51 protein-coding genes and 2 pseudogenes (1 of these 53 running past the window's edge) are annotated in these 57,671 nt (G+C 36.8%); 12 read left to right on the top strand and 41 right to left on the bottom strand.

All coding sequences use genetic code 11. The annotated features are described in order from the left end of the window. On the top strand, window positions 1-716 hold the 3' portion of the coding sequence (locus tag ABH957_RS25480) for a DMT family transporter (protein WP_404512478.1). 172 nt of this gene lie to the left of the window's left edge; 716 of the gene's 888 nt are visible here — the last part of the coding sequence; the start codon falls outside the window, past its left edge; its stop codon occupies window positions 714-716. A 144-nt stretch (window positions 717-860) separates the two neighbouring features. Here the strand turns inward: ABH957_RS25480 and ABH957_RS25475 are convergent, their stop codons facing one another. Beyond that, window positions 861-1,628 carry a TSUP family transporter gene (locus tag ABH957_RS25475; RefSeq protein WP_404512476.1) on the bottom strand — a complete coding sequence of 256 codons (768 nt, stop codon included), beginning with the start codon at window positions 1,626-1,628 and terminating at the stop codon, window positions 861-863. A gap of 110 nt (window positions 1,629-1,738) precedes the next feature. Here ABH957_RS25475 and ABH957_RS25470 point away from each other — a divergent pair, with 110 nt between their 5' ends. Further along, a complete protein-coding gene (locus ABH957_RS25470; protein WP_404512474.1) occupies window positions 1,739-2,524 on the top strand; it encodes a TrmB family transcriptional regulator in 786 nt (261 codons plus the stop codon). A gap of 163 nt (window positions 2,525-2,687) precedes the next feature. Here ABH957_RS25470 and ABH957_RS25465 read toward each other — a convergent pair whose 3' ends face one another. The 13 genes and pseudogenes from ABH957_RS25465 to ABH957_RS25405 all read right to left on the bottom strand — a co-directional run bounded on the left by ABH957_RS25465 (window position 2,688) and on the right by ABH957_RS25405 (window position 16,698). Beyond that, window positions 2,688-2,810 (bottom strand): MerR family transcriptional regulator, encoded by a 123-nt coding sequence (locus ABH957_RS25465; RefSeq protein ID WP_242248217.1) that lies wholly within the window; start codon window positions 2,808-2,810, stop codon window positions 2,688-2,690. 241 nt (window positions 2,811-3,051) lie between these two features. Continuing rightward, on the bottom strand, window positions 3,052-4,338 hold the full coding sequence (dnaB, locus tag ABH957_RS25460) for a replicative DNA helicase (protein ID WP_404512472.1): 1,287 nt from the start codon (window positions 4,336-4,338) through the stop codon (window positions 3,052-3,054). Continuing rightward, the gene (locus ABH957_RS25455) at window positions 4,335-5,192 is read right to left on the bottom strand and encodes a DnaD domain-containing protein (protein WP_404455626.1); all 858 of its coding nucleotides are present in this window, start codon (window positions 5,190-5,192) and stop codon (window positions 4,335-4,337) included. The genes dnaB and ABH957_RS25455 overlap by 4 nt, the downstream gene beginning before the upstream one ends. Window positions 5,193-5,388: 196 nt before the next feature. Next, entirely contained in the window at window positions 5,389-5,715 is a 327-nt protein-coding gene (locus tag ABH957_RS25450) for a phosphoribosyl-ATP pyrophosphohydrolase (RefSeq protein WP_404491265.1), read from the bottom strand. A 53-nt stretch (window positions 5,716-5,768) separates the two neighbouring features. Then, window positions 5,769-6,512, bottom strand: a complete 744-nt coding sequence (locus tag ABH957_RS25445; RefSeq protein WP_404491267.1) for a MerR family transcriptional regulator — start codon at window positions 6,510-6,512, stop codon at window positions 5,769-5,771. Beyond that, complete coding sequence (locus ABH957_RS25440; RefSeq protein WP_404491268.1) at window positions 6,500-6,772, bottom strand: hypothetical protein; 273 nt, start codon at window positions 6,770-6,772, stop codon at window positions 6,500-6,502. The genes ABH957_RS25445 and ABH957_RS25440 overlap by 13 nt, the downstream gene beginning before the upstream one ends. Window positions 6,773-6,775: 3 nt before the next feature. After that, complete coding sequence (locus tag ABH957_RS25435; RefSeq protein ID WP_404512470.1) at window positions 6,776-7,114, bottom strand: magnetosome magnetite crystal formation protein family; 339 nt, start codon at window positions 7,112-7,114, stop codon at window positions 6,776-6,778. Between the two features lie 256 nt (window positions 7,115-7,370). Beyond that, complete coding sequence (locus ABH957_RS25430) at window positions 7,371-8,366, bottom strand: PD-(D/E)XK nuclease family protein (protein WP_404491271.1); 996 nt, start codon at window positions 8,364-8,366, stop codon at window positions 7,371-7,373. 26 nt (window positions 8,367-8,392) lie between these two features. Next, entirely contained in the window at window positions 8,393-10,837 is a 2,445-nt protein-coding gene (locus ABH957_RS25425) for a DUF2357 domain-containing protein (RefSeq protein ID WP_404512505.1), read from the bottom strand. Then, window positions 10,812-13,352, bottom strand: a pseudogene (locus ABH957_RS25420) (MrcB family domain-containing protein). Before ABH957_RS25420 ends, ABH957_RS25425 begins: the two are co-directional and overlap by 26 nt. Before the next feature lie 88 nt (window positions 13,353-13,440). Then, entirely contained in the window at window positions 13,441-14,415 is a 975-nt protein-coding gene (locus ABH957_RS25415; RefSeq protein ID WP_404446439.1) for a tripartite tricarboxylate transporter substrate binding protein, read from the bottom strand. Next, a complete protein-coding gene (locus tag ABH957_RS25410; protein WP_404446297.1) occupies window positions 14,412-15,089 on the bottom strand; it encodes a response regulator in 678 nt (225 codons plus the stop codon). The genes ABH957_RS25415 and ABH957_RS25410 overlap by 4 nt, the downstream gene beginning before the upstream one ends. A gap of 19 nt (window positions 15,090-15,108) precedes the next feature. After that, window positions 15,109-16,698: an ATP-binding protein gene (locus ABH957_RS25405; protein ID WP_404455602.1), complete on the bottom strand. Its 1,590-nt coding sequence runs from the start codon at window positions 16,696-16,698 to the stop codon at window positions 15,109-15,111. 224 nt (window positions 16,699-16,922) lie between these two features. Here ABH957_RS25405 and ABH957_RS25400 point away from each other — a divergent pair, with 224 nt between their 5' ends. Beyond that, window positions 16,923-18,245: an MFS transporter gene (locus ABH957_RS25400; protein ID WP_404455599.1), complete on the top strand. Its 1,323-nt coding sequence runs from the start codon at window positions 16,923-16,925 to the stop codon at window positions 18,243-18,245. A gap of 590 nt (window positions 18,246-18,835) precedes the next feature. Continuing rightward, window positions 18,836-19,783 (top strand): class A beta-lactamase BlaIII, encoded by a 948-nt coding sequence (blaIII, locus tag ABH957_RS25395; RefSeq protein WP_088292418.1) that lies wholly within the window; start codon window positions 18,836-18,838, stop codon window positions 19,781-19,783. 120 nt (window positions 19,784-19,903) lie between these two features. On the opposite strand, the gene ABH957_RS25390 is transcribed toward blaIII, so the two are convergent. The 8 genes from ABH957_RS25390 to ABH957_RS25355 form a co-directional block, all read right to left on the bottom strand. Beyond that, window positions 19,904-20,062 (bottom strand): hypothetical protein, encoded by a 159-nt coding sequence (locus ABH957_RS25390; protein WP_002087303.1) that lies wholly within the window; start codon window positions 20,060-20,062, stop codon window positions 19,904-19,906. Between the two features lie 150 nt (window positions 20,063-20,212). Then, on the bottom strand, window positions 20,213-20,344 hold the full coding sequence (locus tag ABH957_RS25385) for a hypothetical protein (RefSeq protein WP_404446289.1): 132 nt from the start codon (window positions 20,342-20,344) through the stop codon (window positions 20,213-20,215). Between the two features lie 288 nt (window positions 20,345-20,632). Beyond that, complete coding sequence (locus ABH957_RS25380) at window positions 20,633-21,157, bottom strand: hypothetical protein (protein ID WP_078184558.1); 525 nt, start codon at window positions 21,155-21,157, stop codon at window positions 20,633-20,635. Window positions 21,158-21,806: 649 nt separating this feature from the next. After that, complete coding sequence (locus ABH957_RS25375; protein WP_404455593.1) at window positions 21,807-22,778, bottom strand: ABC transporter ATP-binding protein; 972 nt, start codon at window positions 22,776-22,778, stop codon at window positions 21,807-21,809. After that, window positions 22,771-23,763, bottom strand: coding sequence for an ABC transporter ATP-binding protein (locus ABH957_RS25370; protein ID WP_404455590.1), 993 nt, complete (start codon window positions 23,761-23,763; stop codon window positions 22,771-22,773). The genes ABH957_RS25375 and ABH957_RS25370 overlap by 8 nt, the downstream gene beginning before the upstream one ends. A 27-nt stretch (window positions 23,764-23,790) precedes the next feature. Next, on the bottom strand, window positions 23,791-24,642 hold the full coding sequence (locus ABH957_RS25365) for an ABC transporter permease (protein ID WP_002035185.1): 852 nt from the start codon (window positions 24,640-24,642) through the stop codon (window positions 23,791-23,793). Between the two features lie 4 nt (window positions 24,643-24,646). After that, window positions 24,647-25,597 (bottom strand): ABC transporter permease, encoded by a 951-nt coding sequence (locus tag ABH957_RS25360; RefSeq protein ID WP_404455587.1) that lies wholly within the window; start codon window positions 25,595-25,597, stop codon window positions 24,647-24,649. A 121-nt stretch (window positions 25,598-25,718) separates the two neighbouring features. Next, window positions 25,719-27,308 (bottom strand): ABC transporter substrate-binding protein, encoded by a 1,590-nt coding sequence (locus ABH957_RS25355; RefSeq protein ID WP_016101720.1) that lies wholly within the window; start codon window positions 27,306-27,308, stop codon window positions 25,719-25,721. 471 nt (window positions 27,309-27,779) lie between these two features. Between ABH957_RS25355 and ABH957_RS25350 the strand changes: the two genes are divergently transcribed. Beyond that, window positions 27,780-28,118, top strand: a complete 339-nt coding sequence (locus tag ABH957_RS25350) for a hypothetical protein (RefSeq protein ID WP_404455584.1) — start codon at window positions 27,780-27,782, stop codon at window positions 28,116-28,118. A 499-nt stretch (window positions 28,119-28,617) separates the two neighbouring features. Here the strand turns inward: ABH957_RS25350 and ABH957_RS25345 are convergent, their stop codons facing one another. The 5 genes from ABH957_RS25345 to ABH957_RS25325 all read right to left on the bottom strand — a co-directional run bounded on the left by ABH957_RS25345 (window position 28,618) and on the right by ABH957_RS25325 (window position 34,164). After that, the gene (locus ABH957_RS25345) at window positions 28,618-29,595 is read right to left on the bottom strand and encodes an ornithine cyclodeaminase family protein (RefSeq protein ID WP_404455581.1); all 978 of its coding nucleotides are present in this window, start codon (window positions 29,593-29,595) and stop codon (window positions 28,618-28,620) included. A 19-nt stretch (window positions 29,596-29,614) separates the two neighbouring features. Further along, window positions 29,615-30,667, bottom strand: a complete 1,053-nt coding sequence (locus ABH957_RS25340) for a proline racemase family protein (protein ID WP_404512468.1) — start codon at window positions 30,665-30,667, stop codon at window positions 29,615-29,617. 414 nt (window positions 30,668-31,081) lie between these two features. Further along, window positions 31,082-32,284: an L-2-hydroxyglutarate oxidase gene (lhgO, locus tag ABH957_RS25335; protein WP_404512466.1), complete on the bottom strand. Its 1,203-nt coding sequence runs from the start codon at window positions 32,282-32,284 to the stop codon at window positions 31,082-31,084. 59 nt (window positions 32,285-32,343) lie between these two features. Further along, window positions 32,344-33,282 carry a glutarate dioxygenase GlaH gene (gene glaH / locus ABH957_RS25330; protein ID WP_242311129.1) on the bottom strand — a complete coding sequence of 313 codons (939 nt, stop codon included), beginning with the start codon at window positions 33,280-33,282 and terminating at the stop codon, window positions 32,344-32,346. A 528-nt stretch (window positions 33,283-33,810) separates the two neighbouring features. Next, window positions 33,811-34,164: a DUF3870 domain-containing protein gene (locus tag ABH957_RS25325; protein ID WP_105589600.1), complete on the bottom strand. Its 354-nt coding sequence runs from the start codon at window positions 34,162-34,164 to the stop codon at window positions 33,811-33,813. 240 nt (window positions 34,165-34,404) lie between these two features. Between ABH957_RS25325 and ABH957_RS25320 the strand changes: the two genes are divergently transcribed. Next, window positions 34,405-34,620, top strand: coding sequence for a YflJ family protein (locus tag ABH957_RS25320; RefSeq protein ID WP_404455569.1), 216 nt, complete (start codon window positions 34,405-34,407; stop codon window positions 34,618-34,620). Window positions 34,621-34,772: 152 nt separating this feature from the next. Here the strand turns inward: ABH957_RS25320 and ABH957_RS25315 are convergent, their stop codons facing one another. From ABH957_RS25315 to ABH957_RS25305, 3 genes are all read right to left on the bottom strand, one after another. Further along, complete coding sequence (locus ABH957_RS25315; protein ID WP_404512464.1) at window positions 34,773-35,726, bottom strand: TRM11 family SAM-dependent methyltransferase; 954 nt, start codon at window positions 35,724-35,726, stop codon at window positions 34,773-34,775. Window positions 35,727-35,899: 173 nt separating this feature from the next. Continuing rightward, a complete protein-coding gene (locus ABH957_RS25310; RefSeq protein ID WP_404455564.1) occupies window positions 35,900-37,489 on the bottom strand; it encodes an N-acetylmuramoyl-L-alanine amidase in 1,590 nt (529 codons plus the stop codon). A gap of 220 nt (window positions 37,490-37,709) precedes the next feature. Then, on the bottom strand, window positions 37,710-38,759 hold the full coding sequence (locus ABH957_RS25305) for a M42 family metallopeptidase (RefSeq protein ID WP_404455561.1): 1,050 nt from the start codon (window positions 38,757-38,759) through the stop codon (window positions 37,710-37,712). Between the two features lie 127 nt (window positions 38,760-38,886). Between ABH957_RS25305 and ABH957_RS25300 the strand changes: the two genes are divergently transcribed. Beyond that, entirely contained in the window at window positions 38,887-39,066 is a 180-nt protein-coding gene (locus ABH957_RS25300; protein WP_001103322.1) for a hypothetical protein, read from the top strand. Between the two features lie 20 nt (window positions 39,067-39,086). Here ABH957_RS25300 and ABH957_RS25295 read toward each other — a convergent pair whose 3' ends face one another. From ABH957_RS25295 to ABH957_RS25285, 3 genes are all read right to left on the bottom strand, one after another. Then, on the bottom strand, window positions 39,087-39,413 hold the full coding sequence (locus tag ABH957_RS25295) for a nucleoside triphosphate pyrophosphohydrolase (protein ID WP_000109207.1): 327 nt from the start codon (window positions 39,411-39,413) through the stop codon (window positions 39,087-39,089). 17 nt (window positions 39,414-39,430) lie between these two features. Continuing rightward, window positions 39,431-39,751: a hypothetical protein gene (locus ABH957_RS25290; protein ID WP_404446254.1), complete on the bottom strand. Its 321-nt coding sequence runs from the start codon at window positions 39,749-39,751 to the stop codon at window positions 39,431-39,433. A 136-nt stretch (window positions 39,752-39,887) separates the two neighbouring features. Beyond that, window positions 39,888-40,676: an enoyl-CoA hydratase gene (locus tag ABH957_RS25285; RefSeq protein ID WP_002010905.1), complete on the bottom strand. Its 789-nt coding sequence runs from the start codon at window positions 40,674-40,676 to the stop codon at window positions 39,888-39,890. Between the two features lie 329 nt (window positions 40,677-41,005). On the opposite strand from ABH957_RS25285, the gene ABH957_RS25280 reads away from it, so the two are divergent. Beyond that, on the top strand, window positions 41,006-42,400 hold the full coding sequence (locus ABH957_RS25280) for an O-antigen ligase family protein (RefSeq protein ID WP_002186616.1): 1,395 nt from the start codon (window positions 41,006-41,008) through the stop codon (window positions 42,398-42,400). An 88-nt stretch (window positions 42,401-42,488) separates the two neighbouring features. Here ABH957_RS25280 and ABH957_RS25275 read toward each other — a convergent pair whose 3' ends face one another. Both ABH957_RS25275 and ABH957_RS25270 read right to left on the bottom strand, forming a co-directional pair. Then, entirely contained in the window at window positions 42,489-43,520 is a 1,032-nt protein-coding gene (locus ABH957_RS25275) for a hypothetical protein (protein WP_404446247.1), read from the bottom strand. 9 nt (window positions 43,521-43,529) lie between these two features. Beyond that, a complete protein-coding gene (locus ABH957_RS25270) occupies window positions 43,530-44,987 on the bottom strand; it encodes an MBOAT family O-acyltransferase (RefSeq protein WP_404512462.1) in 1,458 nt (485 codons plus the stop codon). Between the two features lie 226 nt (window positions 44,988-45,213). Here ABH957_RS25270 and ABH957_RS25265 point away from each other — a divergent pair, with 226 nt between their 5' ends. Together ABH957_RS25265 and patB1 are read left to right on the top strand one after the other, a co-directional pair. Beyond that, on the top strand, window positions 45,214-46,629 hold the full coding sequence (locus ABH957_RS25265; RefSeq protein WP_404455555.1) for an MBOAT family O-acyltransferase: 1,416 nt from the start codon (window positions 45,214-45,216) through the stop codon (window positions 46,627-46,629). Window positions 46,630-46,810: 181 nt separating this feature from the next. After that, on the top strand, window positions 46,811-48,001 hold the full coding sequence (gene patB1, locus ABH957_RS25260) for a secondary cell wall polysaccharide O-acetyltransferase PatB1 (protein WP_404512460.1): 1,191 nt from the start codon (window positions 46,811-46,813) through the stop codon (window positions 47,999-48,001). A gap of 230 nt (window positions 48,002-48,231) precedes the next feature. Here the strand turns inward: patB1 and csaB are convergent, their stop codons facing one another. Continuing rightward, on the bottom strand, window positions 48,232-49,335 hold the full coding sequence (gene csaB / locus ABH957_RS25255; protein ID WP_404512458.1) for a polysaccharide pyruvyl transferase CsaB: 1,104 nt from the start codon (window positions 49,333-49,335) through the stop codon (window positions 48,232-48,234). Window positions 49,336-49,500: 165 nt separating this feature from the next. After that, on the bottom strand, window positions 49,501-51,021 hold the full coding sequence (locus ABH957_RS25250) for a putative polysaccharide biosynthesis protein (RefSeq protein WP_404512456.1): 1,521 nt from the start codon (window positions 51,019-51,021) through the stop codon (window positions 49,501-49,503). A gap of 280 nt (window positions 51,022-51,301) precedes the next feature. Here ABH957_RS25250 and ABH957_RS25245 point away from each other — a divergent pair. Continuing rightward, a pseudogene (locus ABH957_RS25245) lies at window positions 51,302-51,523 on the top strand (hypothetical protein); the annotation flags it as partial. An 88-nt stretch (window positions 51,524-51,611) separates the two neighbouring features. Here the strand turns inward: ABH957_RS25245 and ABH957_RS25240 are convergent. Beyond that, window positions 51,612-53,090 (bottom strand): SulP family inorganic anion transporter, encoded by a 1,479-nt coding sequence (locus ABH957_RS25240; RefSeq protein ID WP_002186630.1) that lies wholly within the window; start codon window positions 53,088-53,090, stop codon window positions 51,612-51,614. A gap of 233 nt (window positions 53,091-53,323) precedes the next feature. Here ABH957_RS25240 and ABH957_RS25235 point away from each other — a divergent pair, with 233 nt between their 5' ends. Continuing rightward, complete coding sequence (locus tag ABH957_RS25235) at window positions 53,324-53,794, top strand: hypothetical protein (protein ID WP_404446236.1); 471 nt, start codon at window positions 53,324-53,326, stop codon at window positions 53,792-53,794. Window positions 53,795-53,832: 38 nt separating this feature from the next. Here ABH957_RS25235 and ABH957_RS25230 read toward each other — a convergent pair whose 3' ends face one another. From ABH957_RS25230 to ABH957_RS25220, 3 genes are all read right to left on the bottom strand, one after another. Further along, window positions 53,833-55,389 carry a fatty acid--CoA ligase gene (locus ABH957_RS25230; RefSeq protein WP_404512454.1) on the bottom strand — a complete coding sequence of 519 codons (1,557 nt, stop codon included), beginning with the start codon at window positions 55,387-55,389 and terminating at the stop codon, window positions 53,833-53,835. Between the two features lie 271 nt (window positions 55,390-55,660). Continuing rightward, entirely contained in the window at window positions 55,661-57,151 is a 1,491-nt protein-coding gene (locus ABH957_RS25225) for a coproporphyrinogen III oxidase (RefSeq protein WP_404512452.1), read from the bottom strand. A 141-nt stretch (window positions 57,152-57,292) separates the two neighbouring features. Then, window positions 57,293-57,671: LPXTG cell wall anchor domain-containing protein (locus ABH957_RS25220; RefSeq protein WP_404512450.1), on the bottom strand; the 379-nt coding region annotated here is incomplete at its 5' end.

The following is a 57,671-nucleotide window of genomic DNA, read 5'->3' as shown; positions in this document are numbered from 1 at the left end:
TCAAAGTCGATTTTAAAACTGTAAAATATGCCTTTATACTAGCTTCTGTTTTATTTATCGTTTACATTTTTGCGACATTCGGTACAAAGTATACAAGTGTGTCTAATGCTGGTTTCTTACTATGTCTCACAGTCATTTTCATTCCGATATTATCAGCTATATTTTTAAAACACATTCCTGAAAAGAAAGTTATATTAGGAATTGTGTTAACGATAATAGGAATTGGCTTATTAACATTAACTAGTGAATTCAAGATCGGTAACGGCGATATATTTTGCATACTGTCTGCCTTATTTTATGCCATTCATGTCATCATTACTGGAAACGTAACAAAACATGTGAATTCAATTGCACTTGGGGTAGTACAACTCGGTTTTGTCGGCCTATTTAGTCTTATTTTTTCATTAGTGATGGAAACCCCAAAACTTCCTGGCACTATCGACTCATGGCTAATCATCTTAGCCTTAAGCATATTTTGCACCGCAGTTGCATTCATCGTGCAAGTTATCGCCCAACAATACACTACGCCCACACATACAGGACTTATTTTTTCATTAGAACCTGTCTTTTCAGCAGGATTCGCCTTTGTTTTCACAGGTGAAACGCTCACAGGAAAAGGGTACTTAGGGGCGACGCTTATATTGTTAAGTGTGTTGATTGCTGAGGTGGATTTTAAGAGTTTGCTGCGGGTTAATTATAAGAAGAATGTGGAGTAGGGATTTTATTAAGATAGATAAACATACCCCGAAAATAGTCGTTTGTATTATTTTCATTCTCTTAACTTAAATTTCCTTTTAAATGAGCCTTTTTTTAGATGCTATCTTCGAATAAGGTAGCATCTAAAAAATGTTCAAAATTACTTAATGAATATAATCATAAAGATTTTTCGCTAGCAATAAACAAGTTACTGTAATGAAAAGAGCACGAACATACCCGCTTCCTTTTTTTATAGCAAATTTGGAGCCAACAATCCCTCCAGCAATTTGAGCAACCCCCATTATAAAACCATACGCATAATTCACTTGCCCTACATACATAAACATCAACAATGCACCAACATTACTTCCTAAATTAAGAACCTTCGCATTACCTGCTGCTTTTAAAAAATCATACCCAATAAATAAAAGAGAAAACATTAAAAACGAACCTGTGCCAGGACCTAGAAATCCATCATAAAAACCAATAATAAAAATAAAAAAAGTAAAGATAATGACGTGTCGACCAGACAATTTTTTATGAGTGGAAATATTACCCCAATCCTTTTTGAATATCGTATAAATAGCAACCGCACCAAGCATGATCAGCATCAATGGCTTCAGTACTTCTGGGTTCATTAAATGAACGGTCCATGCCCCTATTATGGAGCCTATGAAAGTGAGTGGAAATAATTTCAACGCCGATTTCAAATCAAGATTACCAGAACGATAAAACACAATATTACTAGTTGCACACCCCATTGTCGACGCTAGTTTATTCGTAGCTACTGCACTTGCTGGATTCAGTCCTGTAAATAATAAAGCGGGTAAGGCAATGAGTCCTCCACCACCTACAACTGAATCAATAAATGCAGCTAAAAATCCAAAAGCAATCAAAATAATTAATACTGATGGGTCTAAATAAAAATCCATACTATTAACCTCCCCTTTAGTCACTATCAGAATAGTAACTAATAATTTGCTAAATGTAAACAGTTATTGTAACGTTGAAATATAAAAGCAAACATCGGAGGACGAAAAAAGTGGACTACATAGTGCAACAGCTTAAAAAAATTGGTTTTAATGAATATGAAGCTAAATCTTATGTATCTCTTGTTAAACAGGGGCCTGTCACAGCCTACCAAGTGAGTAAGGATTCGGGTATCCCAAGAGCGCGAATTTACGAGATTTTGGGTAACCTTGTAGAAAAAGGAATTGTCATGAAAGAAGAAATAAATGACACCACTCGCTATTCACCTCTACCTGTTGAAATCTTTTTACAGAAGGCTCAATCAGAATGGCAGTCTACTTATGAAGGAATCAGTGATTCATTAAAAAAACTAGAAACTTTCGAGGAAAAAACGGATAATCGAGTGATTACTTTAAAAGACAATAAAACAATAATTAGCTACTGTCAGGCATTAATAAAAAAAGCCCAAAAACGTATTGTCATTTCAATGTGGGATGAGATGTATGAAGCGTTAAAAGAGGAACTATCTGAGGTAGCTGATAAAGTTACAGTACAAGGTATTACCCTGCATGTTGAAAATCCCATTAAAAATCTAGAAGCCCATCGTATAACACCTTATACAGAAACCCTGTCTACAGAACATTGGTTTATTTTATCGATAGATTCTAAAGAGATGATTTATGGACCATCACTTGAGGAGCGTAATATTGCTTTTTATACAGATGATCCCGTTCATATATACCTATTAGAGGATTATGTATGGCATGATGTTTTAGTGAATCGACTTGTACAACGTAGCCAAGATGATTTGGAGCAATGGATTACTACAGAGAGAAAATCCTTCTTTTTGGAAAAATAAGAAACATATTCAAGAGCAAATCAAAAAATTTGCGTATTAAACCTAACAACTTCTCCGTACAAAAATAGCTGACTATTATATAGTAAATAGTCGGCTATTTTTATATAAATTTATACAGACGCTGCCATTTTCCCTTTGCGGAATATTCCCATTAACCCAGCGATTAATGAGATAAACGCTTCTCCCACTCTTTCACCGTCTCAATTGTTACATCTAATTTCTTAGCCACTTCCTCTATACTCATTCCCTTAAAGAGCATTCCAGCTGCCGAAAGTGCTTTATCTATTTCTTCTTGCTTCTCTTGCTCATATAAAGTGAAACTTTAATCAGTGGGGGTTTTGTTCATCCCCCACTGATTATTAGTTGAACCAATCGGGCGTTTACGGGCAGTTGATCTCCCACCTAACTCCTTTGCTCCAACCGAATTTTGAGGTGGGAGTTTTACTGCCCGTTAATGCGGGATAAACGACCTACTTTTGTCAACCGTAACCACTCCTTTACCTTTTTATATGCCTTCTTCTATTTTATCATCCACTCTCCACAAACCTTCCAAACTCCTTCAAAAATCTCAGCTTAAAACTACCCACAGGCCCATTCCGATGCTTCGCCACATGAATCTCCGTCATCTCTTTCTGCATCGTTTCCTTATCGTAATAATCTTCGCGATACATAAGCATAATGACATCCGCGTCTTGCTCAATTTGTCCCGTCTCTCTTAAATCAGATAAAAGAGGACGCTTATCTTGCCGTGACTCTACGGAACGAGACAATTGCGACAACGCTACTATACAAACATTTAAATCACGCGCTAATAACTTAAGCTTACGAGAAATTTCACTAATCTCTTGAAATCGATTGCCCTTATGCTTTGGATCGCCCGTAATAAGCTGCAAATAATCCACAATGACTAAAAGCTTTTTATCCCCATGCTTCCTCTTTAACTTACGAGTCTGCATCCAAATATCCTGCATTGTAACACCGGCCTTATCATAAATCTCAAGTGGCAACTCACCAATCTCCGCAAACGCCTTACTCACCTTTTCCCAGTCTTCTATCGTAAAACGATGCTTCGGATTTTTCAGCCTACCTCCTGACACTTCGCCCGCGCAAGACGCCAGCCTTTTTAGCAGTTGCTTACTACTCATCTCTAATGAAAACAACCCAACTGCCGCTCCAGACTTCGCCGCATGCAGCGCGATATTTAATGCAAACGCCGTCTTCCCCATAGAAGGACGCGCTCCAAGGACGACAAAATCCCCTTCCTGCAATCCGCACGTCATCTTATTTAGCGATGTATAACCAGTCTCAATACCAGTATTCTCTTTCGTATCTTGATGAAGCTCTTCATACAAACCAACTAAAGCATCCTTCAAATCAAACTCACATACATAGTCCTTTTCCTCTAACTCACAAAGCGCCGTAATCGTCTCACCAATAATTTTCTCATTCTTCTCCGCAATAAGACGCTCTCCCATCTTGCGCCCAAGAACGCCAGCCTGATACATTTTCCATGCACCTCGAACAAGCCCCTCATAATAAGAGAAGTTGGCAGTTGTAGGCACACCCTCTATTAACGCTATAAAATACTCCATCCCCCCGATATTCTCCAAAAAATTTGGATTCATCCTAGAAACGAGCGTCACAAGATCAATTGGTTGCCCTTCATCTTCAATTTTTCGCATTAACCGAAATATAGACTTATGCACCGGCATAGAAAAATAATGCTCCGTCAAACGGCACTCCTTAATAAGCTCTCCATCAATTAAAAGAGAACCTAACACCGTCTTTTCCGCCTCCACATTTTGAATACTCATGGACGCCACCCGCGTTCAGTTAAGAACCGCTGCAACTCTTCCTCTGACAGCGCATTCTTCTCCCACTCCTCGCACCTCGTCAAAAACTCCTCCGTCTCCCCGCTACTAACAGACGACTCCTTCTTCCTAAACTGAGCCGTATCTGCCTCAACCTCAGATACTTTCGTAAACCCTTTCCCGTGCCACCCCCTCAAAATCCCCTTCACATAAGCAACCGTCCGCTTATTATTCTCATACGCAATTTGAAGAGCCTTCAGCACAAGCTCCTCTGACAAATCTTCCATCCACGCACTCAGTTCCTCCACAGTATGAGGAGACAAACTACCGAAATGTTGCTCATAAAAAGAAAACACGCGACTTCCCGTCTCTTCCTCTATAACCTCTTCTTCCGCCTCTTCACAAACCGGATCAACATCATGAACGGCCAAATCACCTGGCATACCGAAATGTGCTAAAAGCATCGGAACATTCAGCTCCTCCTCTACGCACTTCTGAAGAAACATATGTACAAACTCCTTATTCTTCACACCCTTCAGCTCACGAAGCACACACTTCTCCACATTCGTATTCGTCACAGGATTATAACGAAGCCAATTTAAAATAAATAACTCCCTCGTCTCCGCATCATACAGAATCTTTCCATAATCAATAAAGCGCTGCACTAACTTATCAACAGTCCCCCTGTTATAACCCGTCTCCATCTCAGCTAACCGCTTCGGAAACGGAAAAATCCCACACTGCGTCGTCTTCGAACAAGTTAACAAATAAACATAAAAATACCGCTCCTCCGGCGTCAAATCCAAAACAAAATCATCCTGCCAAAAATTCACCTGCACATTACGATACACCGCCATCCTAATTCCTCCCGTCCTCATTCAAAAGTAAAAATTTCTTCTTTGTACTATATATAGGAAGGAGGGCCAGGTTTTTGGCGTGTTATTTCAAATTTTTTTTGACTACTACTACGGTGTTTGTTGTTGTTTTTGTTTTGTTGTGTTTTTTCTTAGTGATTTATTACTTGGTAGGGGCTTGGAAGGGGTATGGGAGGGGCTAGTTGTCGGTTACTTCGATTAGGAAGACTCGATCTGAGAAGCCGCCTCGTTCTTTTGCTTTCTTTTTTCGGATGTTGTTGATTTCTTCTAGTGTTGTGCCTTCGTGTTCGGCTAGGGCGTTTATTAGTTCTAGTAGGTCGGATAGTTCTTCGAGTTTATGGGATTTTGTTGTTGCTTCTAAGTATTCGGTTAGTTCTTCTTCTGTTTTTTTGCATAGTTCTTTTCTGTATTCGTCTTCGTTTAGGATTCTTGTTGTGAGTGTTTTTCCGTTAGCTTTTATTATTTGTGGGATTTTGTTTCGGATTAGTTTGTTGTGGGTTGGCATGGGATTTTCCTCCGTTATGTTTTTCTTCTATATATAATGGAAAAGCAGTTTAACTAGGTGTTAAACTGCTTCATTGCTTCTTTTATATAGTTTTCTTCTTCGGTTGTGAAGAGGGTTGGGAATTCGGATAGTGGGAGGTTTGATTTTTGGATTATATCCTCTATATCACTTTGAGGTGTATCAAGATAGTTCGTTACTTCTTCTATTACACTGAAAAATTCCTTCAAGGTAACTTGAACGTCATGATGACACGGGTCCCTCTCTTCTTCCTTATACTTTTTCAACTTCCCTATCACATCCATAAAATGCTGATCAAACTTTTCTTTTAATTCCTTATTATTATAAAAATCTTGAACACTATCCTTCGAAAAATGTTCCTCTAACCATTCTTTATTTTCTTTCTCCCAAATAAAAGTTTGCAAAAACGAAGAAAACAAAGCGACATCCACTCGCTCTTTCTTTTGAAACTTCTTCGTCATCTCATCCATATGCGAAAGTACCTTCGCAATTCTTTCTTGCTCTACCAAAAGCAATTCCCTTTGAAAATGCATTTGTCTTAAAAATTCTTCTGTCTCTATATCACGCTGCAATATAATATTTTGAATTTCCCCAAGCGAAAAACCGAGATGCTTAAACGATTGAATTTGTTGTAGCACATACAAATCATCTTTCGTATATAACCGATGCCCACCCTCAGTATAATCGCTCGGCTTTAATAGATTAATCTTGTCATAATAACGAAGCGTCCGCACCGTAACATCCCCAACACCTGCAAACTCACTAATCATCCACGCCATATCATCACCTGCTCCACTAACTTCTCTTCTACATACTGAAGCATATAAGAAAAACTCATCTCATTCTGCCTACAATATTGACACAAACCTATAACAAGCAATCCAAAAGGAACATTCCCTCTATAACGATGTTCATACTCACTAATACCGTCATAAAAGTACTCATACTTTCTTTTTCGTAAAATAATATAAATCGTAATAAACAAAACGGCAATCATAATAAAAATTTGCTTTCCTCTTATCTCCACTTCTTGTTTCATCGCCTATTCTCCTTCCACGACATGCTTATCTTCTTTAAATAAAGGAATTCGAATGAAATAACGATATGGTTCATCGTGTATTACTTTCCACGCAACAATGATCACTTGAACGAACTCAAAGGCAAACACAATCCAAAACAAAACATCACTAATACTTGAACTAATATTAAATAGAAGAGAGATTAAAAAATGAAAGTTGAACGCCTTTCGGCAATGGTATTTGTACACCCCGTTTTTACGTGCCAGTGTGATGTACATGAGTAGTGGTGAAAAGATTCCTATTGCGGCTGAAAGTAGTAGCATGATTATGGTGTTTCTTTTTTCTTTTGTGGTGGTTTTCATGAGTAGTTTTGTCCCCCTTTTTGATTTGTCTTCTTTAGGTTAGAGGGTGACGTTAGGAGAGGTGCAAGGGGAATTGTATAGAAAAGTTTTAGTAACATCAATATAAATGAAAGAAGACCTTTACCTTGACAGAGTGGAGGTCATCATTTAAAATCTCACATCCACGTTATTTACAAATAGAAAGAAGAGCATATATCTCATATGCTCTTCTTCCCATAGCTAATAATACAATTTATCCGACTAATATTTATCTAATCTATTTCACAATTACATCTATCATTTTTAAAAATTTCTCCACTTCACCTAAAACTCCCATCGTTCCAGGAATATCAATTCTCCCTTTTCCATCTCCCACTCTATAATCCCTCACCACAGCAACCGTCATATATCGTCCATTACCAAATCTAGGTTTCTCCACCTTGAAAGAATAATTATGACTTCGTTCAATCAGCGCCTTACTCCACTTATCCCTAAGTTCCTTTCTTCTATCCTTATCAGCAACATGTATCTTAAAACATAATCGGCCTTCTTCTAACTGCAAATACTGCCTGCAATCATTATCCTCTTGTTCATTCCACCATAAGGCATAGAATCCACCATTCGGATTAGCTACATACCCATATTGGCCTTTGATCCCACCTTGCTTTAACTCCTCATAAAACCCTTCCCATGCTTCACCTTTCCACTCACTTAACGGTATTGTCTTATATGAATCATAGTTTTGATCTATTTCCCTTAAATAAAAATAGTAATCTAACAATACTTGATCTTGAACGCCTCTATCTATATTTTCTTGTAAAAATTCAAGCATTTGTTTTCTTGTAAACAACTTATACTTTGCATCGATCACCGCTGAGTAATCACTTTGATTACCTATCTTATAATAGATAGGTAATAGATCACATTCATTGTATCTTTCTAGTTTAGCCACTTCTTCATAATAACGCTTTAATTGATTAGAATGTTCTTTTGTATACGTTTTATCTTCAATTAAAATAACCTGATTACCGTTAATTTCAATAAGTATATCTAAACCTTTAAATTGTTTCGTAATCTTAATTTCTTTAATAGCAGCTGGAAAGTTCTTTTTATGCAAGTCATATATTCTTCTAATAAAATCTATACCAGCTTCATGTAAGTATTCATCAATTTCTTTATAGATTGGGTTCGCCCACTCTGCTAGCCAACAAATAAAAGCATCTTGCGAAAACTCACTTGTTCCATATGAAAATAAATTCGGTCTCTTATCCATTATTTAATCCCCTTTTTATCTAAATGCTACTCCCCAACATTTAATACTTCTAAAACCTCCCTAAACAACACCGAACTCCTACCAACAACCAACTCCAAAGGAACCTCTTTAACTCGCCCATCTCTCCCCACCACAACAACCTCATTTTCATAATCAACCCAAATCTGAACATCCTGCACATAATAACTCTTAATAGCAGAAGCCTCATCTAAATTGCGATGATCCAACTCAACTTTAACCTGCTTCGTAAAACGGCGTAGTGTTTTCCAAAGAATTCGTTCTTCCTTTGATTTCATGAAGAGTTCCGGGAGTTCTTGTACTTCTTTTAATAACGACATAGTTGTTATTGTGTATGTTTGAATGCTGTATCCTACTGGGCGGATGAGATGGTCTAGTTTTTTCCATGGCTCTAGTTCAAAATGTACATACTCATCGTTTTGTTGCATTTGAATGTGTTTAATTTTGGCTACGTACTGGATTCCACCTTTTTCGCCGTGCCATTTTTTCGGTGCATATAATGCTATGTACTTCGCTTCTTGCCATCCTGGTTTTAGCTGTGTGACCGGTAACTGATATAAGCCATTCTTTCTATATGTTTCATAGTCAGCTTCAGTTTTCACGCTGCCCACTAATACTTTTTCTTCTAGTGAAGAGTGCCATTCTTCTTTTGTTCCTCTTGGGAGGATACCTTCTCTTATAATTTCTTCTGGGCTTTTTTCAATGAGATGATCTAGAAACTGTTCAACTAGCCTTGTTGCGTTCGGTAGGAACGGAAAGCCACCGATATTTACTTTTTCGATACTTTTATAAAATGGATGATTCTCATACGCTTCCTCTTGGTTCCACGGGAATAATACGTATGCTCCGTAAGCTGTTCGTTCAAATGGTCCTTCTTGTTCTACTACTAGTGCATCTCTGTAGCGGTGCATTGTATTAATGTCTTCTTCCATTGGACCAGGGGCGCCATACTTCCTTTTATAATGAGAACTTTCAGCAAAATCAATTCGATACTTTGCATCAAAAATATATTGGTATTGATAACTCTTTCCCTTTTTCTCAATAGCGAGCATCGTATCTGGTTTTTGTGTAACTGTTGGCAGTCTACCGTTTCTTTTCTGGAAATACAGTTCTATTACTTCATCAGTGACTGGATGCTTGAACGTTCTTTTGGCGGTTTTACTTTCATCTAACGTTACGTACAAACCTTCTTGTTTAACTTGAATAACATCTTGATGGAGCGGTATATATTTTTTAGATAGAATTTGTCCAAGTTTTAAATACGTCCAGTATTCGTATAACCTTGCGACATCTTTTACCGACATTTTGAAAATTTGTCCTCGTAATGTTAAACCACGCGATAGCATTAAGTAGATTTGATACGCATCTCTATATCCTGCTGCCATTTGAATAACAAGTGAAAAAACTGATCGATCTAATTTTCCGATTCCTCTCCAAAATGGATCGTTCAATTCATTTTTCATTCGATACTTCATATTTTTTACACGTTCCAGCAAATCTTCATCAGTTTCACCACGTGTATATCTAGACTTTTTCTCTAGCGCCTTAAGTAAATCATCGATTTTATGTATAACTCTTTGAATCATCCATTTAACAAATCGATTTTCTAACGTATCATAAGACACTTCCTTATAAGCTGTAATACCTTTAGTCGGTATACTGTTTTCTCCTTGCAACAAGTGTGGTCGCTTTCGTAAATAGTTCATTCCGACAGAATCCAATTTACGAATTTTTTCTCCTCGTACAAGTTGATGCCTAGTCATGAGCGTATGATGCGGTTGTCTTTTAATATGAGAGATCGACTTCATAAATCGCTCAAAGGAATCATTTAAAATACGGTAGAATTCACTCTTCGATGGATTTGTAGCGTAAATTGCAGACGCTCCTAAGTAAGTTCTCTTTAGTAAATGAAACGCTAAATTATAAATTTCATCATTTACTTCATCTAATAAGGCTCTGTAATCATCCTTATAATCAAGTTTTGCCGGGAAAACTTCAAAGCTAACAGTTAATAAAGGATTTTGCTCGTCTTTAATTTCAAATGTTGTATTTCCTACTTCATTTGGAAACGAAAGATTCCCCATTAACACATGAAGTGACCCCATTTGAATAGAACTAACTTGCTTTCGAAAACCCGGATGTTCATGATAAAAAGAGAGCTGTTGATTCTTTTTCGGAACAACAACAAGCTGATAACTTCTATTCTCAAAAAAGATTGGCGGATGTTCGTTCCATTCATCTAGCCTCTGCAATCTCGCATCAAATACAGAAACGGATTCCGTCTTCCCATCTACATGAAAATACATCATTTCATCTGCGTTCATAGTGTGATACTCTTTCAAGCTCTCGTATTTTTCATGATAAGGATTTCCTTTAATCGTCAATGATAGCTCCTCTGTTTCAATCTTAACTAGCTCTATCTCATTATTAGATCCAGAAAGAGGTGAAACCATCATATTCGAACCTCCTTAACATATGAGACAGCTTGTTAGCTGAACGAGGATACTTCGCATAGGAAGCGTCATTATTGCCACTATCGTCTTCTTCATTTGCACATAATACATACAACTGTTTTAATACCTCTTCTGTTCTGCCATCACTCCCTGCAAGACGCGGTAAAATCTTTTGATATATTTGATAATCAAGCGCTTCATCGAATGATAATAACTTTCCTTTTTCGTTGTATGCCATATAGAAACAAATTTCATCTCGTATACGATATCCAACTTGAGCGCCAACTGATTCAAGTGTTTTATTTATTTCTATTAAAATGGTCGATATATTTCTCACAAGATCTTCGTTTTCTTTAAAGCATTCTTTTAAATGCAGATACTTAGTTGCTAAAGAGCTATTAGAAACAATTTCAGCTTCCTTCTCTTCTACATCCATTAAGAAATTAAAATAATCTAAGTTAACGGTATTAAACTCAATTGTATTCGCACGATCTAATACTTTTTTACTTAACGGATGTGTCGTTTCATCCATATTTACAGTTCCGATAATATATACATTTGATGGAATCGTAATATGCTTATTCGTAATTGATTCTGGAAGCACTGGTGACGTAACAATTTTCCCATCTTTCCATTTACGACTTTCAATTACGCTTAAAAAGTCACTAAAGTAGTATTCCACTCGAGCTAAGTTCATCTCGTCCAACACTACAAAATACGGCCTATTTGGATTTGCATCTGCAGCTTCAAGCACCTTAATTAACGGTCTTTCTTGAAACTCCCCTTGAAGGTTCACATACCCAAGCAAATCAGAACTATCACTCCAATCAGGTCGAACCGGAATAAGCGTAAATTGTCCATTCTCTTACGTTGCTCCTAAGCTCTCCGCAAACCACTGAACAATTTTCGTTTTCCCTGTACCTGAAATACCTGATAAAATCACAAACGGCTTCGTCTTTAATGAAAGGAAGAAATTAATAAGATCCTTTTTCTCATAAAAGAAACCTTTACTTTGAATATAAGAAGACACATGATCGATAATGGATTGTTGATCTAAATACACTTCTTTCCTCTCATAAATCATTTCATATTTCGTCCCTTCCTCTTTGTAAGCAATAAATCCCTCATAATAACGAAACATTTCTTCTAGATCTTCTACTAACTCTTTTTCACTTGGCATTTTATTAGCATCATACGCAATATAAGCCGCTGTTGAATTCGCATATCCTTTCGCTTTTGGACTTGTCCCTAGGAAAATTTCATCATCTTTTTTCACCTTTTGGGACATATGTATTTGCTCACGAATCTCTTCTTTAATTTTTTGCATCTCTTCTTTAGACGTTTCCGTCACACCTTGCGCCAACGTTAAATATAATCGCTCCATATCTTCACTAAATAAATAAACGATATAATATCCTCGCTGCGTAGATGTCGTAATATCTTTATTCATAATTGCCAGCCATGGAACAGCAGCCCAATTTCCTTGTCCAATTGATCCTGTGACAACATACTGATTATGATCAATAAATGGTAACCTCGTTATTTCCGTTGTCATCTCATGCCTAACAACCGATCCCATTTTATGACCCGCAAATCTTTCTGTTCTTGCCTGTAAATACTCATTCATAACCGTTAAAAACTTTTCACGTAAATTACTGTTCATACTACCGCCCTTTTCCCCATCATCTTTTACATATTGTTCAACAGGAATCCATTCATCATTAATTAGTCCTACTTGCTCAAGCCAATCTAGTAAATTATTCGTACGCCGCCTCGCTACCGATTCAACCATCAAATTATCTCCTAATGAATTTCGAACAATCGTCATTCCTAACTCCACTAATGCTTCTTTCTTGTCATCTTTTGAACAGTTATTTAAAACTCCAAGAACAAATAAAGCATATCGGAAATATTCCTGTTTTAAAACTAACTGGGCAATGAAAGCATTCTTATCCTTCGATTGAACATATTCGCTTAATAGAAGCTTATTCATTTCATGGGATTCATTCAAAAAGCCCAGTAACCTTAAATCTTGACGCGCACGAGACTTCCTACTATATAAATTTTCATCCGTTTGTTCACGTAACTTAATCGGATTATATGTATCATTCATTACCTCTTCTAAAAAGAGCATAACTTTATCATATTTTTCACTCGGTAGATTATCAGTTTGGAATTCTTTAAATATAATAGCTCGCGATCCAGTCACATTCACAAATGGAAACTGAGAAAAAAAAGCTACCAAGAAAGCATTACATTCTCCCGCTTTCCCAAAATCCTCATGCTTTACCTTACGAACATCAATAAGTTTTTCCCAAGCATTCTTAAGAATTTCAAAACTCACTTTAAAATAAGATATTGCTGTCTCGCCCTTTTCATATTGCTCAAGTGAAAGTTTAGTTTCAACGTATAATCCTTCATCATCCTTGTTTATAACCAAATAAGGTTTATTACCTTTTATATCTTCAACCTGCTTCGTTGATTTAGCCAATTCAATTATGAGTTGCTCTAACATTTTCATCCCCACCGCTACAATAAATTACAATTACTACTATTTTACCAAACTATGTACAAAAGAAAAATCATACGCCATACCGTATGATTTAATAATTTCTATTATTCCCCACTAGCTCCCCATACTCCTGACTACTCTCCTCAAGAAACACCCTACTCTCCCCACTCCCCTTATAAAAACTCTCCCAACCTCTCTCCCTCAAAATCCCCTTCCAACTATCACTCTCCACCATCTTCTTAATAACACCATCCCAATAAGCCACCTCTTCTTCAGTCATATCTTTCGGCCCCATAATCCCTTTCCAGTGTTGGAAGATGACTTCGATCCCTTGTTCTTTCCACGTCGGGATTTCTGGTAATCTGTCTAGCCGTTTTTCTGAGGATACGGCTAGTATTTTTATTTTGCCGGCTTTGTATTGTTTTTCGGCTTCGGATAGGGTCATGGTTGCGGCGCCTATTTTTTTGTTCGTTAGGGCGTTTATGATTTTTTCTTTGTTTTCGTAGACGAAGAATTCTAGTTCGGCAGGGTTGATGCCGAATGCTTTGCTTACTTGTACGAAGGATAGGTGATCGTCGTTTCCTAGGCCTGGGGCAACGCCGATTTTGAAGTTTTTCTTGTCTTGTTTTAATTGTTCCATTAGTTGTTTTGCGTTTTCTATGTTTGATTCTTTTGATACGACAACGACTTCCCAGTCCGATGCTAATGTTGCGAGTGGGGTGAAGTCTTTATATGTTAGTTTACTGTGGCCTAGTAGGTTGTTCGTTATGAGTAAGCTTGAGTTAATCGCAAGTACGTGACCGCCTTTTTGTTTCGTATATTTCCATCCGACGTCACCGCTGCCACCTACTTTGTTTGTGACAGTGATTGGTTTTGTGAAGATTTTTTCTTCTGTCAGCGTTTTTTGCATCGCTCGTGCTGTTAAGTCCCATCCAGCTCCTTGAACGTTCGGTGCAACGATTTCTACTTTGTCTATGTTTACTGTATTCGTTTGAGATTTTTCTGAAGAACAACCAGCTATTACTCCTGTTATGATCCATATACATAGTAATAATCGTTTTTTCATAACCCTCGTCCTATTCGATACTTTCGTTCTGGCCGTCCGATAATACCGTATGTGTACTCTACTGTGCACTCATTTGTCGCTACTAAGTATTCTAAATATCTTCTTGCGGTTGTTCTGGAGGCCCCCATTTGTTCTCCCATTTCTTCTATTGTAATTCCCTCTTCGAATCCTTTTATAATCCCTTTCACTTTTTGCAGTGTTAACGGATCCACACCTGTCGGTAAGTTTTTTATGTCTTGTGTTTGCGAAGTACCGAAGAAGTTATCGATTAGTGCTTGATTTACTTCATTGTTACTATGTAATAATTGCTTCTTTCTTTTATAGTCTTCAATGGTGCAAACAAATTTATCTAACGTGACCGGTTTTATAAGGTAGTTGCTTACACCATTTCGAATTGCTTTTTCTAACATATGGTTTTCATTCGCCGCTGTAACCATAATGACGTCAACGTTTGGAAAGTCAGCATGGATTTTCGGCAATAAGTCTGTACCAATTCCATCTGGTAAATAATTATCTAATAGAAGTAAATCGATTTCTTCCTTTTGTAGTAGTTCCATCGTTTCTTTTGCGTTCAATGCTTTTCCGATCACTTTTACGTCCTTTATTTTTGATAAAAACTCCTCTTGAATTTGCGCTACGCGGAAATCATCTTCTGCAATTGCAACCTTCAACATATGCCCATCCCCCTGTTTGTCATGTACTTTCTCTCAATGTTTTTGGAAGGTAAATTGTAAAAATAGCTCCCCCATTTTTCTCGTTTTGAATTTCAATTGTTCCTTCTAGTAGATCTACCATTTCTTTCACGTTTGCTAGCCCGTAACCACGATCATTTCCTTTCGTTGAAAATCCTTTTTGAAAAATAGTTGCGATTTTTTCTGTCGGTACTCCCGCTCCACTATCTATCACTTCAAACACAATATCGTATCCAATATCCGTAACAAAGAAGGAAACACTCTTTCCCTCTCGTTCACTCACCGCATCAAATGCATTGTCGATTATGTTTCCAAGGATCGTAATAAGGTGCGAAACTTTTATATGGTCTGGTAATGGATGAAGCGTACTATCTCCTTCAATATGAAAATCGATTTTCTTCTCAGACGCCGTTCCGATTTTCCCTAATAAAATAGCTTGTACTTTCGCATCGTGAATTTGATGAAATAAAATATGGTTTTGGCTTTGATGAATATTAGATTCTTGCTGGATAAATTCAATCGCTTCTTTGTAATGTCCTAACTGAAGTAATCCTGATAAGACAAAAAGCTTATTTGTAAATTCATGTGTTTGAGCGCGTAAGTCCTCTGAATACTTTCTTACCTCAGATATTGTGTTAACAAGGTTTTGCAATTCTGTTTTATCTCTAAAACTACATACAACGCCTACTGTATTGTTATTTTCGAGTATTGGTGTCATGTTTAAAATAAACACTTTATCTTGAAACCCGATTTCTTGATCGTTTTCTAGCACTCTCTCCATATTAAATTCCGGTAAAACTTTTGAAATGTGCTGCTGCATATAGTCATCACTTACATACAGCATTTCTTCTGCCGACGTATTCATCATCGTAATAAAACCGTTTTGATCAATAGCGATAATCCCTTCTTTTATGGATAGTAGTATCGCACTTCGTTCCCGGTATAACGCTGCAATTTCATTCGGTTCTAAACCGAGTGTATCTTTACGAATACTACGCGCTAACAGAATACCGCCAACAATTCCAACTAGTAACACCGCTAAGGAAAAGAGGATAATTTCTTTCGTTCTACTCAATATGTTAGATTCAATACCTTTTATTAAAAACTCTACTGTCACAACGCCTACTACTTGATCGTAGTCTCCGTTATGAACAATAATAGGTGCTTTCGCCATTAAGGCCGGGCCACTTGCACCATTTCCTTCGAGTGTATAATAGCCACCAAAAGTAAGTGCTTCATAGTTATATAAATTGTTACTCTTTGTTCCAATCAACTCAGAATTAGAATGTGAATACATAACCCCATAACGATCTTCCACAATTACATAATCTGCACCAGCTTGCTCGCGAACTTGTTCCGCAATGGATTGAATAGTACTTTTATGCTCGTTGTATTGAAAAGCATCTTTTATAGCTGGCATAAAAGACAAAGATTTAGCCGTTTGCAGTGCTAGCTGCTCTACTTGGCGCTTCGTATCAACGGACTGAATGTAAACAAATATTCCCGCTAATAGAAGAACGACAAATAAAATTAACGTAATTATTAAGCTTACTATTTTCGTTTGTAATGACACTTTACGTGATTTCTTCATACTCCATATCCTTTGATAAAATATTCAAAACTATCAATCTCCTTTTTCTATTATTATGACAAAACTAATAATGAAGCAACTATTAAAACTCTCCATGTACATAAAGTACAAAAAGAATAAAATTGTCATAATATTGAGATTTTAATTAAAGAACAGTACAATTCAACTACATTGAACACGCTTTCATATATACCTTTTATTTATAAGCAAGAGGAGGAATTATTATGGCTCAAGTAAAATCAAGCCGAGTCGCCGGCAATATCTTCAAAGGTTCCGTCGGCAATTTAATTGAATGGTACGACTGGTACGTTTACTCTGCTTTCGCTGTTTACTTCTCAGCAGAGTTCTTTCCTAAAGGAGATCCAACGAGTCAGTTACTGAACACAGCAGCTATTTTCGCAGTCGGATTTTTAATGCGCCCTATCGGAAGTTTATTAATGGGACGCTATGCAGATCGGCACGGTCGCCGGGCAGCATTAACGCTTTCCATTACAGTTATGGCCGGTGGTTCTTTAATTATCGCCTGTACACCTAGTTACGAAAGCATCGGTATTATGGCGCCAATTATTTTAGTTCTTGCTCGTTTACTTCAAGGATTATCACTTGGCGGAGAGTATGGAACTTCCGCAACATATTTATCTGAGATGGCTAGTAGTGGACGCCGTGGTTTTTATTCAAGTTTTCAATATGTAACGCTCGTTGCTGGACAGATGGTTGCGTTAGGTGTTCAAATTGTTCTTCAGCAATTACTAAGCGAACCAGATATGAAAGCTTGGGGATGGCGTATTCCATTCATTATTGGAGCAATGGGAGCAGTAGCTGTATTATGGCTTCGACGTACAATGGATGAATCAGAGCAGTTCTCAAAAATGGAATCTAAAAACCGCGAAAACGCAGGAACCGTTCGCGCTCTTATGAAACACCCGAAAGCAGTATTAACAGTAGTCGGCCTAACACTAGGAGGCACTGTTGCATTCTATACGTACACAACATATTTACAAAAGTTCATGGTAAACACAGTCGGTCTCCCGAAAGAAGTTGTAAGCTGGATTAACTTTGTCGCACTACTTATATTCGTTGTACTTCAACCGATTGCAGGGCTATTATCCGATAAAATTGGACGCCGCCCACTATTAATGGCTTTCGGTATTCTCGGAACGTTACTAACAGCACCGATCTTCTTCTTTATGGAAAAAACGACAGAGCCAATGGTAGCATTTTTACTCATGATGGTCGGCCTCATTATCGTTACTGGTTACACTTCCATTAACGCAATTGTAAAAGCAGAACTCTTCCCAACTGAAATTCGTGCACTAGGCGTAGGTTTACCGTATGCACTAACTGTTGCGATATTTGGCGGAACAGCCGAGTTCATCGCATTATGGCTAAAAAGTATCGGAATGGAATCACTATTCTATTTCTACGTAGCTGGATGTATCGCAATAAGCTTTATTACGTATTGGCGTATGGATGAGTCATCGAAAACTTCGCAGATTGAGGCGGAGCTTAATGGTGGAGATAAACTAGCTAATAATAAGTCTAGTTAAAATTGTGTATTCTACGGTCTTCGTTTATCTGAAAAATCATAATTCATTAATATGCAATTCAAAAACCTCTACTTATATGTAGAGGTTTTTGTATGACGAAAAAACACGTAGTTCCATTGTTATTTTACAAACCCCAAATTCTTCCTCATCTTAAAGTGGAACAAATTTATTACTTAGAGTGTCTAATAAGTGTATTTCTAACATTAGTTGTCCAGATTAGATACAACATATCCCGTTTGACATCTATTTTTATGTATTACAAAAAAAAAGAAAGGACTTATTATCCCAAAAAGTGAAAAATATGCATCGTAATACTACTGTTAAGTATTACAAGTTTAATACTTTCACAGGTGAACCATTACAAGTGAAAACAAAAAAGAAATAACCCAAACCGTGACTTATCAATCATATAAAGTGAAACTTTAATCAGCCCTCACCAATCGGGCTTTTACGGGATAAACGTTTTGGATGTCCTTTAACCTGTGAAATTTTAGCTACAGTAGTATTGTTACCCTATGCCATCTTTAATTGCATTGGTATTTAGAATACCTAGACAAAATCCATATATTCTTGAAAGAGGTTGAAAATTTATGTTCGTTTTAAACAAGTTCTTTAACATTTTACATTACAAAAAGATTGTGCCTGTAGTATTACTTTCATGTGTATCACTTATAGGCTGTTCCAATAGTAACACTCAATCTGAACCACCTAAACAAACGAATCAAGCTAATCAAATTAAACAAGAAAATACAGGTAATCAATCTTTCGCTAAACTTGAAAAAGAATATGATGCTAAGCTTGGTATTTATGCACTGGACACAGGTACGAATCAAACTGTTGCTTATCATTCAGATGATCGTTTTGCATTTGCATCTACATCTAAATCATTAGCTGTGGGCGCTCTTTTACGTAAGAACTCATTAGAAGCTCTTGATCAAAGGATTACGTATACTCATGAAGATCTTTCTAATTATAATCCAATTACTGAAAAGCATGTTGATACGGGAATGACGTTAAAAGAACTTGCAGATGCTTCTGTTCGATATAGTGACAGCACAGCACATAATTTGATTCTTAAACAGTTAGGAGGTCCCTCTGAATTTGAAAAAATCTTGAGAGAAATGGGAGATACTGTTACTACTTCAGAACGATTTGAACCTGAATTAAATGAAGTGCATCCAGGAGAAACACATGATACCAGTACACCAGAAGCAATAGCTAAGACGCTTCAATCATTTACATTAGGGACTGCACTTCCAACAGAAAAACGTGAACTATTAGTAGATTGGATGAAGAGAAATACAACTGGAGATAAATTGATTCGTGCGGGCGTACCAAAAGGCTGGGAAGTAGCTGATAAAACAGGCGCGGGATCTTACGGAACAAGAAATGACATCGCAATTATTTGGCCACCAAATAAAAAGCCGATTGTTCTTGCTATACTTTCTAATCATGATAAAGAAGATGCTAAATACGATGATAAACTTATTGCAGACGCAACCAAAGTCGTGTTAAATACCTTAAAAGCTACGGAATAAATGATAATAGGTTAAAAGTTTTCTATTTTAGGCGGGTGTTTTCATCAAATAAAAATTTGATAGTGTCCCTAAAACATCTGGACTTTAATAGCCAACTAAAAAATGCAAACAAAAAGACCTTTAATCAGTCGTTTTGTTTGCATTCCCTTTTTCTAAAACCACAGAAAAGATAAGTACTATAGTTAACACCATAATAAACCTTACTTCACTTCCATCACTTACAAAAAATGAATACAAAGTATAAATTAAAATTAATATCCCATAAATAACTTTGTGCAATGAACTCCCCCCTTTTTGCCGTATATATTTTAGTGTAAAAATTTAATTCAAGCCCTATATCAAAATGAAAATAAAAAGCACCTGTGATATACACAAAGTGCTTTTCTCTTGTCAATTTATCTATTTTCACTATATTTATCTATTTTCTTTTTATAACTCAAAGTTCTTCGAATCGTACTTTTCTAGAATATGCTTATCTGTCTGTACATCTTCAACATTTGCTCCACCTGCTAATAATCTCCTGTACTTAAAAGAGTGCCCTGTTAATACTGTTGTAATCATTTTGTATTGCCCTCCTTTTGTTTGATTACTTGTATCATAAAACAAGTATCTGAAGTTGATATGTAGTCTATCTAGAGTGTATGTAAATTTAAAAAATCTCTAATAAAATGCTTATGTTGTAACGTTACCACCAAAACTAGTGCTTCAAACACCATGATTTGAAGAGATAGTCCCTCATGTTCTAGCCTCAATTCCTCCTACAGTTCTATATTCAGTAAAACTAGTTAATCCCTATAATATAAAAAGAGCACCACTTTTTGGATGCTCTTCGTCATAACTATATATTATTTAATTTCCTTCTTTTGTTGGTACCATTTTTCCTTCTTGAGAGTCTGTGCCCTCTGTTCTTTCAACAGTTTTTGCATGTTCTGGTTTTTCAGGGGCTCCCATTTCAAATCCAGATTGAGAATCTGTACCTTCTTTTGTTGGTACCATTTTTCCTTCTTGAGAGTCTGTACCCTCTGTTCTTTCAACAGTTTTTGCATGCTCTGGTTTTTCAGGGGCTCCCATTTCAAATCCAGATTGAGAATCTGCACCTTCTTTTGCTGGTACCATTTTTCCTTCCTGAGAACCTGTACCTTCTGTTCTTTCAACAGTTTTTACATCTCCTTTAGGAGTTGCTGGCACTGCATCTTTAGGTAAATCAAAGTTTTGTGAGAAAGACGTTGTTCCATCTGCACTTTGTGTAATTACTTGATTTGAACTATCTTCATTTGACTTTAAATTGTCCATTTTCGCATCATCTGCACCTACTGCACCTCCCGCTACCAATCCTGTACTTAAAAGTGCTCCTGCTAATAATGTTTTAATCATTTTTCATTACCTCCTGTTTATTTGTAATATTCATCAAAAAAGTATCTAGAGTTAATGTTTTAGTCATTATCTTTATCTACTTGCTTTTTGATTACATTTAGCATAAGACAAGAATCTATAGTTGATATGGACTGTATCTGGAGATTATGTAAAGAAAAATAGATGATCAATTGTATATCCTAATGGATGCTTAGACAAGATTGAAACTTTATATGAGTTTGAACAATTGAGTTCCCCTTTGTTTTTGGGTGTGAGGTTTTTAACTGGAGTGAAGTGAGGGACTAACCTTTTCTAATATGAAAGCAAACTTTTTATTATTACATTCAAAACACTGTAAATAAAGATGTTAAAAATCCGTGAACAAAAAACCACATCTCATTGATGTCCACCCCCCTCAGAAGTATGGAAGGGAATTAAATATAATCCTTCCTTGTCTTTATGCATTAAGATAGAAAAATTATAAATATAGACTTAAATATTTTTTTGAAAGGATATTGTTTAACAAACATAAAAAAGAGCTAAGGCTGTATGAGAACCTTAGCTCTTTTTTATGTTTATTGTTTATTATATAAATTATTTAACGCTACAAGCCATACCAGCTATCATATTACCAACTGAAATACCACCAGGTCCCCCGGGTGCTCTCCCTCTAAAACAAATGACAAGCCACCTCATGCCCCTTCGCAATTTCCACCATCTTCGGTACTTCCTGTGCGCATTTTTCGGTCGCAAATTTGCAGCGCGTTCTGAATTTGCAGCCGGATGGTGAGTTGAGTGGGCTTGGTACTTCACCTTGCAGAATGATCCGTTCTTTGCCTGTGTTTGTTGGATCTGGTTCTGGCATGGATGAGAGTAGTGCTTGTGTGTATGGATGTGCCGGTTTTGTGTATAGGTCTTCGCTGTCGGCAATTTCTACTATGTTTCCTAAGTACATGACTCCGATTCTATCTGATATGTGTCTTACCATGGATAGGTCATGTGCGATGAATAAGTATGTGACGCCTGTTTCTTCTTGGATATCCTGCAGCATGTTTACGACTTGTGCTTGGACTGAGACATCTAGTGCTGAGATTGGTTCGTCACATAGGATGAAGTCCGGTTTTACAGATAGTGCGCGTGCGATGCTAATGCGCTGTCTTTGGCCTCCGCTAAATTCGTGCGGGTAGCGATATAGGTGTTCTTCTTTTAGTCCTACTTTTTTGAGCAGGTCTAGAATGATTTCTTTTCTTTCTTCGGCTGTGTAAGAGCCATGAATGTTCATCGGTTCGCTAATAATTTGGAATACGTTCATTGTCGGGTTTAATGATGCGTATGGGTCTTGGAAAATGATTTGCATTCGATTTCTGTATTCTTTTAGTTCACTTTCTTTTAGATCCGCGATATCTTTTCCATCAAATAAAATGTTACCTGACGTTACATCGTGTAAGCGAATGATACTTCTTCCTGTCGTTGATTTTCCGCAGCCGGATTCTCCCACTAGCCCGAATGTTTCACCCTTTTTTATTGTGAAGCTAAGGTCATCGACTGCTTTTAATTGCTCTGTTTTTCTGCCGAATAGTCCTTTTTTAATAGGAAAATACTTTTTTAAGTTCCGAACTTCAATTAAGTTTTCTTCATGCATGTGAATCACCTACCGCCCTATCGTTTAGCCAGCACATAGAGCGTCTTCCGTTTCCGATTTCAAAATATGGCGGACGTTCTTTTTCACAAATCTCCATTTTATGTGGGCAACGCTCTGCGAATGGGCATCCTTTCGGCGGGTGTAGTAAGTTTGGCGTTACACCTTGAATTGGCGCTAGTCTTTCTTTTACGCCGTTCGATATTTTCGGCAGAGAGTTTAATAGCCCTTTCGTATATGGATGATTCGGTGATTGGAAAATATCAAGTACATGTCCTTCTTCCATAATAAGCCCGCCGTACATAACGATGACGCGTGTACAATTTTGCGCAACAATTCCAAGATCATGTGTAATAAGAAGTAATGACATATTCGTTTCGTTTTTTAAGTTTTTCATTAAATCTAGTATTTGCGCTTGTATCGTTACATCAAGCGCTGTCGTCGGTTCGTCCGCAATGAGAAGGTCCGGATTACAAGACATCGCCATCGCAATCATAACCCGTTGTTTCATACCACCACTTAGTTCATGTGGATATTGTTTTACCCTTTCTTCCGGTGAAGAAAGACCAACTTGTTTTAACAAGCTGACCGCGATATTTTGTGCTTCTTTCTTTTTCACTTTTTGATGCCGAATAATTACTTCCGTCATTTGCTTTCCAATTTTCACAACTGGGTTTAATGCCGACATTGGATCTTGAGAGATAAGTGAAATTTGATTTCCTCTAATAGAGCGTAATTCTTTCTCCGATTTAGAAAGCACGTTTTCATTTTGAAAAAGAATCTCTCCTTCTTTCACTTTCCCTGGCGACGTAACAAGAGCCATAACGGATTTCGCCATAACGCTCTTTCCGCTCCCCGATTCGCCAACAATCCCGACGACTTCACCCTTTTTCAAACTAAATGAAACGCCGCGAACCGCTTCTACTTCGCCGTCTTCTATGAAAAAAGAAGTCTTTAAGTTTTTTACTTCTAATAGTTTTTCAGACACGCTTTTCACTCCCCCTCACTTAAAGCATTAGTTCTCATGATGAGCCCCTTTTGGTGCGAAAGCTTTTTTCAACGCTTCACCGATTACGTTAAAACTTAGTACTGTTAATAAAATAAGGAACCCTGGGAAGAGTGTTAAATACCAAGCTTCACCTATATACCCTTGCGCATTATTTAGCATGCTGCCCCAAGAAGAATCTGGTTCTCTAATACCTAAACCTAAGAAGCTAAGTGATGATTCCATTAAAATCGATGTCGCAATTGTTAATGTCGCTGCGATTATAATGGTTGATAAAATGTTAGGAATGATGTGTCTTACAATAATCATCAATGATTTTTGTCCAGATACTTTTGCATATAAAACGTACTCACGCTCTTTTACAGATAACGTTTCTGCCCTTACGATACGCGCGGTGTCCATCCACGTTAATAATCCGATAATAAGAACAAGCGTTGTAATTCCTGGTTTTAAATACGCATTTAATAACAGCATTAAAAAGAATGATGGAATTGACATTAAAACTTCAACAATTCGCATTAAGAAGTTGTCTAACTTTCCACCAAAATATCCACTTATTGTTCCTACTGCGGTCCCTATTGTAATGGAAACAACCATCGCTAGAAAACCAACCGCAAGGGAAACTCTTCCGCCATATAACGCTCTCGTTAAATAATCCCTTCCGTAATCATCTGTGCCGAACGGATGACTCATACTCGGTTCTTGTAAACGATCTGGAATCGACATTTTACTAGGATCGTACGGTGATACGAATGCGAAAAGAGACGCGATTGTTAAAACACCCAGTATAATAACTCCCATTACTACAAACTTATTTTTCGTAAAACTATTTTTTATCGTTTGAAATCTCCTATTGTTCATTCCATCACCCCCTCATTCGAATGCGCGGATCTACTACGCCATATAAAATATCAGCAATTAAATTACCGAGAATTAACATGAACGATGATAATAATGTGATTGCCATAATAATTGGATAATCAAATCTAAAAATAGCATTTACCCCGAGTGAACCAAGTCCCGGCCATGAGAATACTGTTTCCGTAATGAACGCTCCGCCTACTAAACTTGGAATGGATAATCCGAAAATTGTAATGATCGGTATTAATACGTTTCGAAGTACGTGATTAAATAAAACTGTTTTCTGTGAAGCACCGTACGCATATTGAATTTGTACGTAATCTTCCTCTAATTGCTGAATTGTACTTGAGCGAATATATCTCATATAAACAGAGATGTTTTGGAACGCTAGCACCATGCAAGGTAAAATGCCGTGCTGGACAATATCCCAGAAGGAATCTTGACCGACTGTGCGCATACCCATACTCGGAAGAAGGTTCAACTTTAAAGAGAATAAGTAGATTAATAGTAACGCGAACCAAAAGACTGGCATTGAGATTCCCACATAGGAGATAAAATTCACGATGCGATCAAAGATAGAATTCTTTTTCACACCTGTAAATAGTCCAAGTGGTATTGCGATTACAAATGAGACGAGTAAAGATGATCCCATTAACCCAATTGTTGCGGGTAATCTTTCTGTAATAATTTCTAAAACAGGACGATGGTTTTGAAGTGAGTATCCAAAATTCCCTGTTAAAATATTTTTTAACCATAAAAAATATTGCACGTAAATCGGCTGATCTAGTCCTAAACTTTTGCGAATACGTTCAACGTCAATCGGACTCATATTCGGCGTTACAAAGTTTCGAACGGGATCGCCCGGCGCTAGTTTTATTAATAGAAAAGAAATAATAGAAATAACAAATAAAAGCGGAATCGCATTTAAAAGCCTCTTTGCAATTACTTTATACACAAACTTCCCCCCTCAAGATAAAGTGAAACTTTAATCAGTTGGGGTTGTTCATCCCCCACTGATTATTAGCCCGTTAAAGCGGGATAAAGAAGCTGATTTCCACCAGCTTCTTCATAGTTTCTTATTTCACTTCATAAATCTTCGATAGATCTTCAAACATTGTAACTGGAATTGCTTTTGCTTCTTTTAATCCATCAAACTTTTTATCTACTGCAATAACTGCTTTCGGATATGCGATTGGAAGATAAGGTAAGTCTTCTCTCGCTGTATCTTGGATTTTATGGTATAGCTCTGCGCGTTTCGTTTTATCTGTTTCAACTGCAGCTTCTTCCCATAACTTATCGAAGTCAGCATTTTTATAACGTGCATAATTGTATTCCGCATTGCTTAAGAATAAGCTCTTATATGAATCTGGCTCTGGTCCCATTATGTAACCACCAAATGTAATGTCATATTCTTTATTCTCTTTATCCAAGCCTTTTTCACTTGCTGCACTAGCATCTAATGCATTTAGTTCAACTTGTAAGCCAACTTCTTGTAATTTTTGCTGTGTATAAAGTGCTAGACTTTCCATAATTTTATTATTCGTTACATACATAACGCGTATTTTTTCTTTATCTTTTACACCAGCTTTTGCTAATAAATCTTTCGCTTCTTTTTGATCATACTTATACTCTTTAATATCTTTCGCATAATACATAGCGTCTGGCGTTAAGATTGAATTTGCCGGTTCTGCAAATTGACTAGAAACGAACGCTGAGTTAATCATTTCTTTCTTATCTAATGCATGCGCAATTGCTTGGCGCACTTCTTTTTTCTTCATAAGGTCTGTATTAAAGTTATAAGCTAAGTAGAATAATCTACCTTCAGGGAATGTCACCATTGAGAAGTTCCCCGTGCTATCTAATTTCTTAAAGTCTTGCGGTTCGATCATCTTCATATTGATTTGACCATTTTGTAATGAAACGTTTGCCGTATTACGGTCTTTTACAACGCGGTACACGACAGAATCTAATTTCGCTTTACCAGCAAAATAATCATCAAATCGCTCTAGCGCAACATATTCATCTGATTTAAACTCTTTTAATTTAAATGGACCTGATCCTACAGGTTGTAGGTTTTTCTTACTCTTCACTAAATCCGCTTCACCTTCAAATACATGTTTCGGAATTGGGAAGAAATCGTTCATAACCCCTTCGAAAGATGCACTTACTTGTGGTAATACAAATTGAGTCGTTAGCTCATCCACTTTTTTCACCTCAAGCGGCTTTCCTTTAAAAATAAAGTTTTCACGGCTTGAACTATTTTGCTTCTCATCTAGAATAGATTTGAATGTAAATACAATATCATCTGATGTAATTTTCTTACCATCATGCCATTTCAAATTATCCTTTAGTTTTAAAGTCCATGTTAATTGATCCTCTGAAGGCGTAAAGCTCTCAGCAAGAACAAACTTTTTCTTACCGTCTTCCATATGATACAGCGGTGCATATAAAGCTTGCTGTATCGTTAATGACACTCGATCATTCGCATAAAGCGGGTTCATCGTATCTGGATTATCACTAACACCAACTGTTAACGTTCCTCCATCTTTCGGAGTCCCTGATTTACTAGTTCCTGCTTGCTTCGAAGAATCTTTCTCCCCTGAGCAAGCCGCTAATGCAATAAGTAATAGTAGGACAAATGGTAATGCAAACAACTTCTTCTTCATATTTCGACCCCTCTCGACTTTTTACACCTATAAGAAAACTCGGAATTAATACCGAGTTTTCTTATAGGTTTTAAATTACCACTACCCGTATGTATTGTCAAACTTTTTCGCAAAGATAGACAGTTTGAAATCTATTAATGAATTCTTGCGATAAAGTGAAACTTTAATCAGTGGGGGTTTGTCCATCCCCCACTGATTATTAGCCTTCACCAATCGGGCTTTTACGGGCAGTTGATCTCCCACCTAACTCCTCCGCATTCGCCGAATTTTGAGGTGGGAGTCTTACTGCCCGTTAATGCGGGATAAAATATATTTATGCGGATGATAAAATAAAAAGACCACGAATAGATGGCCTCGTAAAATGCGTTGAAAAACTAGCAGCCTATAGGAAATTCCTCTGAAATGGTTGTTATATATAATTGAAAATGTAGAATGAGATTAAAGATAAAAAAACATTTTTAGGAGGTTATCATGACATTTGATGAATTGAAAAAAAACAAACCAACAACCCCATGGGTTGAGCATGATGAAGATGGGGAGTTTTTCACTGAAGAAAATATAAGTGCAACAAATAAAGTTCTCGACACTTACATTAACAATTTAGAGCTATTGGGTGAGAATCCAACCGAAGTCGAAATAATGCAAGTCGTTAAAGAGGTAGTTATTAAAATAAACGAATTAAATATCGAACATGACTATTTTATCGAAACAATGGAAAGAGAAGATCTCTATGAATTTATCGATACAGCAGCACGAATAGCTGGCTTAGAATCCGAAGAAGATATAACTGAAGAATGGCGGGAATGGTAAAAAGATCTGCATACTTAGTGCCTAAATTTACTCCTTCATAAAACTTTGTCCCTTATTCTCCAATTAGAAAATAAGGGACAAACAAAAACAACTCCATTAGAATCAAATACTGATATTTTTCTAAGTTCTTCTTCTCTAACTAAAATCAATCTATTTTCCAAACTCATTTCTCTAATCAATTACCAAGGTGTTTTGAACATAAATATCTTATATTCTTTAAGTTGTGTATCTTTAAAGTATTAAATAAACAGAAAAATAGCCGACTCTTTGTATAAAAGTCGGCTGCTTTCTTATCATTCAAGCTCTCCCTTGCGAAGGAGTTCAACAACTACTTGTGAATGCCCTTTAACACTAGCTTTTGCATTACATTTGAGATGCAAAAGCGTATTATAAACAAAAAACACCACAATCTCAACACACTTTCATATACAAAAATATTTGAATCGCCAAACAGAGTAACTTATCCCCCACAACAAAAAGACCACCAAAAGGCAGTCCTTCAAAACTCAATCCTATTCCCCACTCCACACTCCACCGCTTTTTCATACAAATACTTCGCAACGATAATATCCACTACCGCCAAACCAACTGATTTAAAAACAGTAATCTCTTCATCGTTCTCTCTACCAGCTTTTTCTCCGCTAATGATTTGACCAAGTTCGGCGTGGATGTCGCTCGCTTCAAATAAGCCTTCTTTTATAGGAACTTGAAGGTCACCCGTTTCTTCTAGTGCTGCCTCTTTTGATTCGACTACTACTTTGTTTGCGTTCGCGATGGCGTGGGATGGTAGTTCTTGCATGCTCGGTCTAAATGAACCGACGGCGTTTATGTGGACGCCTTTTTGTAGTTTTTCTGAGAAGACTGGTGTGGATGCATTCGTTGTTGTGACGATGATGTCTGCTTCGCTTATTGCTTCATTTGGATTTGTGTAAACGTAAGCCGGTTTGCTGAATTTTTCTTGTATATATTGCGCAAATGCATACGCTTTTTCTTCTGTTCGGTTGTATAGGATGATTTTTTCAATATCCCTAACGGCGAGTACAGCTTCTGCAATTCCTTTCGCTTGTTCACCGGTACCGATAATGCATAAGGTTTTTGCGTTATGACGAGCTAAATGTTTTGTCGCTACTCCTGATAAGGCGCCTGTTCGAATCATCGTTAAGTACGATCCTTCTAAAAGTGCGAGTGGTTCTCCCGTTTGAAAGTCTGATAGCATAACGATCCCGTTTATCGTTTTCTTTCCTATCTTTTTATTGTGAGGAGCTACCGTTACTACTTTTAAACCGAGTGCTTCAAGTCCTTCCGCTACCGAAGGCATAATTAACGCAGTATTTTGCCCGTTCGCAAATGGTAATGAGCCGCGAATTGGTGTGATCGTTCTTTCTGCTGAAAATTCTTTTAAAGCAAGCGCCGCGTATTCAATGACTTCGTTCATATTTACTAAGTTTCTTTGTTCGTTCGCGCTTATGACTAGCATATCTTTCCACCTCCTCCTCTTATCCTAACAAAAATCCTCCATTCAAATCATCCCTCGGATCTACAACAAACTGATGGAACCCTGTAATAAATGCATTTCCCGTTACTTTCGGAACGACAGCTTCATATGTATCTACCGCTGTTACGGATAATACTTCTCCCTCAAATTGGCCGTCAGTAATGCATTCGTGGATGAAAATCTCTCCCTTTTGTAAGGCATCTTTTTCAAAAAGAGTTGCGATTCTTGCGGAAGTTCCTGTGCCGCAAGGGGAACGGTCTACTTGTCCGTCAGCGAAGATCGTTACATTTCGTAAGCTAGCGTCTTTTCCTTTCGGTTCATCTGAGAAAATAACGCCGTATATTCCTTTTAAATCTTCTTCAAGTGGATGTTTTACTTCCATTTGACTCTCAATGTAGTGCTTAATTTTACCTCCCCACGTTTGAATCGCAGCTAAATCTTTGAAATCAACTTTCAAACCAAATTCTTTACTATCTACAACTGCGTAGAACGCTCCGCCAAATGCGATATCTACTTGGAATTCATAGTCATCTATTTGGATAGGAACGTCTTTCTTATATACGAACGAAGGAACGTTTTCAAACGATACGGACTCTACTTCGCTCCCGTTAAATTTTGCGTACGCAATAACTTCCCCGGCAGGGCTATCAATAATGAATTTTTGTTTTTCCCCTATCACTTCAAACATACCAGTTTCAATTCCTACTGTAATAACAGCGATAATTCCGTGACCACACATCGTACTCCAGCCTTCATTGTGCATAAATAACACGCCAAAATCAGCATGAGCACTCGCAGGCGGAGTAATGAGACAACCGTACATGCCGTGATGTCCTCTCGGTTCATACATAAGAACCTCCCGAAGATGATCCAAATGTTCCATGCAATATGCGCGTCTTTCTAGCTGCGTTTCTCCTTTTATTTCTGGCACTCCGCCCGTAATAATTCGAAGCGGTTCCCCAGCTACGTGTGCATCAATTGTCGTGTACACTTTACTAACCTTCATTTCTATCTCTCCCCTATATGTTGATACTCTTTTTATTGCAAGTATCATGCCAACGCATAGAGTATAAAGTGAAACTTTAATCAGTGGGGGGGCTTCATCCCCCACTGATTATTAGCCCACACCAATCGGGCTTTTACGGGCAGCCCGACCCACAAATAGCGGGATAAATCTGTATACATTTTTTAAAAAAGCATACACTACTGTCTACTTTTTTATACAGTAGACAGTTGGCGACCATTAAGCTACAACCAACCCCACACTCCGCAAAAATATATCAGCGATTATCTAATTATATCGACCGCAACTCCGAATATATCGGCGATTCGACACAACTTATCGACTTACCGACAAATTCCGCATTCTCACACCGGTTAACCTACAACCAATCCCACAACCGGTCCACCCGAGAACACCCGGGCATCCAAACCTAAAAAAATCCCCCAAAAACCTCGGGGGGACCCATCAAACCCTAACCGCCACCACATCCGGCACTTGCTTGGCAATCTCCTCACCAATCTTTATACTAGCCGTTGCAGCCGGAGACGGTGCGTTGCAAATATGCAGGGAATTGATGCCAGGGATAATGCAGAAGTCATCAACCATATTTCCGTTTGATAAAATGGCTTGTGCTCTTACACCTGCATGTGTTGGCACGATATCTTTCTCTGTAAGTTCTGGTATTAAGCGCTGTAAGCTTTTTAGGAATGATTGTTTACTAAATGAGCGCACCATTTCTTTTATGCCTTCTTTCATATTTGGCATCGCCATTTTCCAAAAGCCTGTGTATGTCATTGTTTCCATGAAGTCTTTTATATCAAAGTCTGTTTTCGTATAGCCTTCTCGCTTAAAGCTTAATACTGCATTTGGTCCTGCATGTACGTCTCCGTTTATCATTCTTGTGAAATGAACACCTAGAAATGGGAATTCTGGATTTGGAACTGGATAGATTAAATGTTTTACGAGATGGCGTTTTTCTGGGACAAGTTCGTAATATTCACCACGAAACGGAACAATTTTCATATCCGTTAATATGCCTGTCTTTTTCGCAATACGGTCACTATGTAAGCCGGCGCAATTAATGAGAAATTTCGTTTTAAATACACCTTGATTCGTTTCAATTGTTACAGCGTCTTTCTTCTCAGTAATACGCTCCGCCGCTGTTCCTAAATGTACTTCTCCCCCACTTTCCTGAATTAAGCGAGCAAATGCATAACTTACGCCTTTATAATCAGCAATTCCGCAAGAAGGAACACGGATTGCCCCAAGTCCCTTTACATGAGGTTCAATTTCAGCTAATTCTTCCTTACCTATTTTTGAAATATGTAAATCGTTTTGTAAGCCTCTTTCATATAAGTTATGTAAAAGAGGAAGTTCGTCCTTTTCTGTAGCGACAATTACTTTCCCGCACATGTCATAAGCGATGTCATTTTCTTTACAAAATTGAACCATAGCTGCGTTTCCTTCTTTAGCAAACTTTGCTTTATAACTCCCTGGTTTATAGTAAATCCCAGAGTGAATTACTCCGCTATTATGTCCAGTTTGATGATGTGCAAGTTCCTTTTCTTTTTCAATGATCGCGATTTTCGCACGAGGGAATTTTTTCGTTAAAGCCATCCCAGTTGATAGACCAACAATTCCTCCGCCAATAATTATAAAGTCATACATCCTACTTCCCCCCTTAATAGTATAAAAGGCAGGTCTCCTTGAAAGACCCGCCGTACATATTATTTAGAAAAACAACCACGTTGACGCATTAGTTCTCTATATAAATCTTTATTTTTTTCAAATGCAGCTCTTCCGTGCATCCAAAATAAGTTGTTTAAAAGAACTAGGTCACCAATTGGTAATTTCAATGCATGTGTTGCTGGTGAGTTTTCAACAGAATATGATAAGTCTTTCAGATAGTTTGCTTGTTCAATATTATCTGGATAGGCAAACTGATCAATAAAACAAATACATGGTGCGTTATTCACATCAAAAAATGTTTCACGATAGACGATTTCTTGCGCATTTTTACTTGGTGGTGCTTTATACGTAACCTTAACAGATGCGAGCGAATGATTTCTAAATTTCTGAAGGTCTTCCCAATCATCTAAATGTAGTAAACGAGATTCTCCACCTACTGCATTTTGCTCTTCAATTTTCATCATAAGAAGCCAATCTGTCGGCTCATCAACGAATGTACCGTCTGTATGCAGTGTAAACAATCGGTACGCTTGACGAAGGTAAGAATCACTACTATCCGTATCTTTCACATTAAATCTAGCATAATACGTTCCTGTCATTGCATCAAAGTTTGGCTCCCCGATTAAATGTGTTAATGCTGTTGCAAATTTCACATAGTCTGCTGGATCTGCCGTTTCACCTTGCACCCCAATCGTAAATCCGCCCGTTTCACGGTCATGAATAATGCCGCGAATGTTATCCATAAATGATTGCCCAAAAATCTTTCTCATTCCATCCGCAAGATTAAATCGAGAATAAGGAATATATTGCAGTGACTGCTCTGAATGCTCTTTTACCTCTTCAAAAAACTGCTTAAGCAATTGCTGGTTTAGCGTAATATGATATAAACGTTTATGCTCTGGATGAGGAACAATCTCATACCCCTCATATTTCTTTGCAAATTTCATCTTTGCATTTTGTTCTGTAATAATCGACATTTCAATTCCTCCCTAATTTAAATATGAAGAACTTATTGACGTTTTTTACAGACAGTTATCCTTATCTTCTTATGCTGAGATTCGGTCTTACTGCCCTAACATCGAAAAAGCCAGTCATACGTATCCACGACATAAAATCGTAGAAACGTACAACTGGCTCATAATTACGAGTGTTCTTTAATCTCTTAAAGTACAATAATAATAGACAGTTTGTATGAAAATATTTGTAAAACAGGAAAGCAAGATCGAATATAGAGAAGGCTAATTTCTCGTATGGATCTTATTAATTAAATAATAATTCAAAATATTCTAACTGTCAATTCGTTTTTTATTATTTTCTCTACATACTTTATACATTTTAAAAATCCCCTTACTTTCTACGCACCCTCTTTTTTTCATCTCTTGTTTTACAACTTACACTTCATTTAACTTTTTCATAGTTCTTGCCTCCTCAATAAAATAAGCCAGTCGTATCTCTTTAAAAGAAACACAACTAGCTCTCGTTTATGGTTGTAAACTAGATAGTTTTTATGGTGTTGTTTCCTCGCACTCTCCCCTGGGCTGTTCATCATTTAAATAACTTACATATTGGCGATGTAAATCTTTCACCGCACTGACGATAGCATTTTGCGCTTTTCCTTGATAATGGTCCGTAATATCTTGAACGATTTCTTCAATACCATCTTGCAAACTATGCCCTCTCAACATTTGAGCGACGAAGTCTCTACCGTGCTCTGTCGCAAGCGTACATGACGCTTCAATAATAACGTGATATTTATGATCTGCCTCAATTGTAATTGTTAATGTTTCATACATACTGCGAACAGCCATCCCTTTCGGAAGTCTCGAATGTCCTGCCATAAAAAAAGTCCCTTTACGCATATTTCATCCTCCGTTACTATGTTAAGAGCCAGAAAAACAATGTACACATTTGCATTGAATTTTACTACCCTTATCCTTATAGCTCGTACTTCTGCTAAAGAAGCTCAAGTGGAAAGAAGTTACTCTTTTCATTTTCAAACATAAATCCGGACTTACAGCGAGGCTAATCACTGTCATCCGATAATAAGTTAATCATATTAAAAACAAACTGAATATTCAATATCAAATTCCGCAAATTTCATGAATAAAAAAAGAAAATTCTCTCGCCCCGGCACATATACTGTTCAAAAGAAAAAAGGAAGTGGTCTCATGTATTACGGAACAAAAGGCTGGTACGTAGCTGAGCTAAAAAAATTAGGTGTTCGCTATCATGAAGGACGAAAACTAGAAAGTTACCGCGCACACGTATTACGCAATTTATTAATCGCACAACAAGAGATAACGAAAGAAGAGTAATTTGATATCGGTTGATTCTCTGAATATATCAGCGATTCGACATAAAATATCGACTTATCAACAAATCCCGCCAAATCATCCCTCCATTCCACCAACCAATCACACATCAATACAAACCAAAAAAGGTCACCCAAACGGGTGACCTTTCTTTCTTATTCACAAACAAGAATTTGTCTAGTAAATGATCCTTTTCTTGTAATACAGCGATCTGTAATTTCAAATCCTGCTTCATGGATCATGTCGTCCATTGTTTCCATCGTGACAACGACTACCTTTTTTGCAATGCGGCGCGCACTTGAGAGAATGGAGAACTGGTCTTCTGGTGTTGCATGCGTAAATAAGTCGTAGGGCATATCGATAATTGCAACGTCGTAGTTCTCAGTAATTTCTTCAATTGGACCTTTTGTTACTGTTCCTTCAAACCCGAAATGTGCGATGTTTTTTCTCGTTCCAAGAACTACAAGTGGATTAATATCTCTACCAACGATGTTAATTCCCATAGAAAGTGCTTCTACTACTACTGTTCCAATGCCACAGCACGGGTCAATTGCTCGTACTCCATCTGGATTTGGCACAGCAATATTTGCAACTGATCTCGCAACACGTGTGCTAAGAGATGTCGAATAACTATGCGGTTTTTTTATGTGATGATACCAAACTGGCTCACTTTCTACATAGTGTCCGAAGTACCAGCGTCCTCCAAGAGGAACAATCCCGAATACACGCTCTGGATTACGAACATCCGCTTCTCCTTCAATATGCATGCCGAGGTCTCGTTCAATGAGACGTCTTTCCCCATATTCAATTTTATTTTCTTTGCCAAGATCATTGATTTTAACGAAGATAACTTTAAATGTCGCCCCCGCCAAATCAATTTGTTCCACTTGTTTTAGAATGCTTTCTAAGTCGTCTCCTTCGTACATAACCTCAACGCGCTCTTTAATAAAAGCACTTCTACTCGGGTCAATTTTGACATCACTTTTCAAAATATTAACGTGAGACTCCATTCCAAAGAACGAGCGCATTTCCAAGTAACATAAAGCACGCTCCTCTTCGCGAAATGCATACGTATATATACATGCAGGTGTTTTACTATGATTACTCAATCTATTATCATCCTTTATCGTTTAAAATTGTTATGATCACAATTACTCGAATACCTTTTTTACGTAAAATTAAATGATATCATATGCTCGAAATAAAGAGAAACCTTTATAATTCATTTAATAAATAAAAGAGACTGCATCTCAGCAATCTCTTCTATCATTCTCTCTATTTATTAACGGTACGAAGATACGTCATTACCCATTGCTTCGTAGTAATCTAAAATACCTTGATAAATAGCTTCTGCTGCACTTTGTCTCTGTTCTGGTGTAGCAATTTTATCTGCATCGTTTTTATTATCTACAAATGCTAATTCTGCTAATACAGCTGGCATCGTGTTTTCTCTAATTACATATAAATCGCCTTTCTTCACACCGCGATCTTTTGTTCCAAGTGCATCTACAAGACGCTCTTGAATTTTCTCTGCTAATAAACGACTTTCTGATACATTCGGGTTTGTCCCTCTTGCTGTCGCTGATTCATAGTAGAATGTTTCTGTACCTTGTCCATTTTTACTTTCCGTACCATTACCATGGATACTTACAAAGATATCCCCATTATTTTTTTGAGCAAATTCTACACGTTTCTTTAAAGAATCAGAAGCACTTGTTCCTGGACGTGTATCATCTGTACGAGTGAATAACACAGTAAACGGTGTCTTTTTCTCAAATATTTTCTGTAATCGTAATGATACATCTAATACGGTTTGACTTTCTTTCTCATAATAACCAGGATTCCCTGAGTCAATTCCCCCATGACCTGGATCAATAATAATCGCTTTACCTTCTAGGAAGTTACCTTGCTTCACTGGGTTTAATTGATTTTTATCCACCCATTGGAAGCCAGCTCCCATACGGATACGAATCCAGCTATCTTTCTCTTCAATAACAGTTACTTGTTGTGCTTTATGTGTGCCTGCCACTGTAGACGTATGTGAAGCTTCTTGATATGTAGTGAATTCTTGATTAATAGACTCTGTTTTTTCTTGTAATGGTGTCCACTTCTCACCTTTACTTGTTACAACCTTCAACCAACCGTCCGCTCTTTGCTCTTTCACTTCAAGCATTTGTGGCTTATGTTGAGTGTCAGTAATACCAGATGATAACGATGCTTGATGATATGTAATAAAGTTTCTATTCATATACATTCTTTTCGATGTATTTGTTTTATTTTTATCTGCCATCGCGATGAACTGAGCTGCTTCAGCACGACTTACAGTACCGTCAGGATTCCAGCCATTTCCTGTACCCATTGAAATCTCTAAAGCTACTAAAATATTAGCTTGTTTCTTACCCCAATGAGGTTCCAAATCTTTAAACTGCGTTGGAAGTTCTCCAATAATTTTCTTATCTAATGAATATGCTTGTACAAGCATAGATGCCATTGATGCACGGTTAATTTGGCTTGATGGATTGAATTTCCCAGTACCATCTCCATTAATTACACCCGCTTTTTCTACCGCGGCAATATATGGTGCTGCCCAATGGTTTTGCGAATCTTTAAAAGATGGTTTCGCTTTTGGATCAATTGGTAAGCCAAGAACTGCTGCTAATATTTTTGCAGCTGATCCTTTATCTACTGCTTCAGATGGAGAAAACGTTCCGTCTGGTTTTCCATCAAGCGCTTTTTTCCCTACTAAATAGTCAACCGATTCCTGCGCCCATGTAGGAACATCCGAAAACTTCTTCCCTGCTGCGAAACTACTAACTGGAGACGATAATAAACTTGCGGCTAAAATACCAGCCGCGACTGCACGATACTTCATAAAAAATAATACTCCTCTCAAAAATCATTTACAATAACACGTAATCTTAATATACAAATTATAACAAATGCGAGCAAAAAAAAATTAGTGCTCCTCTATCATTCTATAATACTAGAATTCTGTAGTAAACCTACTTTCTTAATATTGTACAATAAAATACAATTAAAGTATTTTTTATGCACAAAAAAGTGGCTGATTCATAGAATCAACCACCCTCTCACTATTCTACTATCATTTCTGATAACGCATATGCATAAACAAGTGCTTCTGTATGTGCAATCGAGCTTTCATGCGTACGCTCAAATGCGTGAGAAGAATCAATACCAGCTCCAATTAATGCATGTTTCACATCAAATCCAGCGTGAATCGCAGCTGATGCGTCTGATCCGTAGTGGGGATAAATATCCACTTTATATTCAATAGCATTCGCTTTCGCCAATTCAACTAAATGCTTACGTAAAGCGTAATGGTATGGACCGCTAGAGTCTTTCGCACAAATGGATACTGTATATTCATCAGATGTTTGTCCATCACCTAACGCTCCCATATCAACTGCTAAATATTCTACCGTTTCTTCTGGAATATTTGAGTTTCCACCGTATCCAATTTCTTCATTATTAGAAATTAAGAAATGTGTTGTATATGGCAATGTTACCTTTTCATCTTGCAATCTTTTAATTAATTTTAATAGAATTGCTACACTTACTTTATCGTCTAAATGACGTGATTTTATGTATCCACTCTCTGTAATTTGAACGCGTGGATCAAATGAAACAAAGTCTCCTACTTCAATTCCTAACTCACGTACTGCATCTGCTGAAAAGACACGCTCATCAATACGCACTTCAATATTTTTCTCATCGCGCTTCGCTTCCCCTGCATCTTTGTACACATGGACAGAAGTTTGATGCATTAAAATTGTGCCTGTATATTTCTTACCGCTTGACGTTTCAATTTCGCAATATTCTCCTTCTACAGAGTTCCAGCGAAATCCACCAATCATAGATAGACGAAGACGACCGTCAGGCTTAATTTCTTTCACCATTGCCCCTAACGTATCAACGTGTGCAGTTAATAAACGATGCTGCTCATCATTCTTTCCTTTAACCGTTAAAATAAGAGCACCTTTATTATTACGCTTCGTCTCTACATTCCACTCACTTACATAGTTTTCAATAAAATTAATAATTTTCGCCGTGTTTCCAGATGGACTTGGAATAGAGACAAGCTCCTTAATAAGTTCCATCGTTTCTTTCGTATGATGTGCCATTGTCGTTTCCTCCTCATTCTCTCTACTATTTAGTATAGCGAAATTACGATAAAACCTCTACTCATATAGTTTAATTTTCTAAATTATAGTAAAATTTAGTTTAGTAAGTAAAAAGGAGATAACAAAAATGAATGTAACGAAAAAACATGTACATATTGCACTTATTTGGTTTTTATCATCATTACTATGTTTACAAGTTTCTTATGTCTTTCACACTACTACTTCTATTGCAATCGGCTGGACATTAACAGCTATCTTCTTAATCGTTAGCCTAATTGCAGGAAAAAAGCACAGTGCTACTGAGTAAGCTGTGCTTTTTCTATAAAACTACTCTTCCGAAACGTCCATCAAATAAATCCCTCTTGTAAATCCGCCGCGCTCTTCTTCTTTTTTCTTACGAAGACGCTCTATATCTTCAATTGTTGCACCTTCTGCGCGAGCTAATGAAATAATAACTTCAAGTGCATCTGCAAGTGAATCTAGCGCATGTTCACGCTCTTTCATTGAAGCAAATTCACGAATTTCTTCTGTACCAATTTTCGCTAATGCTTGTATGTAAGCTTGTCCTGTTAATTTTTGTGCTGTATATGTTTTTCCAGACATTAAAATTTTCTCCGGGACACGGTCTCTTACTAATTTGTTATAAGTTGACATCACTGTTCCTCCTATTTTTAATAACACCCAAGCTCTGCCTTATAGAAAAACCACTCTTTTTCCACACAAGCACTTAACATATCAATTCCTGATCCGTGCGCCTTTACTACCGGAAAGAAGTAATGCTCTGGTTCTTCTTTCTTATCGCCGTATAAGGTCCCGTACTCATCAGGAATCGCCTCTTTTTTCACATCCCGTTCTTTCTTCACTTCACCAGAGAAAGCAACAGCTGGATGTCCCTCAAAGAATAATGCAGTCCGTACCGCAAGAGATGGTGTACTATGCAAAGCATAATATATAAGTAAAATAATAACGATAACACCGATAATTTTCTTCATTTATTACTCCTAAAAAAGTGCTAACACAATTATACTAAAATGTGTTAGCACTTTCTTCCCTTTATCTCGAATTAACGGGCAGTAAGACTAATAATCCGCGGGGGATAAACAGATCCCCACGGATTAAAGTTTCACTTTATTCCCCTTTAAATGCTGGTAAACGTTTTTCTAGAAAAGCAGCAATACCTTCTTTATGGTCCGCTGTTTGTCTCATCGCATATTGACCACGCTTTTCGAGCTGAAGCGTTTGTTCTAAATTAGAACGATTTACTTCACATAAAATTTGTTTCGTTTGAATCATTGCCTTGATTGGTTTTTGTAACCATTCATTAATTTTTTGCTTCACAGCCGTTTGGAAATCCTCACCGATTACTTCGTCAATTAAACCGATATCTAGCGCTTCTGTCGCTGATAATTTCTTCCCTTCCCAAATGATTTTCTTCGTCATATTTTCACCGACGCGCTTTTGAAGGAAGAAATGGCCACCACCATCTGGAATTAAAGCGATTCCAATAAAGTTCATCGCAATAACTGATGATATATCTGCCATGACATAATCAGCCGTTAATGCGATACTTAATCCAAGTCCAGCAGTCGGCCCATGAATTGCACTAATAACAAGCTTCGGCATCGTATATAACGTCACAACGATTTCAGAAATTGTATTCATGATGCCTTCAAACTTACTTTCATCATTACTTGAAAGCATTGATTTAATATCTCCACCCGCAGAAAAACCACGGCCACTTCCACACAACACAACAACGTGAACAGAACTTTCCGCCACTTCTTTCAACTTTTGTAATAACTCTTTTAACGTTGGTTCATCTAATGCATTTAAAACCTCTGGACGATTAACCATAACCGTTGCTACGCGCCCTTCATATTTCACAACAACAGATTCTGTTTTACTTGTTACTTCCATTATATATACCCCTCTTTTCAACATAAAGATTATACTTATATAATTATAGAAAGTATGTTAAAAATCCTTCTTTTTTCTTAATTTTCTGTCTAATATCCTCATAATTTGTATATATCTCCGTATAAAACATACAATTTCGTTAAAAAATATAGAAATTAAAGTCGGTTTATCCATGCTTTTCATCTATTTACCATTACAATGAAATGGTGTATTCTTAAGTTTGATTCAAAAAAACAAATATTGAAATTCATTCGCCTTATTATGTAAATAAGGCTTTTATCCCCATCTCTTGGGTATTGAACTAAAGGAATGAAGAAATGGAGGAATATATGGTTAATAAGTTGAAACAAACGGATAACTACTTCCCGCATTTCCTATTGCTATTCATTGTGTTTCAACCAATTTTAGATTTATTAACGTCTTTTTCAATCTATGTATTACACATGAGCGCAACAGTTGGAATCGTAGTCCGTTTCGCCTTTATGCTTCTTGCATTAGGTTATCTACTTCTTCATAGAAAACAACATGGGGCGAAAAAGTACATTCTCTATTTATGCCTACTCGGGATCGTACTAGCAATTGGTCTTGTAAATAATATGATGATTAAATCTCCAGTTTCATTTGGCGAAGAAGTGAAATTTATTTTAAAGAGCATATATCCAATTGTGCTACTGTTTGGATATATTATCGCCTTTAAAGAGTTAAAAAATAAAGAATATGCATTTCATAAAATCATTACATATTTCTTATATACAACTTTAATTTTAAGCATCACACTGATTGTTGCGATGCAAACTAGTACAGATTTCCCAAGCTACCCTCACTCAAAGATTGGTTCAAGAGGTTGGTTCTTTGCTGGGAATGATTTAAGTTCTATTTTTGCAATTATGTTCCCAATCGTAGTGTTATATTCGATTCATAAAACAACTTCTTTCTCGAAAATCTATTACTGGATTCCAACAATACTCGCGATGTATGCAAGTATTATGGTCGGAACTAAAGTAGGATATGGTGCAATTGTTCTAACGCTTGGCGTGGCACTTTTATTCTCATTCATTGAATATATGGTTCATCGCAAAAAAGAAGGAAAAGGATTCACATATCTCGTAAATACAGTTGTTGCCGCTATTATACTAGGAGGTTTAATTGCCCTTACACCGCATACTCCTATCGCAAAAAATATGGGCATCCACATGCAAATATACGAATACAAAAAATCAGTACAAGAAGAAAAGGATAGAAAAGAAGGAAAAATAATTAAAGAAGATCCTGACGCAGAGAAAAAACATGCAAAAGGTGAACTAACAGACTCTGAGGTCAAAAGTTTAATTTACAGTGATCGCGATAAGTTTTTAAAAGTATACAAACAATACTATAAAGACGCACCACTATCACAAAAATTATTCGGAATGGGCTATGCTGGTAACTATACGGTTAAAATTAAATTAATCGAAATGGACTTCCATGACATATTCTTTGCATTCGGAATCATCGGTTCTCTTATTTACTTCATACCATTCCTTTACTTCGGTATTAAATTATTACTCAGCATCATAACAAACTTTAAGAAAATATTAACTGTGAAATATATGCTACTAGCTAGTGCCGTTATACTATCACTTGGAATTGCCTTTATGTCCGGTCACGTACTAACAGCGCCGGCCGTTAGTATTTTCTTCGTTGTTATACTCGCTTACTTAATTGTTGATTTAGAGGTAGAATAAAGTGAAGCAGCCATCAGATCTCGGTGGCTGCTTCATTTTGGTATACAGTCTACTCGGCAAAGAATAGACCACATTTATGATCTATTTTTTATTGAAAAGACGCCTGAATCCCCTCCAACACCTCATCAATATTATCCTTCGTAATAACAATGCCGAAGTCTTTCGGGACGTTGCTATCTTCCTCATTTACAACTTTATGCGCAATCAACTTTCCAACTTCCGGTCTGAAATGATGCCCATCCATATAGTTATCTAAATTCGTTGTAACGGAATTAAGATACATGAAATGGTGCACTTCTCCAAATACATCTACAGCGTCATGAAGCCATTTTTTATAATCTTCCCATCGCCCTGATTGAATCATCGTACGGAACAGAGGCTCTGAAACAGGCGTTGTAAAAATATAAAACTTCGTGTTCGGATTATGAGCCTTTACTGTTCCTAATATTTCTTTCATATTTTGATACTCATAATTCCCGCCGTAAATCTCTTTACTAAACTTATCTACTTGCGCCGCTATTTGCGCATCACGTTCTTCTTTCGTATAATCGCGCATCGATTTTATATTCTCTCGATTGTACCGGTCAAGATTCGTAATATGATGGGTGGAATTTGCAATTGTATTCTTTGAATAAGTAATCCCGTCCATACTTATATACGATTTAATCGGATACAATAAACTTTGCGCCTGATTAATATACGCTTCTGGTTTATCAAAACCAATTTCCCTATTTTTGTTCGTTCCAAGGAAATCTAAACCAAGTACAATAGACTCGAGTCCACTACCTTTTTGTTCTTTTGCATATTCAATATATGCATCATACTCACGCGGATCTGTACTGCTTACCGCATAATTAAATGCGTTTAACCCGGTGAAGTCATTCTCGTTAATAAAAGTCGTTCTACTACTTCCAAGTATAACTCCATCATATGTAAACGGACGGTACGTTATATAATTTGTTTTCTGTTGTCTCTCGTTAAACCCGTACTGAACATCATTCCACTTATTTTTATGCGGGAATAACCAAAGTGAATCTATATAGCTATTAAATATCCCGACACCTGCCAGAGGAACAAAAACACATACAAAAACGAAAATAAGCCAATGTTTGTTTTTCATATTCTCCACCTAGAAATTAAAGTATAAAAACTCACTAATACTCGTTAAATGTAACACGCTATATACGAGCAATACTGCAGTAAATAAAGCAGTCCATACATTCGGACGGAATGAATCCTTTAACTGAATTGAATTTTTTAAGAAGAAACTAATACATAACGCTCCGAAAATATACGCTACCATTTTTGGATTTAATAAAGAGACATGGTACCCTTCACTAAATGAAACACCGTACTCTTTTAAAAATTGCAGCTTCTCTATTATAAATGCCGGGAATACGCTATTTGCTAATTCGATTCCATTTAGTCCGAACATTCCTTTTAACACTTTCACCGCATCATGCATCGATGTTGCCCTAAAGAATACCCACGTTATATTAATGAAGAAAAACGTAACGAACCAACCAGCAAAGGCTGGCATGCGCCCTCCTGCTTTACTCCATAAGCGATGAATAACAGAAGCCAAACCGTGCAAGAATCCCCAAAAAACAAATGTCCAACCAGCTCCATGCCAAAGTCCACTTATTAAAAATACAATCATAATATTTACGTATGTACGCGTAATTCCTTTTCGATTTCCTCCTAGAGAAATGTATACGTACTTCGTTAAAAACTGGCTAAGCGTCATATGCCAACGATGCCAAAAATCTTGTATATTCACTGCTTTATACGGTGAATTAAAATTTTGAGGTAATTTAATATTAAACATTAAAGCGATTCCAATTGCCATATCACTATATCCACTAAAATCAAAATACAATTGGAACGTAAAAGCTAACGACGAAAGCCATGCTTCGACAAATGTTAATGATTGCTGCACATCAAACCCTTCATGTACAAGGGGTGATAATACATCTGCAATACCTACCTTTTTGAAAATACCAACTGCAAATACAAATATACCAAGAACAATATACTTCGATTGCCAGCGCTTTTTGCTACTATCCGCAAACTGCGGCATAATTTGTGCATGATGTACAATCGGCCCTGCAATAAGCTGCGGGAAAAACGTTACAAACAATGCGTAATCAAGAAAATGACATGCCTTCGTTTCCCCGCGATACGTATCTACTAAAAATGCAATCTTTTGAAACGTATAGAAACTAATCGCGAGCGGTAACGTTAATGATAATAATGTAAAATGAGTTCCAATTAATGCATTAACATTTTGCAAGAAAAAATCATAATACTTGAAATAACTAAGCATTCCTATATTAAATATTAACCCTACCGTTAAAAGAAGTTTACTCTTATGTTTTACGAGCCTCATTCCGATAAAGTAGTTCACAATGAGCGACACTAACATAAGCGGTAAATATTTCACATTCCAATAACTATAGAAAAATAAAGAGGCCGCAACGAGCCAAGCTTTCGCTAATGTAGCATGTCCAAATTTATTTAATAGAAAATATAAAAGAAATGCTATCGGTAAAAATAAAAAAATAAACTCAAATGAGTTAAATAACACACCATCTCTTCCCTTCTAAACAAATCACAACTTATTCATCTTATCTTATCCAAATAGTGAGTGTCAAAAGGATTCCGCTCCCCTTTTCTTCTATTATATAGGATAATCATTTCAATCGAATTATTAACATGATAAAATATTAAAGGCACTTTTATTTAAAAGAATATATAATAAAAATGTCGGTTTTTTGCACGAAATGTATTTTGAAAAAAGTGAGGAGAGTCCTTTGGTATTTAGTAGTTCTGTTTTCTTATTTATCTTTTTACCTCTCGTATTATTTTTCTATTTTATAGTGCGTGCCGAGCTACGTAATTTCGTATTACTTGCATTTAGTTTAATTTTCTATGCATGGGGAGAACCACGATTCGTCCTCTTAATGCTCTTTTCTATTCTTTTAAACTACTGCTTCGGCCTACTCGTGCATCATTATGATAAACGAAAAAATATGAAAGTCACATTTTTAATTATGGCTGTGGTCGGAAATATTTTATTACTTTCTTATTTTAAATATATTTCCTTTTTCACAGATATTTTGAATCAAACTTTACATTTATCTATTCATGTGGAACCTATTCCACTACCAATTGGAATTTCATTCTATACGTTCCAAGCGATGTCATACGTCATCGATATATACCGTAAAGATGGCGAAGTTCAAAAGAATCCACTTAACTTAGCACTATATATATCAATTTTCCCGCAGCTTATTGCCGGACCAATCGTTCGTTACAATATCGTTGCTGATCAAATTAAAACGCGCATCCATTCTTTTGAACGATTTACAGAAGGTCTCCAAATTTTCATTCTAGGACTAGCGAAAAAAATGTTAATCGCCAATCAAGTTGGATTTGTCGCAGATAAAATCTTTGCCTTACCACCGTCTGAAATGAGCGCTGGAACGGCTTGGATTGGTATTATTGCCTATACACTTCAAATCTATTTCGATTTCTCAGGATACTCTGATATGGCAATTGGACTTGGAAAAATGTTCGGATTTGATTTCCCGAAAAACTTCAATTATCCGTACATCTCAAAATCCATTTCAGAATTTTGGAGAAGATGGCACATTACACTAGGCTCTTGGTTCCGCGACTATATATACATTCCGCTCGGCGGAAATCGTGTTTCCAAACTAGCAAACTACCGTAACCTCTTCATCGTATGGGGATTAACCGGTTTATGGCACGGAGCAAGCTGGACATTTATCGCCTGGGGATTATATTACGGCTTTATTATCTCGATTGAAAAAGCTGGATTCGAGAAAATATTAAATAAGCTATGGAAGCCGCTGCAACATGCATATGTACTAATCATCGTTATGATCGGTTGGGTCTTCTTCCGAGCTGATAACTTCGCATACTCGTTCCAATATTTAAAAGCGATGTTTGGCATAGAGAGACAATCTTTCATCGATGACAACACCATGCTATATATACATGAATACATTATCATATTTATCATTGCCTTTATCGCAGCGACACCAATTTTGAAACGTGTTAAAAACATATTAGAACTTGCACCCAAAACGTATATATTCACGATGCAAGTTGTACGTCCTATATTATTACTAACATTATTTATGGTTTCGATTATGTATTTAATTAATTCGACGTATAATCCATTTATTTACTTCAGGTTTTAACTTATCCCGCTATTTTCCGGGCAGTAAGACCCCCACCTCAAAATTCAGCGAAAGCAAAGAAGTTAGGTGGGGGGCGGGCTGCCTGTAAAAGCCCGATTGGTTAAGGCTGATAATCAGTGGGGATGAACAAAAACCCCCCCACTAATTAAAGTTTCACTTTATGTAGGAAGGAAAAGTTATTATGAAAAAATTGGGGAACATCGTCCTATTTATCGGTTTTCTCACCATTATCTTTTCATTTGGCATATTATCGCTTCTCAAAACTGACCGAGCAGTTTCGCCCGTTGAAAATCGTCCGCTCGCTCAAAAACCAGCTCTTACAAAAGAAGCTGCCTTAAATGGTAGTTTCTTTAAAGACTTTGAGACATATACAAACGATCAATTAATCGGAAGAGATGATCTCATAAAAAATTATACACTTACCCAAATTAAAATGGGCAAGTCTCTCATTAACGATATTATTCTAACAGATGATAAATGGCTTCTAAAAAACCCTGCTTGGGCTACAAAATATAATGAGATTGACCAAGCTATGCCAGCTGTAAACGACTTATCTCAGTTTTTAAAAGAACAAAATATTGAGTTTTACTTTGCTTTACCACCGTCCAAAACGAATGCTTTATCATTTAAATTACCTTCTCATATTCACACATATGCACAGGAAAATTTAAATTACTTTCTAAATAAACTTCCTGCAGACGTAAAGCCAATTAAACTCATGGATTATTTTAAGAAAAACTATACAAATGAAGAAATACAAAGTATGTACTTTAAAACAGACCATCACTGGAATATGGATGGTGCCTTCTTAGGCTATCAATATATAATGAACACAATCGCGCAACAATCTTCTATATATAAAGGAAAAGAAATAAAAAAAGAAGATTACACTCGTACGTGTGCTCCAAATAAACATCTAGTCGGAAGCTTTAACAACCAGCTTTACCAACTGATCGATGCGACTGGAGAAAAACTATGCTACTACACACCGAAAGACGGTTTCAACTTTACGAGCGTAGCTGCAAAAGATGTAAATGGCACAGTATATCGCACATTAGATGAACTATACGGCGTAGAAAAACAAAAAGACACCATATCATACGCAGGCTATTACACAAACGACTATCCAGAAATCGTTATCGAAAACAACAATGCACCAAATGATGTACGAGCTTTAGTCCTAAAAGACTCATTCGCAAACGCAATCGTGCCTCACTTAGCACAAAGCTTCAAACACACATCTATCCTCGACCTTCGTCACTATCACGAAAAGGATGTATATCAATACATTAAAGACAACAATATTAACATGGTATTGTTTGTGTATAGTGATTCGAATTTGAGTGGTGATATGTTTAAGTTTAAACAATAAAAGAAGCCTCTTGTAAATTTACAAGAGGCTTCTTTATATTATTTCCGCTATTTGCCGGCAGTAACAACTTAAACCATTATAGATTTCGACATTGTTATTATTTCACTTGTACCTTCTCTTTTTTAATCACTACCTTCAAATACAAAAAGGAGAAAGAGATAGGAAATTTCCCTCTATCTCTTTTTATTTAATGACAACGTACTAAATAAAAAGAGGAATGGCCTCTAATCCTAAGATTCCATTCCTCTTTTTATAGACTCTTTTGCATGTAAGTCATTAATAATATATTTGGACGCTATGGAAATTTGCTCTCGCAATTCCTCTACTCTTTGTCCTAACGTTTCCTGTACATATTCTGTCTGCTCTAATTGTTTAATCGCCATACTGTGTAATGTTTCTGTCGTCCAGCCTCCATCCACATTCCCAATAATCGACTGATTTACTTGTTGTAAAAACGAATCAATCTTCGGATCATATGAAATTCCAATCATAGGCGTGTTTGCAACTGCCGATAATATAAGAGCATGTAGTCTCATCCCTATTAAAAGAGAGCACTCTGATAAAATAGAGATTTTCTCGTGAATATCCATTTTATAAGGGAGCATGTGCGCTTCTTCTCCCATCAAATTAATGATATCCCTTGATGCATTTTGATCAAATGGTCCATGCATCGGTACAAATAAAATATGGTATCCCTCTTGCTTAAGCTTTTTAAGCGTATCTGCTAACTTCTTCATATAATCTTCTTTTGCATCCCAGTACCTTACACTAACCGCAACGACTTTTCCTTGCAGCGAATGTTTTTGAAGCCAATCGGATTTCTTTTCTTCTGGCTGACAAGCTAATACTGGATCTGGAACAAGTTCAATGTCTTTCTTAATACCAATTTCTTTTAAGTACAAAAAAGAGTCTTCATCACGTACTGATATATATTCAGCCTTTGATACATGCCATTTCACTAATAAACGATTTTGCTTCTTCGTAATAGGTCCGATTCCTTGGGCGTAAATATAATACGGCTTTTTCAAAAAACGAGCAAGCCGCATAATACCTGTATAATATAGAATACTCTTAATACTCGTCTTATCTTGTAAGAGACTTCCGCCTCCGCTAATTAAACCATTACTTCTCTTTATTTCTCGGTAAATCGCTCTTATATCCCAGCGGTTTACTGCTTCTACACCGTACATTTTCCTTGTATAGTTGGGGTCATTTGAAAGTACAACAAGCTCAAGAGTAGGATCCTCTTCATGTAGCGCTTTAATAATTGATTGCAAAATTGCTTCGTCCCCAACATTATAAAAACCATAATATCCTGATAAAACTAACCGCACTCTTAATCTCCTCCAACATTTCGCAATCAACTCTTTTTGTAATTAAACAAATTGTTATCCATTCCTTTCCGAGAAAGGCTTGATAACTTCAAATTGATTTCTTTCACAAACATCTAACAAGTCATACCTATTTATAATATTGTTCATTTTCTATAATAAACGATTTTATTTACGTAAAAATGGAATTTGTTCTTTCGATATCCAGTTTAGTTTAAGTGCACATATGCCATATAACACTGAAGCTATACTTAGCGCTACAGCACTATATATCATTGCTAAAATCCTGGAATCTGTCACATTGATTAATGTGGACACAAAGTATAATACTATACCTAAAATACTAGATACTCCAATCACAGCTAAAAATTTCCCTATAGCTATTGAATAGGAAAGATCTTTTCTAATATAAATATGATTTGCGATACAAATCATTATATAAATAATTAGAGTACTATACGCTGCTCCATTTATACCGAATTGGTTTACTAGCGCTATATTTAATATAATTTTCACGAAACTTGCACCGATGACAATCCATGCTGCTCGCATCGAACGATTAATCCCTTGCAAGATTCCTATTGATAATACCATAAGTGATGTGAAATACGAGCTACCAATTAAAATAGCTAACATGCCACTTCCTTTTGTATCTGTAAATAATGCAACATTAAGCGGTATTGCAAGCGCCATAAGCCATATCGTTATCGGCATTGTTAAAACGTGCGCAAATTCATTTGTACGTTTTACCGTCAGTTTAGCTAAAGCTATATCTTTTTTTGTTAAAGCAGCTGTTAATAATGGAATTAGCGGAAATACTATCGCACTTGCAAATACAACAATTAATTGCGTAAATGCAAAACCACGGCTATATATACCAAATTGTTCCTGAATCGTTGTAGAAGATTCATGTAATACATGTGGAATTGTTACAGAATCAACTAAATTTAAAACAGGCATCGATAACGCTCCAATTGCAATTGGAATTGAAACGCGGAGTATGTTTTTTGCGTTTGTCTTAAAATCTTGTAATGAATATGTTTCGCTCTTATAGCGATACGTGCTTTTTACATATTTCATTCGCAAATATATGAGTGACGTAATAACACCAAAACAAGAACCGATCATCGCTCCGCCTGTTATGATATCACTACCTTTATTCCAATATACAAATATATAAGCAATTGTTAGCATAAAGAATACGCGAATCAACTGTTCAATTACTTGCGATACACCAGTAGGTATCATATCTCCAAACCCTTGGAAATATCCACGGTACACTGCCATATATGGTGCAATTAATAAAGCAAACGAAGTAACAATTAATGCTAGCCTCGTCTCTTGCCCACCAAGCATATTTGCAATGCTACTCGATCCAATGATAATAATTAAAAATCCGAGCACCCCAAATATAACACCGATAATAGATGCTGACGTAAACAATTTAGCTATTCCGTCACGATCATTCTTTTCATGAAGATCAGCTATTAACTGGGATATTGCTAGCGGAACCCCCGCTACTGATAAAGTTAAGGCTATCATATATACAGGAAAAACGAGACGAAAAATCCCAAGCACTTCATCTCCCGCTATATTTTGCAATGGAATTTGAAAAAAACTCCCCACCACTTTCGATAGGAACGTTGTAATGGTTAAAATTGCAGCGCCTTTTACAAACTTTTTATTCATCTTCTATCTCTTTTCTTTCAAATATGATCTAAATAAATATCAAGTCAGTATTCTTGCTTAATCTAGAGAAACTTCACTCTATTTCATTTAGTTATCATACCAAATTTCTTATATATTGAATACTCTCGTTCCAAATATAATATGTACAAAATAAGATTATTTCCATCCTGTTTTCCCTTTAATTTACTACTTTTACTTATTCAAGATAAACCTGTAATATAATGTAGCTCTTGTCAGTAAGAGGAGGGTTTACAACATGCTAAATTTAGTAAAAAATTATCAAATTTTCCTTTCTTTAGAAAACGAGATACTAAAGCGCTTTGCATACGAAGAAGTTGAGAAAGTCGAAAAATCAGACGAAATAGGGCTTATTCAACCATCTTAAGTTTATGATTTCGTTAACCGTACACAATTAATTTGTGAAGGTAGCCATTTCTCAACGCGTGAATATAATTTGAAGTTAGATGGTGTAATTGATGCTCAACGGATTTACAACATCCAGATATAAGAGTTTCTCACATAAACAACACATATCCAAATAAAAAGAGCCCTCACATTTTACAATACAGTTCATGTGAAGGTTCCTATTCCTATATTGTCTCAGCTTTCAAAAACTGCAGTTTCTCTTTTTGCTCATCATTCGCCATCATTACTATCGTCTTTTCAACATGCGGATGTACATGTTCAAGTGTCACACGCACTCCTGCTTTATCCGATTGCTCAACAAAGTTTAATAACGCCATAGCTCCCGATACATCCATATAACGTACATCTTTCATACGCAAACTAACTGGTGACTTCACATCTTGTAAAGAAGCAAAAATACGATCTACTGATAGAAATGAAAGTGGTCCCTGAATCGTATACGTCGCTTCTTTTTCTTTTATAATAGAAGCTTTACGTTCTTTACACTTCACCATGTATATAATGAAGGAAAGAATAATGCCAAACGCAACAGCAACCATTAAATCGAATTTCACTGTCACAACCATCGTCACGAACATAACAATCACATCACCTCTTGGTGCTACATGTGCTTTCTTCATGCTTTCCCAATCAAACATCCCTATGCCAGTTAAAATTAAAATACCTGATAATACAGCAAGCGGAATATATTGTACCACTGAACCCAGTCCCATAATGAAAATAAATAATATGACACTATGCATACAAGCCGACAGTGCCGTCTTCCCCCCGCTTCTTATATTGACGATAGATCTAACAGTTGCACCTGCTCCTGCTAATCCACCGAACAAACCACTCGCAATATTGCCAATACCTTGTCCGATTAACTCTTTATTACTTTTATGACGTGTCCCCGTCACATTATCCATTACGACAGACGTTAATAACGAGTCAATTGATCCTAGTAAAGCAATACTAAGTGCTGGTAATACAAGTGCTAACATGCCATTTGCGTCTAAATTCGGTACGTGAAGAGATGGCATCGCCTCTGGAATTGCACCTATTTTTTCAATCATCTTATTTAAAGAAAGAGTTCCTACAACTGGTAAGTTGACCGTAATTCCTTGTAGCATAGAAGAAAATAACGGCAACGTTACTGTAACACCTACTAATGCTACTAAACTTGATGGAATGGCCTTAATCCATTTTCCAGAAACAATCATTACAATGATCGTTAATAACACAAGCAGAAAGCTATTTTGTACGTGCTTCATTTCACCTAAAATAATAATCAGTGCAATCCCATTCATAAACCCTGAAACAACAGGATACGGAATGTAACGAACGTAAGAGCCGAGCTTACATACACCAAATAAAATTTGAAATAACCCCGCCATCATAAATGCAATAAAACTTGCTTCTAATCCGTGAGTTGCAATAACGCCTGTTGCAATAACTGTAATCGGCCCAGTAGGACCCGTTACTTGCCCCGGTGTACCGCCAAATAACGCCGCAAACAAACCTGCAAAAATTGCACCATACAATCCGACCAGTGCTCCCTCAGACGTTCCCGTTGCAGCAATACCAAATGCAATCGCTAGCGGCAAGGCAACAATCGCAACAGTAAACCCTGCTAAACATTCCTTTGCTATTTTTTGAAACATATAAATAACCACCTTCTTATAAAGTCCATGTTCCATTGTACATCTAAAACAAATCATTCGTTAGCGTATTTCTAAAAAACTCTTTACAGTCTCGTGAAGTAAACGTCTACATTTACAAATAGCCTTCCAAAGTCAAACTAAAAAACAGCAATATGACGAATCTACCTTTGGAAACAAACTTGACTATGCTATAATGAACAAATTAAATCTTTTACTATATACTTGGAGGCACTATGCTAACTTTTGAAGAAAAATTATCAATTATTGAATCTTTCCCGGAATTAGAAAGAAAGAACGTATCATTAAAACGCGTAAACTTTCACTTTGAAGAAAGTCGTTTAGATAAAAAGAACGTTGTATATCATTTACACCCAAACGGAAACGGATTTGTATATGCATACTTCATTAAAGGTTATAAAACAGATGCTAAAGGTATGATTAACATCCGTGAGTTTTCAGAAGAAGAACTGCGTTCATTAATTGAAAAAGTAATTGAACGTCTATCACAGGAGCCAGAGGAAATTATAGCACCAATGGAACCTGCTGCCGAAGAGGAATGGCGTAACGAAGACGGTCATATCCTAACTCTTATTCAAGAGGATGACATGTGGAATGTTTACGCTGGCGTAAACTTAGACGGTACATTCAACTCTTATCCAGAAGCTGCGGAATACCTTGATGAAGAAGGTTTCTCACGCAAGTAATAAAAATGCCTTTCCAAATTTGGAAAGGCATTTTTTCATTATTTTTTCATACCTTTTAACGACTCTCTCAGCACAAATTTTTGCAACTTCCCGCTCGCATTACGAGGAAGTTCATCTACAAATAAGTAATGACGCGGACGTTTATAGTCGGCTAATTCATCACTTTCTTTGCAATACATTTCTAAATCAGCTTCTGAAATATTTTTATCTTTCTTTACAACGACCGCAACGACACGCTCTCCCCATAGTTCATCTGGCTCACCAAGTACTGCAACATCTAATACACCAGGATGACTATGAAGGAAATCTTCAATTTCACGTGGATAAATATTAACGCCTCCGCTAATTACCATATCATCCACACGATCTGCGACGAATAAATAGCCATCTTTATCGAAATAACCTAAATCACCCGAGTGATACCATCCTTTATACATCGATTTTGCATTTGCTTCTTCTCGGTTATGATAACCAGCCATCATAGTTGGACCGCGCAAAATAATCTCCCCAACTTCATAAGGAGGCAATACATCATCTGGCTCTGCTGGTGCATCTTCGTTCGGTTTAACAATTCGAATTTCATGGCTAAAGCACGGCGTTCCTGCTGAACCAGCTTTCGTAATTTGATCCTCTTCTACGAGAAACGCAACAACTGGTCCCATTTCTGTCATTCCGTAAATTTGAACAAGATCAATATAAAGGCGCTCTTTACATTCCTTCACTAGCGCCGGTGCCATTGCAGCTCCACCGTATACACCGATTTTCATTGAAGTTAAATCATACTTAGTTAGATCTTTTTGCAGTAACATATTCCACATCGTCGGTGCTGCAAAAAACGTCGTAATCTTCTCTTCTTGAATGGTATGTAATACTCTATCCGTATCAAAATGATGTAAAATAACATTCTTTCCGCCAACTTGAATGCGCGGTATGATTCCAGCATTTAACTCGCCGCAATGATATAAAGGTGCTACCACAAGCCCGGCGCTATCCCTGTTATATTTTATGAAATACGTACAAATCATACTATGCTCAGCCATATCACGATGACGATGTAGTACGCCTTTCGGATGACCAGTCGTTCCGCTCGTATAAAGCATAGAACAAAAATCCATTTCATCGACTACAATATCTACTTTTTCAGCTGATGCTTCATTTACTTTTTCATGGTAAGAACTAGCATAGGAAGGTGCATCGTCTTCCACGTACCAAAAAGACGAATTTGGAAAATCTCGTTCAATCATAGCAACTGTTGATTCGACTGCTTTTTCAAAGACAACTACTTTCGAGGCTGCATCTTGGAGGATATACGATAGTTCTTTTGCTTTTAAGCGGAAATTAATTGGATTGAAGATCGCGCCAATTTTCGCACAGGCTAAGTAAACGTTTACAAATTCACGACAGTTATATAGGTAAACAGATACACAATCTCCCTTTCTTACTCCTTCTTTCAATAGAGCTTGCGCCGTTTTATTTATTTGCTCATCCCACTGTTTATATGTCCAACGAATATTTTTTTCTGGTTCTACTAACGCCTCTTTATTCGGATATTTGCCAACTGTCAAATCAAAAATTCTCCCTATCGTCATGTACATGCCAACAATTTCCCCCTTTTCTCTTTCATAAATCTATCATTTCGTCTATAAGTAGACATTGTCCTCTAATAATATGACTAATTTTTCTGATTATTATCGACATAGTTTTACAAATGGACCGTTTGATGGTAAATGAAATTATATCGGCGATTTTTTGAATATATCGAACGCAACCAAATTTATATCAGCTATTTTTCGAATATATCGACTTACCGACAAAAACTGACAATATAAAAAGAGGCTGTTCCAAATCGGAACAACCCCCTTCTTCTTACACGAATAGCTCTTCTAAAATTTTCAGTTTATCTTCTGTATATTTCACGAAGCCATCGTTATATGATTTTGGATCTTTCGGATTCGCAAAATGTGTAATTGCTCCTGTTTGTGGGTGAACAAATTTACTTGATGCCCCGCAACCAAGTCCGATAATCGATTGTACTTCTTCCATAATAACAATATTGTAGATACTTTCTTGCGTCGGTATTGCATACCCAACGTTTTCTAAGTTACCTAAAATATTCTTTTGACGATATAAATAGTATGGTACGTAATTATGGTTCTTCGTCCACGCTTCCGCCTCATGCATCATCGCAGTAATTTCTTCGCGACCTGCTACTTTATATTTACGTTTGTTTTGCGTCATTTCAGAAGCACGTTTAAATGATAACGTATGAACTGTTAACGATTCTGGCATTAACTTTTCTGTTTCATCTAACGTATGCTTGAAGATGTCTAATCCTTCACCAGGAAGACCAATAATTAAATCCATATTAATATTGTTCATTCCCATTTCACGTGCTAAATGATACTTCTCAATCGTTTCTTCTACAGTGTGATGACGTCCAATTGCCTTTAGTGTCTCTTGATGGTATGACTGCGGATTAATACTAATACGGTCAATGTTCCATTTATTTAACACTTCTAGCTTTGCTGGTGTGATTGTATCTGGGCGACCTGCCTCAACTGTTACTTCACGTACATCTTTCACATCAGGGAAAGCTTGGTACATTTCTTCATACAACATATCCATCTCTTCTGCTGTAATACTCGTCGGTGTACCGCCGCCGTAATAAATCGTCGTAACTGTAACACCTTTTTCTTTTAAAAACTTACCAATTTCACGAACTTCATAATGTAACCCGCCTAAGAACGAATCAACTGATCCTTGGCGTCCGTTAATTGCATAAGCCGGGAACGTACAGTACGCACATTTTGTAGGACAAAACGGAATACCGATGTAAATACTTACTTCTTCTTTCAAACGGTATAAATCCGGAACAACCGCTAATTGGCAATCAACAATACGCTGAAGAAGTTCAATTTTCTCTTCATGAATTAAATAACTTTCACGAAGTTCTTTATGCGCTTCTTCTTTTGACATACCATTTTGAAGCAGCTTGTGAAGAAGTTTCGTTGGGCGTACCCCAGTTAATATTCCCCAGCTCTGTTCAAGTCCAGTTAGCTGTTGAAGTACAGAAAGATATACGTAAGAAACAACATGTTTCACTTGCTTCATACGTTCTTTTTCTTCTGTGAAAGCAGATAAATCTTTTGCGAATGTTTCTTCATATACATTTCCGGTTGCAACATCTGTTAAACGAGCCGATGCTGTCACATTACCTTCTATCTGTATATCAACGATAAGATTTGCTTCTTCTTTCTCAAACCCTATCGTGCTCTCTTCAAAAAATAAACCGCCAATATTTTGTAGCGGACGTAAAAAACGATCATCTTGTAACGTTTTAATTGAAATTAACAACATTATCACCTTTTCATTTGCAAACTCTCTTTAGTTTACTTGAAGGGCGTTTGAAGGTCAATACAGAAGGTTTTACCTTATTTCGTCTATTAAAAACTTAAAGGCATAAGAGATAACATTTCTCTTATGCCTTTTATAAACCTATTAGCTATTTTTAATCATAAATCTTAAACGTATTCCTAATAACACCAGAATTACACCTATAAATGGAAGGTAATCCGTATTATGCCCTGTAGCTGGAAGTTTTTGATTATTAGAACCGCCTTGTTCTTTTTCTGGTAAGTTAGGCTTTTCTACTTCTTCGCCTGGGCTTTCTGTTCCTTCACCTGGCTTTTCTATTCCTTCACCTGATGTTCCTGTTTCCCCACCTGGTTTTTCTATTCCTCCACCTGGTGTTTCTGTTCCTTCACCTGGCTTTTCTGTTCCTTCACCTGGTGTTTCTGTCTCTCCACCTGGTGTTTCTGTCTCTCCACCTGGTGTTTCTGTCTCTCCACCTGGTGTTTCTGTCTCTCCACCTGGTGTT

It is taken from the genome of Bacillus sp. RC242, from assembly GCF_044908245.1.
GTDB lineage: Bacteria > Bacillota > Bacilli > Bacillales > Bacillaceae_G > Bacillus_A > Bacillus_A mycoides.
The sequence above is the reverse complement of the archived record's forward strand: the minus strand, read 5'-3'. Positions and strand labels throughout refer to the sequence as shown.

Coding starts and splice junctions, on each gene's coding strand:
- ABH957_RS25340 (WP_404512468.1), bottom strand. CDS start 30,667: ATGATACTTGCAATAAAAAGAGTATCAACATATAGGGGAGAGATAGAA.
- ABH957_RS25320 (WP_404455569.1), top strand. CDS start 34,405: ATGAATAAAAAAAGAAAATTCTCTCGCCCCGGCACATATACTGTTCAA.
- ABH957_RS25325 (WP_105589600.1), bottom strand. CDS start 34,164: ATGCGTAAAGGGACTTTTTTTATGGCAGGACATTCGAGACTTCCGAAA.
- ABH957_RS25455 (WP_404455626.1), bottom strand. CDS start 5,192: ATGGCGGTGTATCGTAATGTGCAGGTGAATTTTTGGCAGGATGATTTT.
- ABH957_RS25380 (WP_078184558.1), bottom strand. CDS start 21,157: ATGATTAAAACATTATTAGCAGGAGCACTTTTAAGTACAGGATTGGTA.
- ABH957_RS25295 (WP_000109207.1), bottom strand. CDS start 39,413: ATGTCAACTTATAACAAATTAGTAAGAGACCGTGTCCCGGAGAAAATT.
- glaH (WP_242311129.1), bottom strand. CDS start 33,282: ATGTCGATTATTACAGAACAAAATGCAAAGATGAAATTTGCAAAGAAA.
- ABH957_RS25300 (WP_001103322.1), top strand. CDS start 38,887: ATGAATGTAACGAAAAAACATGTACATATTGCACTTATTTGGTTTTTA.
- patB1 (WP_404512460.1), top strand. CDS start 46,811: ATGAAAAAATTGGGGAACATCGTCCTATTTATCGGTTTTCTCACCATT.
- ABH957_RS25415 (WP_404446439.1), bottom strand. CDS start 14,415: ATGAAAAAACGATTATTACTATGTATATGGATCATAACAGGAGTAATA.
- ABH957_RS25430 (WP_404491271.1), bottom strand. CDS start 8,366: ATGGATAAGAGACCGAATTTATTTTCATATGGAACAAGTGAGTTTTCG.
- ABH957_RS25405 (WP_404455602.1), bottom strand. CDS start 16,698: ATGAAGAAATCACGTAAAGTGTCATTACAAACGAAAATAGTAAGCTTA.
- blaIII (WP_088292418.1), top strand. CDS start 18,836: ATGTTCGTTTTAAACAAGTTCTTTAACATTTTACATTACAAAAAGATT.
- ABH957_RS25240 (WP_002186630.1), bottom strand. CDS start 53,090: ATGTTTCAAAAAATAGCAAAGGAATGTTTAGCAGGGTTTACTGTTGCG.
- ABH957_RS25350 (WP_404455584.1), top strand. CDS start 27,780: ATGACATTTGATGAATTGAAAAAAAACAAACCAACAACCCCATGGGTT.
- ABH957_RS25290 (WP_404446254.1), bottom strand. CDS start 39,751: ATGAAGAAAATTATCGGTGTTATCGTTATTATTTTACTTATATATTAT.
- ABH957_RS25230 (WP_404512454.1), bottom strand. CDS start 55,389: ATGTACATGACGATAGGGAGAATTTTTGATTTGACAGTTGGCAAATAT.
- ABH957_RS25425 (WP_404512505.1), bottom strand. CDS start 10,837: ATGGTTTCACCTCTTTCTGGATCTAATAATGAGATAGAGCTAGTTAAG.
- ABH957_RS25225 (WP_404512452.1), bottom strand. CDS start 57,151: ATGTTGTTAATTTCAATTAAAACGTTACAAGATGATCGTTTTTTACGT.
- ABH957_RS25305 (WP_404455561.1), bottom strand. CDS start 38,759: ATGGCACATCATACGAAAGAAACGATGGAACTTATTAAGGAGCTTGTC.
- dnaB (WP_404512472.1), bottom strand. CDS start 4,338: ATGAGTATTCAAAATGTGGAGGCGGAAAAGACGGTGTTAGGTTCTCTT.
- lhgO (WP_404512466.1), bottom strand. CDS start 32,284: ATGTATGACTTTATAATTATTGGCGGAGGAATTGTTGGTCTATCAACT.
- ABH957_RS25365 (WP_002035185.1), bottom strand. CDS start 24,642: ATGAACAATAGGAGATTTCAAACGATAAAAAATAGTTTTACGAAAAAT.
- ABH957_RS25450 (WP_404491265.1), bottom strand. CDS start 5,715: ATGCCAACCCACAACAAACTAATCCGAAACAAAATCCCACAAATAATA.
- ABH957_RS25440 (WP_404491268.1), bottom strand. CDS start 6,772: ATGAAACAAGAAGTGGAGATAAGAGGAAAGCAAATTTTTATTATGATT.
- ABH957_RS25275 (WP_404446247.1), bottom strand. CDS start 43,520: ATGAAAAACAAACATTGGCTTATTTTCGTTTTTGTATGTGTTTTTGTT.
- ABH957_RS25235 (WP_404446236.1), top strand. CDS start 53,324: ATGCTAACTTTTGAAGAAAAATTATCAATTATTGAATCTTTCCCGGAA.
- ABH957_RS25285 (WP_002010905.1), bottom strand. CDS start 40,676: ATGGAAGTAACAAGTAAAACAGAATCTGTTGTTGTGAAATATGAAGGG.
- ABH957_RS25250 (WP_404512456.1), bottom strand. CDS start 51,021: ATGAATAAAAAGTTTGTAAAAGGCGCTGCAATTTTAACCATTACAACG.
- ABH957_RS25375 (WP_404455593.1), bottom strand. CDS start 22,778: ATGCATGAAGAAAACTTAATTGAAGTTCGGAACTTAAAAAAGTATTTT.
- ABH957_RS25280 (WP_002186616.1), top strand. CDS start 41,006: ATGGTTAATAAGTTGAAACAAACGGATAACTACTTCCCGCATTTCCTA.
- ABH957_RS25435 (WP_404512470.1), bottom strand. CDS start 7,114: ATGAAAACCACCACAAAAGAAAAAAGAAACACCATAATCATGCTACTA.
- ABH957_RS25355 (WP_016101720.1), bottom strand. CDS start 27,308: ATGAAGAAGAAGTTGTTTGCATTACCATTTGTCCTACTATTACTTATT.
- ABH957_RS25400 (WP_404455599.1), top strand. CDS start 16,923: ATGGCTCAAGTAAAATCAAGCCGAGTCGCCGGCAATATCTTCAAAGGT.
- ABH957_RS25410 (WP_404446297.1), bottom strand. CDS start 15,089: ATGTTGAAGGTTGCAATTGCAGAAGATGATTTCCGCGTAGCGCAAATT.
- ABH957_RS25310 (WP_404455564.1), bottom strand. CDS start 37,489: ATGAAGTATCGTGCAGTCGCGGCTGGTATTTTAGCCGCAAGTTTATTA.
- ABH957_RS25345 (WP_404455581.1), bottom strand. CDS start 29,595: ATGCTAGTCATAAGCGCGAACGAACAAAGAAACTTAGTAAATATGAAC.
- ABH957_RS25475 (WP_404512476.1), bottom strand. CDS start 1,628: ATGGATTTTTATTTAGACCCATCAGTATTAATTATTTTGATTGCTTTT.
- ABH957_RS25385 (WP_404446289.1), bottom strand. CDS start 20,344: ATGATTACAACAGTATTAACAGGGCACTCTTTTAAGTACAGGAGATTA.
- ABH957_RS25445 (WP_404491267.1), bottom strand. CDS start 6,512: ATGGCGTGGATGATTAGTGAGTTTGCAGGTGTTGGGGATGTTACGGTG.